The 54,463-nt window shown below is 68.8% G+C and carries 65 protein-coding genes (1 of these 65 running past the window's edge); 7 read left to right on the top strand and 58 right to left on the bottom strand.

Annotated features, from left to right (window positions below):
- Positions 1 to 132: 132 nt before the first annotated feature.
- From rpsD to ACZ63J_RS12150, 36 genes are all read right to left on the bottom strand, one after another.
- Entirely contained in the window at positions 133 to 738 is a 606-nt protein-coding gene (rpsD, locus tag ACZ63J_RS11975; RefSeq protein WP_285970653.1) for a 30S ribosomal protein S4, read from the bottom strand.
- 23 nt (positions 739 to 761) lie between these two features.
- Positions 762 to 1,169: a 30S ribosomal protein S11 gene (rpsK, locus tag ACZ63J_RS11980; RefSeq protein ID WP_004558885.1), complete on the bottom strand. Its 408-nt coding sequence runs from the start codon at positions 1,167 to 1,169 to the stop codon at positions 762 to 764.
- An 18-nt stretch (positions 1,170 to 1,187) separates the two neighbouring features.
- Positions 1,188 to 1,373: a hypothetical protein gene (locus tag ACZ63J_RS11985; protein ID WP_020643221.1), complete on the bottom strand. Its 186-nt coding sequence runs from the start codon at positions 1,371 to 1,373 to the stop codon at positions 1,188 to 1,190.
- Positions 1,370 to 1,750: a 30S ribosomal protein S13 gene (rpsM, locus tag ACZ63J_RS11990; protein ID WP_004558883.1), complete on the bottom strand. Its 381-nt coding sequence runs from the start codon at positions 1,748 to 1,750 to the stop codon at positions 1,370 to 1,372. The genes ACZ63J_RS11985 and rpsM overlap by 4 nt, the downstream gene beginning before the upstream one ends.
- A gap of 205 nt (positions 1,751 to 1,955) precedes the next feature.
- Positions 1,956 to 2,069: a 50S ribosomal protein L36 gene (gene rpmJ, locus ACZ63J_RS11995; RefSeq protein ID WP_004558882.1), complete on the bottom strand. Its 114-nt coding sequence runs from the start codon at positions 2,067 to 2,069 to the stop codon at positions 1,956 to 1,958.
- 34 nt (positions 2,070 to 2,103) lie between these two features.
- Positions 2,104 to 2,325: a translation initiation factor IF-1 gene (gene infA / locus ACZ63J_RS12000; RefSeq protein ID WP_004558881.1), complete on the bottom strand. Its 222-nt coding sequence runs from the start codon at positions 2,323 to 2,325 to the stop codon at positions 2,104 to 2,106.
- A gap of 263 nt (positions 2,326 to 2,588) precedes the next feature.
- Positions 2,589 to 3,365 carry a type I methionyl aminopeptidase gene (gene map / locus ACZ63J_RS12005; RefSeq protein WP_465403688.1) on the bottom strand — a complete coding sequence of 259 codons (777 nt, stop codon included), beginning with the start codon at positions 3,363 to 3,365 and terminating at the stop codon, positions 2,589 to 2,591.
- Positions 3,366 to 3,409: 44 nt separating this feature from the next.
- Entirely contained in the window at positions 3,410 to 3,964 is a 555-nt protein-coding gene (locus tag ACZ63J_RS12010) for an adenylate kinase (protein WP_465335945.1), read from the bottom strand.
- Entirely contained in the window at positions 3,961 to 5,268 is a 1,308-nt protein-coding gene (gene secY, locus ACZ63J_RS12015) for a preprotein translocase subunit SecY (protein ID WP_465308685.1), read from the bottom strand. The genes ACZ63J_RS12010 and secY overlap by 4 nt, the downstream gene beginning before the upstream one ends.
- Before the next feature lie 593 nt (positions 5,269 to 5,861).
- Positions 5,862 to 6,566: a hypothetical protein gene (locus ACZ63J_RS12020; protein ID WP_465403686.1), complete on the bottom strand. Its 705-nt coding sequence runs from the start codon at positions 6,564 to 6,566 to the stop codon at positions 5,862 to 5,864.
- A gap of 819 nt (positions 6,567 to 7,385) precedes the next feature.
- The gene (rplO, locus tag ACZ63J_RS12025) at positions 7,386 to 7,832 is read right to left on the bottom strand and encodes a 50S ribosomal protein L15 (RefSeq protein WP_465308681.1); all 447 of its coding nucleotides are present in this window, start codon (positions 7,830 to 7,832) and stop codon (positions 7,386 to 7,388) included.
- Complete coding sequence (gene rpmD, locus ACZ63J_RS12030; protein ID WP_020643215.1) at positions 7,829 to 8,014, bottom strand: 50S ribosomal protein L30; 186 nt, start codon at positions 8,012 to 8,014, stop codon at positions 7,829 to 7,831. Before rpmD ends, rplO begins: the two co-directional genes overlap by 4 nt.
- A 1-nt stretch (position 8,015) precedes the next feature.
- Complete coding sequence (gene rpsE, locus ACZ63J_RS12035) at positions 8,016 to 8,663, bottom strand: 30S ribosomal protein S5 (protein WP_465403684.1); 648 nt, start codon at positions 8,661 to 8,663, stop codon at positions 8,016 to 8,018.
- Positions 8,664 to 8,697: 34 nt separating this feature from the next.
- A complete protein-coding gene (gene rplR, locus ACZ63J_RS12040) occupies positions 8,698 to 9,096 on the bottom strand; it encodes a 50S ribosomal protein L18 (protein WP_465308677.1) in 399 nt (132 codons plus the stop codon).
- Between the two features lie 2 nt (positions 9,097 to 9,098).
- Entirely contained in the window at positions 9,099 to 9,638 is a 540-nt protein-coding gene (gene rplF, locus ACZ63J_RS12045; protein WP_465308675.1) for a 50S ribosomal protein L6, read from the bottom strand.
- Positions 9,639 to 9,654: 16 nt separating this feature from the next.
- Entirely contained in the window at positions 9,655 to 10,053 is a 399-nt protein-coding gene (gene rpsH / locus ACZ63J_RS12050) for a 30S ribosomal protein S8 (RefSeq protein WP_155548873.1), read from the bottom strand.
- A gap of 85 nt (positions 10,054 to 10,138) precedes the next feature.
- Positions 10,139 to 10,324, bottom strand: coding sequence for a type Z 30S ribosomal protein S14 (locus ACZ63J_RS12055; RefSeq protein ID WP_004558870.1), 186 nt, complete (start codon positions 10,322 to 10,324; stop codon positions 10,139 to 10,141).
- Between the two features lie 4 nt (positions 10,325 to 10,328).
- The gene (gene rplE, locus ACZ63J_RS12060) at positions 10,329 to 10,892 is read right to left on the bottom strand and encodes a 50S ribosomal protein L5 (protein ID WP_465308672.1); all 564 of its coding nucleotides are present in this window, start codon (positions 10,890 to 10,892) and stop codon (positions 10,329 to 10,331) included.
- A complete protein-coding gene (rplX, locus tag ACZ63J_RS12065) occupies positions 10,892 to 11,206 on the bottom strand; it encodes a 50S ribosomal protein L24 (RefSeq protein WP_086675498.1) in 315 nt (104 codons plus the stop codon). Before rplX ends, rplE begins: the two co-directional genes overlap by 1 nt.
- Positions 11,206 to 11,574 (bottom strand): 50S ribosomal protein L14, encoded by a 369-nt coding sequence (gene rplN, locus ACZ63J_RS12070; protein WP_004558867.1) that lies wholly within the window; start codon positions 11,572 to 11,574, stop codon positions 11,206 to 11,208. Before rplN ends, rplX begins: the two co-directional genes overlap by 1 nt.
- A gap of 80 nt (positions 11,575 to 11,654) precedes the next feature.
- Positions 11,655 to 11,933, bottom strand: a complete 279-nt coding sequence (gene rpsQ / locus ACZ63J_RS12075; protein WP_086675499.1) for a 30S ribosomal protein S17 — start codon at positions 11,931 to 11,933, stop codon at positions 11,655 to 11,657.
- Positions 11,930 to 12,175: a 50S ribosomal protein L29 gene (gene rpmC / locus ACZ63J_RS12080; RefSeq protein ID WP_086675500.1), complete on the bottom strand. Its 246-nt coding sequence runs from the start codon at positions 12,173 to 12,175 to the stop codon at positions 11,930 to 11,932. The genes rpsQ and rpmC overlap by 4 nt, the downstream gene beginning before the upstream one ends.
- On the bottom strand, positions 12,175 to 12,594 hold the full coding sequence (gene rplP / locus ACZ63J_RS12085; protein ID WP_004558864.1) for a 50S ribosomal protein L16: 420 nt from the start codon (positions 12,592 to 12,594) through the stop codon (positions 12,175 to 12,177). The genes rpmC and rplP overlap by 1 nt, the downstream gene beginning before the upstream one ends.
- Before the next feature lie 3 nt (positions 12,595 to 12,597).
- The gene (gene rpsC, locus ACZ63J_RS12090; RefSeq protein ID WP_395920633.1) at positions 12,598 to 13,419 is read right to left on the bottom strand and encodes a 30S ribosomal protein S3; all 822 of its coding nucleotides are present in this window, start codon (positions 13,417 to 13,419) and stop codon (positions 12,598 to 12,600) included.
- Positions 13,419 to 13,838, bottom strand: coding sequence for a 50S ribosomal protein L22 (rplV, locus tag ACZ63J_RS12095; RefSeq protein ID WP_086675501.1), 420 nt, complete (start codon positions 13,836 to 13,838; stop codon positions 13,419 to 13,421). Before rplV ends, rpsC begins: the two co-directional genes overlap by 1 nt.
- 29 nt (positions 13,839 to 13,867) lie before the next feature.
- Positions 13,868 to 14,149, bottom strand: a complete 282-nt coding sequence (gene rpsS / locus ACZ63J_RS12100) for a 30S ribosomal protein S19 (protein ID WP_003102083.1) — start codon at positions 14,147 to 14,149, stop codon at positions 13,868 to 13,870.
- An 18-nt stretch (positions 14,150 to 14,167) separates the two neighbouring features.
- A complete protein-coding gene (rplB, locus tag ACZ63J_RS12105; RefSeq protein WP_465308668.1) occupies positions 14,168 to 15,004 on the bottom strand; it encodes a 50S ribosomal protein L2 in 837 nt (278 codons plus the stop codon).
- A 15-nt stretch (positions 15,005 to 15,019) separates the two neighbouring features.
- The gene (gene rplW, locus ACZ63J_RS12110) at positions 15,020 to 15,331 is read right to left on the bottom strand and encodes a 50S ribosomal protein L23 (protein WP_003102087.1); all 312 of its coding nucleotides are present in this window, start codon (positions 15,329 to 15,331) and stop codon (positions 15,020 to 15,022) included.
- Positions 15,328 to 16,017: a 50S ribosomal protein L4 gene (gene rplD / locus ACZ63J_RS12115; RefSeq protein WP_465308666.1), complete on the bottom strand. Its 690-nt coding sequence runs from the start codon at positions 16,015 to 16,017 to the stop codon at positions 15,328 to 15,330. Before rplD ends, rplW begins: the two co-directional genes overlap by 4 nt.
- The gene (rplC, locus tag ACZ63J_RS12120; protein ID WP_465308664.1) at positions 16,014 to 16,670 is read right to left on the bottom strand and encodes a 50S ribosomal protein L3; all 657 of its coding nucleotides are present in this window, start codon (positions 16,668 to 16,670) and stop codon (positions 16,014 to 16,016) included. Before rplC ends, rplD begins: the two co-directional genes overlap by 4 nt.
- 33 nt (positions 16,671 to 16,703) lie before the next feature.
- Entirely contained in the window at positions 16,704 to 17,009 is a 306-nt protein-coding gene (gene rpsJ, locus ACZ63J_RS12125) for a 30S ribosomal protein S10 (RefSeq protein WP_003102098.1), read from the bottom strand.
- A 406-nt stretch (positions 17,010 to 17,415) separates the two neighbouring features.
- Positions 17,416 to 18,609, bottom strand: coding sequence for an elongation factor Tu (gene tuf, locus ACZ63J_RS12130; protein WP_285482326.1), 1,194 nt, complete (start codon positions 18,607 to 18,609; stop codon positions 17,416 to 17,418).
- Between the two features lie 130 nt (positions 18,610 to 18,739).
- Positions 18,740 to 20,839, bottom strand: coding sequence for an elongation factor G (gene fusA / locus ACZ63J_RS12135; RefSeq protein ID WP_465308660.1), 2,100 nt, complete (start codon positions 20,837 to 20,839; stop codon positions 18,740 to 18,742).
- 63 nt (positions 20,840 to 20,902) lie between these two features.
- Complete coding sequence (rpsG, locus tag ACZ63J_RS12140) at positions 20,903 to 21,373, bottom strand: 30S ribosomal protein S7 (RefSeq protein WP_003102106.1); 471 nt, start codon at positions 21,371 to 21,373, stop codon at positions 20,903 to 20,905.
- Entirely contained in the window at positions 21,373 to 21,747 is a 375-nt protein-coding gene (gene rpsL / locus ACZ63J_RS12145) for a 30S ribosomal protein S12 (protein ID WP_003102113.1), read from the bottom strand. Before rpsL ends, rpsG begins: the two co-directional genes overlap by 1 nt.
- Positions 21,748 to 22,198: 451 nt before the next feature.
- Complete coding sequence (locus ACZ63J_RS12150) at positions 22,199 to 22,354, bottom strand: hypothetical protein (RefSeq protein WP_465335949.1); 156 nt, start codon at positions 22,352 to 22,354, stop codon at positions 22,199 to 22,201.
- Positions 22,355 to 22,520: 166 nt separating this feature from the next.
- On the opposite strand from ACZ63J_RS12150, the gene ACZ63J_RS12155 reads away from it, so the two are divergent.
- The 4 genes from ACZ63J_RS12155 to ACZ63J_RS12170 are packed head-to-tail and all read left to right on the top strand — an operon-like array spanning position 22,521 to position 25,271.
- Complete coding sequence (locus tag ACZ63J_RS12155) at positions 22,521 to 23,069, top strand: YbaB/EbfC family nucleoid-associated protein (protein ID WP_465403682.1); 549 nt, start codon at positions 22,521 to 22,523, stop codon at positions 23,067 to 23,069.
- Positions 23,069 to 23,416 (top strand): hypothetical protein, encoded by a 348-nt coding sequence (locus ACZ63J_RS12160; RefSeq protein WP_465403680.1) that lies wholly within the window; start codon positions 23,069 to 23,071, stop codon positions 23,414 to 23,416. The genes ACZ63J_RS12155 and ACZ63J_RS12160 overlap by 1 nt, the downstream gene beginning before the upstream one ends.
- An 11-nt stretch (positions 23,417 to 23,427) precedes the next feature.
- Positions 23,428 to 24,654: a hypothetical protein gene (locus ACZ63J_RS12165; protein ID WP_465403678.1), complete on the top strand. Its 1,227-nt coding sequence runs from the start codon at positions 23,428 to 23,430 to the stop codon at positions 24,652 to 24,654.
- 2 nt (positions 24,655 to 24,656) lie between these two features.
- Positions 24,657 to 25,271 carry a hypothetical protein gene (locus ACZ63J_RS12170; RefSeq protein WP_465403676.1) on the top strand — a complete coding sequence of 205 codons (615 nt, stop codon included), beginning with the start codon at positions 24,657 to 24,659 and terminating at the stop codon, positions 25,269 to 25,271.
- Positions 25,272 to 25,273: 2 nt separating this feature from the next.
- Here ACZ63J_RS12170 and ACZ63J_RS12175 read toward each other — a convergent pair whose 3' ends face one another.
- Positions 25,274 to 25,498, bottom strand: a complete 225-nt coding sequence (locus ACZ63J_RS12175; RefSeq protein WP_465308650.1) for a hypothetical protein — start codon at positions 25,496 to 25,498, stop codon at positions 25,274 to 25,276.
- Positions 25,499 to 25,556: 58 nt separating this feature from the next.
- On the opposite strand from ACZ63J_RS12175, the gene ACZ63J_RS12180 reads away from it, so the two are divergent.
- Positions 25,557 to 26,036, top strand: a complete 480-nt coding sequence (locus tag ACZ63J_RS12180) for a GNAT family N-acetyltransferase (RefSeq protein WP_465403675.1) — start codon at positions 25,557 to 25,559, stop codon at positions 26,034 to 26,036.
- Here the strand turns inward: ACZ63J_RS12180 and ACZ63J_RS12185 are convergent.
- The 8 genes from ACZ63J_RS12185 to ACZ63J_RS12220 form a co-directional block, all read right to left on the bottom strand.
- On the bottom strand, positions 26,029 to 26,217 hold the full coding sequence (locus ACZ63J_RS12185; protein ID WP_465403673.1) for a hypothetical protein: 189 nt from the start codon (positions 26,215 to 26,217) through the stop codon (positions 26,029 to 26,031). The genes ACZ63J_RS12180 and ACZ63J_RS12185 overlap by 8 nt on opposite strands.
- 58 nt (positions 26,218 to 26,275) lie before the next feature.
- The gene (locus ACZ63J_RS12190) at positions 26,276 to 26,401 is read right to left on the bottom strand and encodes a hypothetical protein (protein WP_465403671.1); all 126 of its coding nucleotides are present in this window, start codon (positions 26,399 to 26,401) and stop codon (positions 26,276 to 26,278) included.
- A gap of 59 nt (positions 26,402 to 26,460) precedes the next feature.
- Positions 26,461 to 26,691, bottom strand: coding sequence for a hypothetical protein (locus tag ACZ63J_RS12195; protein WP_465403669.1), 231 nt, complete (start codon positions 26,689 to 26,691; stop codon positions 26,461 to 26,463).
- 17 nt (positions 26,692 to 26,708) lie between these two features.
- Positions 26,709 to 26,915 (bottom strand): hypothetical protein, encoded by a 207-nt coding sequence (locus ACZ63J_RS12200; RefSeq protein WP_465403667.1) that lies wholly within the window; start codon positions 26,913 to 26,915, stop codon positions 26,709 to 26,711.
- Positions 26,916 to 26,940: 25 nt separating this feature from the next.
- Positions 26,941 to 28,626: a hypothetical protein gene (locus ACZ63J_RS12205; protein ID WP_465403665.1), complete on the bottom strand. Its 1,686-nt coding sequence runs from the start codon at positions 28,624 to 28,626 to the stop codon at positions 26,941 to 26,943.
- Between the two features lie 54 nt (positions 28,627 to 28,680).
- The gene (locus tag ACZ63J_RS12210) at positions 28,681 to 30,528 is read right to left on the bottom strand and encodes a hypothetical protein (RefSeq protein ID WP_465403663.1); all 1,848 of its coding nucleotides are present in this window, start codon (positions 30,526 to 30,528) and stop codon (positions 28,681 to 28,683) included.
- Between the two features lie 299 nt (positions 30,529 to 30,827).
- On the bottom strand, positions 30,828 to 31,469 hold the full coding sequence (locus ACZ63J_RS12215) for a zinc ribbon domain-containing protein (RefSeq protein ID WP_465403661.1): 642 nt from the start codon (positions 31,467 to 31,469) through the stop codon (positions 30,828 to 30,830).
- Positions 31,470 to 31,530: 61 nt separating this feature from the next.
- On the bottom strand, positions 31,531 to 32,706 hold the full coding sequence (locus tag ACZ63J_RS12220) for an MFS transporter (protein WP_465403659.1): 1,176 nt from the start codon (positions 32,704 to 32,706) through the stop codon (positions 31,531 to 31,533).
- A 95-nt stretch (positions 32,707 to 32,801) separates the two neighbouring features.
- Here ACZ63J_RS12220 and ACZ63J_RS12225 point away from each other — a divergent pair, with 95 nt between their 5' ends.
- A complete protein-coding gene (locus ACZ63J_RS12225) occupies positions 32,802 to 33,302 on the top strand; it encodes an Lrp/AsnC family transcriptional regulator (RefSeq protein ID WP_465403657.1) in 501 nt (166 codons plus the stop codon).
- Between the two features lie 47 nt (positions 33,303 to 33,349).
- Entirely contained in the window at positions 33,350 to 34,126 is a 777-nt protein-coding gene (locus tag ACZ63J_RS12230) for a M15 family metallopeptidase (RefSeq protein WP_465403655.1), read from the top strand.
- 56 nt (positions 34,127 to 34,182) lie between these two features.
- Here the strand turns inward: ACZ63J_RS12230 and ACZ63J_RS12235 are convergent, their stop codons facing one another.
- From ACZ63J_RS12235 to ACZ63J_RS12295, 13 genes are all read right to left on the bottom strand, one after another.
- Entirely contained in the window at positions 34,183 to 35,625 is a 1,443-nt protein-coding gene (locus ACZ63J_RS12235) for an SdrD B-like domain-containing protein (RefSeq protein WP_465403653.1), read from the bottom strand.
- Between the two features lie 183 nt (positions 35,626 to 35,808).
- Entirely contained in the window at positions 35,809 to 39,720 is a 3,912-nt protein-coding gene (locus ACZ63J_RS12240; protein ID WP_465403651.1) for a DNA-directed RNA polymerase subunit beta', read from the bottom strand.
- 86 nt (positions 39,721 to 39,806) lie between these two features.
- A complete protein-coding gene (gene rpoB, locus ACZ63J_RS12245) occupies positions 39,807 to 43,310 on the bottom strand; it encodes a DNA-directed RNA polymerase subunit beta (RefSeq protein WP_465403649.1) in 3,504 nt (1,167 codons plus the stop codon).
- Between the two features lie 1,149 nt (positions 43,311 to 44,459).
- On the bottom strand, positions 44,460 to 45,299 hold the full coding sequence (locus tag ACZ63J_RS12250) for an ADP-ribosylglycohydrolase family protein (protein ID WP_465403647.1): 840 nt from the start codon (positions 45,297 to 45,299) through the stop codon (positions 44,460 to 44,462).
- 13 nt (positions 45,300 to 45,312) lie between these two features.
- Positions 45,313 to 46,266, bottom strand: a complete 954-nt coding sequence (locus tag ACZ63J_RS12255) for a hypothetical protein (protein WP_465403698.1) — start codon at positions 46,264 to 46,266, stop codon at positions 45,313 to 45,315.
- An 84-nt stretch (positions 46,267 to 46,350) separates the two neighbouring features.
- Positions 46,351 to 46,947 (bottom strand): hypothetical protein, encoded by a 597-nt coding sequence (locus ACZ63J_RS12260; RefSeq protein WP_465403645.1) that lies wholly within the window; start codon positions 46,945 to 46,947, stop codon positions 46,351 to 46,353.
- Between the two features lie 36 nt (positions 46,948 to 46,983).
- Entirely contained in the window at positions 46,984 to 48,249 is a 1,266-nt protein-coding gene (locus ACZ63J_RS12265) for an MCE family protein (protein ID WP_465403643.1), read from the bottom strand.
- Positions 48,249 to 49,427, bottom strand: coding sequence for an MCE family protein (locus ACZ63J_RS12270; RefSeq protein WP_465403641.1), 1,179 nt, complete (start codon positions 49,425 to 49,427; stop codon positions 48,249 to 48,251). The genes ACZ63J_RS12265 and ACZ63J_RS12270 overlap by 1 nt, the downstream gene beginning before the upstream one ends.
- Positions 49,424 to 50,608 carry an MCE family protein gene (locus tag ACZ63J_RS12275; RefSeq protein ID WP_465335977.1) on the bottom strand — a complete coding sequence of 395 codons (1,185 nt, stop codon included), beginning with the start codon at positions 50,606 to 50,608 and terminating at the stop codon, positions 49,424 to 49,426. Before ACZ63J_RS12275 ends, ACZ63J_RS12270 begins: the two co-directional genes overlap by 4 nt.
- Positions 50,605 to 51,591, bottom strand: a complete 987-nt coding sequence (locus tag ACZ63J_RS12280) for an MCE family protein (protein ID WP_465403639.1) — start codon at positions 51,589 to 51,591, stop codon at positions 50,605 to 50,607. The genes ACZ63J_RS12275 and ACZ63J_RS12280 overlap by 4 nt, the downstream gene beginning before the upstream one ends.
- Complete coding sequence (locus tag ACZ63J_RS12285; RefSeq protein ID WP_465403637.1) at positions 51,588 to 52,616, bottom strand: MCE family protein; 1,029 nt, start codon at positions 52,614 to 52,616, stop codon at positions 51,588 to 51,590. Before ACZ63J_RS12285 ends, ACZ63J_RS12280 begins: the two co-directional genes overlap by 4 nt.
- Complete coding sequence (locus ACZ63J_RS12290; RefSeq protein ID WP_465403635.1) at positions 52,613 to 53,938, bottom strand: MCE family protein; 1,326 nt, start codon at positions 53,936 to 53,938, stop codon at positions 52,613 to 52,615. The genes ACZ63J_RS12285 and ACZ63J_RS12290 overlap by 4 nt, the downstream gene beginning before the upstream one ends.
- Positions 53,935 to 54,463, bottom strand: partial view of an MlaE family ABC transporter permease gene (locus ACZ63J_RS12295; protein ID WP_003060266.1) — the 3' portion only. It continues 308 nt past the right edge of the window; 529 of the gene's 837 nt are visible here — the last part of the coding sequence; its start codon lies off the right edge, out of view; it ends in the stop codon at positions 53,935 to 53,937. The genes ACZ63J_RS12290 and ACZ63J_RS12295 overlap by 4 nt, the downstream gene beginning before the upstream one ends.

A 54,463-nucleotide genomic window follows, 5' to 3' on the forward strand; every position in this document is an offset into this window, starting at 1 on the left:
GAGCTTGCCGTGGGGAAACCGGTTTTTCTCTTTTTTTCTTTCCCAGACCCCCCCCCCCCGCTGGTTGAGAAGGGGTGCTGGTGCGCCGCCCCCCTTTTCCCCCCCCCCCCCGGGCCCGGCTCGAAAGCCGGACTACTTCGAGTAAAGCTCGACGATCAGCTGTTCCTGAACCGGAACGTCGATCTGCGCACGCTCCGGCAGCTGGTGGACCAGCACGCGGAGGTTGGACTGGACGACCTGCAGCCACGCCGGGATCGGGCGCTCGCCGAAGGACTCCTTCGCCACGACGAAGGGCAGCATCGCGAACGACTTCGGCCGCACGTCGATGATGTCCCACTTCGAGACCTGGAAGGACGGGACGTTGACCTTGACGCCGTTGACCAGGAAGTGGCCGTGGCTCACCAGCTGACGCGCCTGACGGCGGGTGCGGGCGATGCCGGCGCGGTAGATCACGTTGTCCAGGCGGGACTCGAGGATCTGCAGCAGGTTCTCACCGGTCTTACCCGGACGCCGGACGGCTTCCTTGTAGTACCGGACGAACTGACGCTCGAGAACGCCGTAGGTGTAGCGAGCCTTCTGCTTCTCCTGCGACTGCAGGAGGTACTCGGACTCCTTGATGCGCCCGCGGCCGTGCTGGCCCGGCGGGTAGGGGCGACGCTCGAAAGCCTGGTCGCCGCCGATGAGGTCAACCTTGAGGCGACGCGAAATACGCGTCGCGGGGCCGGTGTAACGAGCCATTTCTTCTTACTCCTCCCCGTTCCTCAGACCCGGCGCCGCTTGGGCGGGCGGCAGCCGTTGTGAGGCTGCGGGGTCACGTCCTGGATGGTGCCGACCTCGAGGCCGGCCGCCTGCAGCGAGCGGATCGCCGTCTCGCGGCCCGAACCCGGGCCCTTCACGAAGACGTCGACCTTCTTCATGCCGTGCTCGGCGGCCTTGCGGGCAGCGTTCTCGGCGGCCATCTGCGCGGCGAACGGGGTGGACTTACGCGAGCCCTTGAAGCCCACGTGACCACTCGACGCCCACGCGATCACGGCACCGGTCGGGTCCGTGATCGAGACGATGGTGTTGTTGAAGGTGCTCTTGATGTGCGCGTGACCGTGCGCGACATTCTTCTTTTCCTTGCGGCGGACCTTCTTGGCCCCGGCCGCAGTACGAGACTTCGGTGGCATGTTCTGAGGGTTCTCCTGTTAGCGCGCGTTCTCTTGGTGAGCGGCGACCGCTTCGGCCTGGCCGCGCCGGATGATCGAACCGGCGTCGGTGTACAGGTTGCGGAGCGCCATCGGGCGGGCGTAGAGCGCCTTGGGCGAGACACAAGCCGAGCCGCGGCGCTGGGCGCCGCCCATCTGCACGACCTTCTTGCCCTGGACGCTCACTTCTTGCCAGCCTTCTTCTTGCCGGCGACCGTCTTCTTCGGACCCTTGCGGGTACGGGCGTTGGTCTTCGTGCGCTGACCGCGGACGGGCAGTCCGCGACGCCAGCGAAGGCCCTCGTAGCACCCGATCTCGATCTTCCGACGGATGTCGGCGTTCACCTCGCGGCGAAGGTCACCCTCGACCTTGAAGTTCTCTTCGATGTACGTACGCAGCTTCGCGAGGTCGTCATCGCTGAGGTCTTTGACGCGGGTGTCCGCGTTGAGCTCGGCAGCCTTGATGAGCTGCTTCGAGCGGGTACGGCCGATGCCGTAGATGTACGTAAGCGCGATCTCCAACCGCTTTTCGCGGGGGAGGTCTACGCCAGCGAGTCGTGCCATTGGCGCTGATGCTCCTTCGTAGGTTTCCTCTTCAGGTCTGCTCCCCGTCCGGTTCCGGGACCGACTCGCCTGTCGTGCCCTCGGCTTGCGCTTCGGGTGTCCCGGCCCCGGCCTGAAGTCCGGGGGTGAACCGGGCCACTCGCGTGGCCCGGCAGGTGCGGGGAGGGTGTGTAGCCGTCAATCCACTCTGGTCGAGTGCGAGTGATCAGCCCTGCCGCTGCTTGTGCCGCAGGTTCTCGCAGATCACCATGATCCGGCCGTGACGGCGGATCACCTTGCACTTGTCGCAGATCTTCTTGACGCTCGGCTGGACCTTCACGTCTTCTGCTCTCCTGCTTCCGAACTGCTCGTGATCACTTGTAGCGGTAGACGATGCGACCACGAGAGAGGTCGTAGGGCGAAAGCTCCACGACGACCCTGTCCTCCGGCAGGATGCGGATGTAGTGCTGCCGCATCTTGCCGCTGATGTGTGCCAGGACCTTGTGACCGTTCTCCAACTCGACGCGGAACATCGCGTTGGGGAGCGGCTCGACTACGCGGCCTTCGACCTCGATGGCCCCGTCTTTCTTCGCCATGTCCTCCGCATTTCCTTTGTCGGCATTGCCTGTCGCCACACCTGATCAACTCGAGCGCAGTGCTGGGTTGGGCGTTGCGTGGCACACTGGTGCCCGAGTCCCATGATCGTGAATTCACGAGCGCGCAGGATCCGGGCGCGATAAGTGCGCCGACTTGACAGTGTACGCAACCCGTGTCGCGACCCCCAAACCGGGGGTAACCATGCTAGGAGAACCTGCAGGTGGACGTGACCGCGATCACCACGGAAGGGTGAATGCGCAGGTCAGGCGTCTTCCGGAGCGGTGAGCACCCAGGGACCGTCTTCGGTGATGGCGACGGTGTGCTCCCAGTGGGCCGCGCGGGAGCCGTCGGCCGTGACGACCGTCCAGCCGTCGTCCAGCTCGCGGGTCTCCCCGCCGCCGCCGGTCAGCATCGGCTCGATCGCCAGCGCCATGCCGGGCTTCAGCCGCGGGCCCTTGCCGGGCTTGCCGATGTTCGGCAGGAACGGGTCCATGTGCATCTGGCGCCCGATGCCGTGGCCGCCGTACTCGACGATCATCCCGTACTCGACGCCGTCGTCCCGGCCCGCGCGCTCGGCGGCGGACTGGACGGCGTAGGAGATGTCGGTGAGCCGGCCGCCGGCGCTGACCGCCTCGATGCCGGCCCACATCGCCGCCTCGGTCGCCGCGGAGAGCGCCAGGTCGGTGCCCGAGACGTCGCCGATGGCCAGCGTGACGGCGGAGTCGCCGTGCCAGCCCTCGAGGATCGCCCCGCAGTCGACGGAGATGATGTCGCCGTCGGCGAGCACCTGGGTCTTCGCCGGGATGCCGTGCACGATCTGCTCGTTCACCGACGCGCAGATCGACGCCGGGAAGCCGTGGTAACCCTTGAACGACGGCACCGCGCCGGCGTCCCGGATGGTCTGCTCGGCCAGCTCGTCGAGCTCGGCGGTGCTGACCCCCGGCTTCGCGATGGCGCGGACCGCCGCCAGCGTGCGGGCCACGACGAGCCCGGCGGCGCGCATGGCCTCCAGCTCACCCGGGGTCTTGACCTCGATCATGCGCCCACGGCGGAGCACTTGCAGAACACGCAACCCTCCGAGATTCACGTGCGGTCGCGCAGCGCTTTCAGCACCCGGCCGGAGATCTCTTCGACACTGCCGACCCCGTCGACGGTCACCAGGATGTCGGCGTAGTACTCGAGCAGCGGCGCGGTGTCCGACACGTAGATCTGCTGACGGCGGCGGATGACCTCTTCGGTGTCGTCCGCGCGGCCGCGCGACATGAGCCGCCCGACCACGACGTCCTCCGGCACCTGCAGCTGGATCACGGCGTCGAGCGCGAGGTCCGACTCGCCGAGGATCTCGCCGAGGACCTCGGCCTGCTTGGTGTTGCGGGGGAAGCCGTCGAGCAGGAAGCCGACCTTCGCGTCCGGCTCGGCGAGCCGCTCGCGGACCATCTCGTTCGTCACCGAGTCGGGCACGAGCTCGCCCGAGTCCAGGTAGCGCTTGGCCTCCTGGCCGAGCGGGGTCTCCTGGCCGACGTGGGCGCGGAAGAGGTCGCCGGTCGAGATGTGCGGGATCCGCAACTGCTCGGACAGCGCCACCGCCTGCGTACCTTTGCCCGCGCCGGGCGGACCCACGAGAACCAGCCGCGTCACTTCAAGAACCCTTCGTAGTTGCGCTGCATCAGCTGGCTTTCGATCTGCTTCACGGTGTCGAGCCCGACACCGACCATGATCAGCACAGCCGTGCCACCGAACGGGAAGTTCTGGTTGTTCCCGCTACCGGTCACCGACAGGAAGAAGTTCGGGAGGATCGCGATGATGCCCAGGTACAGCGAGCCCGGCAGGGTGATCCGGCCGAGCACGAAGCTCAGGTACTCCGCGGTCGGGCGGCCCGGGCGGATGCCCGGGATGAACCCGCCGAACTTCTTCATCTCGTCGGCACGCTCGTCCACGTTGAACGTGATCGTGATGTAGAAGTACGTGAAGAAGATGATCAGCGCGAAGTACAGCGCGATGTGCACCCAGCTGGACTGGTTCACGACGTAGTTCTTGATGAAGACCTGCCAGCCGGAGTTGGCGTTCTGGTCGCCGACGAGGCGGCTGATCAGGTCCGGCAGGTACAGCAGGGAAGACGCGAAGATGACCGGGATGACGCCGGCCTGGTTCACCTTGATCGGCAGGTAGGTCGACGTGCCGCCGTACATCCGGCGGCCGATCATGCGCTTGGCGTACTGCACCGGGATCCGGCGCTGCCCCTGTTCGACGAAGATGACGCTGGCGATGATCACCAGGCCGAACACGCAGACGATCGTCAGGCCGAGGCCACCGGCGTTGCTGAGGATGTTGCCGCCCTCGACCGGGATGCGCGCCGCGATGTTCAGGAAGATCAGGACGGACATGCCGTTGCCGACGCCGCGCTCGGTGATCAGCTCGCCCAGCCACATCATGACGGCGGTGCCCGCGGTCATGGTGATGACGATGATCGCCAGCGAGTAGACGCTGTTGTCCGGGATGATCGGCGAGTCGCAGTCCGGGAAGAGCTGCTTGCGGTCCGCGAGCGCGACCACACCGGTGGCCTGCAGGATCGCCAACGCGACCGTCAGGTACCGGGTGTACTGGGTCAGCTTGCCCTGGCCGGACTGGCCTTCCTTCTTCAGCTCCTCGAACCGCGGGATGACCACGGTCAGCAGCTGGATGATGATGCTCGCCGTGATGTACGGCATGATGCCGGTCGAGAAGAGCGACAGCTGGAGCAGCGCACCACCGCTGAACAGGTTCAGCAGCTGGTAGACGCCCTCCTGCTGCGCCTGGGAGCTACATGCCTGGACGGCACCGTACGAGATCCCGGGGGCCGGAATGGTCGCACCGATTCGGTAAACCGCGACGATGGCTAGCGTGAACAGGATCTTCTTGCGTAGATCCGGCGTCGCGAGAGCCGAGCGGAAGGCGCTGAGCACGCGGGGGACCTCCTCGGCGTCGTCGGCTGTCCTAACCGACGATCGGCTTGGCCGGCACGGGGGCCGGCAGGAACACACAGCACTACTGGCAGGCAAGCCAGGAACGCTTCGGGGCACACTCGTCCCGAAGCGTGTCGCCGACTCTAACAGCTTCACAGGGCGTGTCCGCAGTCCGTGTGCGTTTTCCGTACCAAGGTTGCTCCGGCGGGTTGATCCACATCGGCGGGACGGCCGTAACCCTTGACACATTCCCCTGTGGGGGGACCGAATCCGGGGCTCAGGACCACTTCGCGGCGGGGTCGGCGGCGGGCCGTGCGCACGGGTTCGGCTCTTCCGGTGAAGCCTGCCGCAGCGAGAGTCGTGACCTGCGGTGATGCCCGGTTCGGTGCGGCCGGGTTCCCGGCAGGCTTTCGCGCCTCCCGGAGGCGGACCACCGCGGGCCGGAGCAGGCGGTTTTTGATGATCGTCCGCACGGTCGCGGCCGCGGCAGGGTTGTCGCGGCGGCCGTGATCAACAGTGTGCGAGCGACGGGGCCTCGGCGAACACCGTGCGTCATGTCCGCGCTGGTTGTTCGCCCCTGGCGTAAGGCGCCGCTAGCGCTGGTCGTCGTCCTCCGGTTCGGGCGGCAGGACCGTGATGGCGACGCCGGAGGGCGGGGTCGGGGTGTCGGCGTAGGCGAGCTCGGGGTCGTCCCAGCCGTCGTCGGTGGTGTGCCGCCAGAGGGGCAGGTAGGCGACGACCGCCGCGGCGGCGGCCAGCACGGTCGCGAGGATCAGCAGCCACATGCCGGCCGCGGTGACGATGTCCGGGGCTTCGTCTTCGAAGATGGCGGTCCATTCGAACCGGCTCATCCCGACGGTGAGGACCACGCCGGCGGTGAAGACGGCCCCGAGGGCGACCAGCGGCCGGCCACGCCGAGGGCGCGAGAAGGCGGTGAAAGCGGCGACGGCCAGCACGACGATCGCGATGATCAGCGGAACCCCGAGGGGCGCGCCCACTCGCTCGGCAGCCTCCTGCCCGGAGACCTCGATGCGGCTGCCCCAGACGTCCTGCGTGAGCGTGAGCTGGGTTTCGAAGGAGCGGCTGCGCGAGCCGACCTGCTGCTGGACCCGGAAGAGCGGCAGGAAGAGCCCCCAGAGGGTCAGGAGGGCGGCGAGGGTGGTCAGGACGGCTGGGAGGAGGCGGAGGAAGCCGGGAGGGGCTTCGGGGGCTTCTTCTGCCTGGACGGCTTGAGCGGCCGGTGGGGGTGGTTGTGCGGGCAGGCCGGGCAGCTGGGCGACCGGGAAGGGCGCGGGCATCGGCGCTGGTCCGGAAGGCTGTGGCGGACCGGCCGGGAAGTACAGCGGCTCCCCCGGCGGCGGTGTGTCGGCGGACTGCGCGGCATCGGCGGGGAAGGCCGGTGGCTCGGGTGCCGGAGGGCGCGGGGCTTCGACCGGGAAGCTGAGCGGGGACGCCTGCGGCCCCGAGGGGCCTGCGGCCTCGACCGGAAAGCTCAGCGGAGACGCCGACGGCTCCGAAGGACTTGCCGCCTCGACCGGGAAGCTGAGCGGGGACGCCTGCGACGCCGAAGGGCCCGCAGCCTCGACCGGGAAGCTGAGCGGAGACACCTGCGGCTCCGAAGGACTTGCCGCCTCGACCGGGAAGCTGAGCGGAGACGCCGCGGCGGGATCCCCGATCCCCGCCTGCTGCGCCTCGACCGTGAAGGCGAGCGGCGCCCCCTCGCCAGGCCGCGAGACATCAGCCGCGAAGGCCGACGGCGGCACATCCGCAGGCCGAGAACCATCAGCCGGCCGCGACCCATCAGCCGGGAAGCCCAACGGCTCCGGCACCGAAGCCCTCGAAGCCTCGACCGGGAACTGCAACGGCTCCCCCGCCGGAACGCTCGGCACTGCTCCCGCTCCCGGCTCCACGCCCTCGGGCCGCGGGGCCTCCACCGGGAAGCTCAGCGGGGATTCGGCTTCGGCCGGCCGGTCCGGCGGGTCCTGCGACGATCTGTCCACCTGATGATCCTCCGTCCGGATCATCCGCACGGCAAGGAACCTGTCCGGTCCCGGCACCCGGAAAACGCCGAAGGCCCGCCTGGCGGCTGCCAGACGGGCCTTCGGACCGAGCTTCGCTCAGTTGGTGGTGGCGGAGCCACCGGCCGCTTCGAGCTTCTCCTTGGCGGAGCCGGAGAAGCCGTCGGCGGTCACGTCGAGCTTGATGCCGTCGACGTCACCGTTGCCGAGCACCTTGACGAGCTTGCCCTTGCGGACGAGACCGGCCGCGACGAGCTCCTCGGCGCCGACCTTGCCGCCCTTCGGGAAGAGGCGGGCGATGTCGCCCACGTTCACCGGCTGGTACTCGGTGCGGAAGCGGTTCTTGAAGCCGCGAAGCTTCGGGAGCCGCATGTGGATGGGCATCTGCCCACCCTCGAACCCGGCCGGCACGTTCTTCCGGGCCTTGGTGCCCTTCGTACCGCGACCGGCCGTCTTGCCCTTCGAGCCCTCACCACGGCCGACGCGGATCTTGTCGGTCTTGGCGCCCGGGGCCGGGCGCAGGTGGTGGATCTTGATGGCCGTCATGCCTGGACCTCCTCGACCTCCACCAGGTGGCGGACGGTGTGGATCAGGCCGCGCACCTGGGGGGTGTCTTCACGCACGACGCTCTGGCGGATCTTGCGCAGCCCGAGGGTGCGCAGCGACTCGCGGTGAGCGTGCTTCGTGCCGATCTTGCTCTTGACCTGGGTGACCTTGAGCTGAGTCATGTCAGACCCCCTGGCCCGCGCGCTGGCGCAGCATCCGGGCCGGAGCGACGTCCTCGAGCGGGAGACCGCGGCGGGCCGCGACCTCTTCGGGACGCTGCAGACCCTTCAGGGCCGCCACGGTCGCGTGCACGATGTTGATCGCGTTGTCGGAGCCGAGCGACTTCGACAGCACGTCGTGGACGCCCGCGCACTCCAGCACCGCGCGCACCGGGCCACCGGCGATGACGCCGGTACCGGCGGACGCCGGACGGAGCAGCACGACACCGGCGGCCTCCTCACCCTGGATCGGGTGGGGGATGGTGCCGCCGACGCGGGGAACCTTGAAGAAGTTCTTCTTGGCTTCCTCGACGCCCTTGGCGATGGCCGCGGGAACTTCCTTGGCCTTGCCGTAGCCGACGCCGACCTGACCGTCACCGTCACCGACGACGACGAGGGCGGTGAAGCTGAAGCGACGACCACCCTTGACGACCTTGGCGACGCGGTTGATCGTCACGACCTTCTCGAGGTGCGGGGTCTTGTCCTGGCCGGCCCCGCCACGGCCGCTGTCGCGCCGGTCCCGGCCGCCACCGCGGCGTTCATTGCGGTCGTTGCCGCCCTGCCCGCCGGGTCCGCCCTGTCCGCCGCCGAATTGCCGTGTACGTCCCGGCATCAGGCATTCCTTCCGTTAACAAGCTTCTGCATCGTCAGAACTCCAACCCCGCCTCACGGGCGGCGTCGGCGAGTGCCGCGATGCGGCCGTGGTAGGCGTTGCCGCCACGGTCGAACACCACAGCCGAGATCCCGGCGTTCTTGGCACGCTCGGCGACGAGGGCCCCGACCTTGGCGGCCTTGGCCTTCTTGTCGCCTTCGAACGTCCGGAGGTCCGCCTCGAGGGTGGACGCCGACACCAGCGTGTGGCCGGCCAGGTCGTCGATGACCTGCACGGCGATGTGCCGCGAGGACCGCTTGACGACCAGGCGCGGACGCTGCTCGGTGCCGGAGACCTTCTTGCGGAGCCGGAAGTGCCGACGGGCCTTCGCGACGCGGCGGCGGGTCGAGATGTCCTTGCCCACCGGCTTGCGCTTCGTAGTCGTGTCGCTCATGATCACTTACCCGTCTTTCCGACCTTGCGGCGGATCTTCTCACCCTCGTAGCGCAGGCCCTTGCCCTTGTAGGGGTCCGGGCGCCGCAGCTTGCGGATGACGGCCGAGATCTGGCCGACCTTCTGCTTGTCGATGCCGGAGACCGAGAACCGGGTCGGGGTCTCCACCTTGAAGGTGATGCCTTCCGGGGCCTCGATCTTCACCGGGTGCGAGTAACCGAGGGCGAACTCGAGGTCCGAGCCCTTGGCCTGCACGCGGTAACCGACACCGTGGATCTCGAGCTTCTTCTCGTAGCCGGCGGTGACGCCCACCACGAGGTTGTTCACGAGCGTGCGGGTGAGGCCGTGCATGGCCTTGCTGTAGCGCTCGTCGTCCGGGCGCTTGACCAGCAGGGTGCCGTCCTCGTCGCGCTCGACCGTGATCGGCTCGGCGATGGTGTGTTCCAGGGTCCCCTTGGGGCCCTTGACGCTGATGTGCTGACCGTTGATGGTCACCTCGACCCCGGAGGGGACGGCGACCGGCAGCTTTCCGATGCGTGACATGTCTGTGCCCCCTTCCTTACCAGACGTAGGCGAGGACTTCGCCGCCCACGCTGTTGCGCTTGGCCTGACGGTCCGTCTGCAGCCCCGAAGACGTCGAGATGATCGCGACGCCGAGGCCACCGAGAACGGACGGCAGTTCGGTCGATTTTGCGTAGACCCGCAGACCGGGCTTGGAGACGCGCCGGAGGCCGGCGATGCTCCGCTCGCGGTTGGGGCCGTACTTGAGCTCGACGATCAGGTTCTTGTGCTTCTCGCCCGGCTCGTCGCGGTAGCTCGCGATGTAACCCTCGCGCTTGAGGATCTCCGCGATGTTCGCCTTGAGCTTCGAGTGGGGAAGCACGACCTCGTCGTGGTACGCCGAGTTCGCGTTACGCAGACGGGTCAAGAAGTCTGCGATGGGGTCGGTCATCGTCATGGTGACCTGTCAACCTTTCTCGCCCTGGTTCCCCGCCCCCGGAGGGGCGGGGCCTGTGGCGAACTGGAGTTATAGAAAAACGCTCTTACCAGCTGGACTTGCGGACGCCGGGCAGCTCGCCCGCGTGCGCCATCTCGCGAAGGCAGATCCGGCAGAGCCCGAACTTGCGGAACACGGCGTGCGGACGGCCGCACCGCTGGCAGCGGGTGTAGGCGCGCACGGCGAACTTCGGCTTCTTCGCGGCCTTGTGGACCAGGGCTTTCTTGGCCATCGGCTCAGTTCTCCTTGAACGGGAAGCCGAGCTTGCGCAGCAGCGCCCGGCCCTCGTCGTCGGTCGTGGCGGTCGTGACGACGGTGACGTCCATGCCGCGCGGGCGGTCGATGGAGTCGGGGTCGATCTCGTGGAACATCGACTGCTCGTTGAGACCGAACGTGTAGTTGCCGTGGCCGTCGAACTGCTTGGGCGAAAGCCCGCGGAAGTCGCGGATACGCGGCAGCGCGATGGTCAGCAGCCGGTCGAGGAACTCCCACATCCGGTCGCCGCGCAGCGTGACGCGCGCGCCGATCGGCTGACCCTCGCGCAGCTTGAACTGCGCGATGGACTTGCGGGCCTTCCGGACCTCGGGCTTCTGGCCGGTGATCAGGGAGAGGTCCTTGACCGCACCCTCGATCAGCTTGCTGTCACGGGCGGCGTCACCGACACCCATGTTCACGACGACCTTCACGACGCCCGGGATCTGGTGGACGTTGGCGAAGGAGAACTCCGCCTGCAGCTGGCCCTTGATCTCGTCGCGGTAGCGCACCTTGAGGCGCGGCGCGACCTTCTCTGCGGTGGTCATCAGATGTCCTTACCGTTCCGGCGCGAGATCCGGACCTTCTTGCCGTCCTCGCCGATGCGGTAACCCACCCGGGACGGCTTGCCGTCCGAGTCGACGACCATCACGTTCGAGACGTGGATGGGCGCCTCCTGCGTGACGATGCCACCGGACTGCGCGCCGCGCTGGGTCTGGGTGATCCGCGTGTGCTTCTTGATCCGGTTCACGCCTTCGACCAGCACGCGGTCGCGCTCGGGGTAAGCCTGGATGACCTTGCCCTTGGCGCCCTTGTCCTTGCCGGCGATGACGACGACCGTGTCGCCCTTCTTCACCTTCATCACAGCACCTCCGGCGCGAGCGAAATGATCTTCATGAACTTTCGGTCGCGCAGCTCGCGGCCCACCGGGCCGAAGATGCGGGTGCCCCGGGGCTCGTTGTCGTTCTTGATGAGCACGGCGGCGTTCTCGTCGAACCGGATGTAGGAACCGTCCGGACGACGACGCTCCTTGACCGTGCGGACGATGACGGCCTTGACGACGTCGCCCTTCTTCACCCCGGCAGCCGGGATGGCGTCCTTCACGGTGGCGACGATGATGTCGCCGATACCGGCGTAGCGCCGCCCGGAACCACCGAGAACCCGGATGCAGAGGATTTCCTTCGCACCCGTGTTGTCGGCTACCCGAAGCCGCGACTCCTGCTGGATCACGTCAACTCCTGTATGTCGCGCCGGTTCTCGCCCCGACGAGCGAGCCTTGCGGAACTAAGAACTCTCTGAAAGAGCCCTGCTTACTTGGCCTTCTCCACGATCTGCACCAGGCGCCACCGCTTCGTTGCCGACAGCGGGCGGGTCTCCATCAGGGTGACCCGGTCGCCCACGCCCGCCTCGTTGTTCTCGTCGTGCACCTTGACCTTGGTGGTGCTGCGGAGAACCTTCGAGTAACGGGGGTGCTTCTTGCGGTCCTCGAGCTCGACCACGATCGTCTTGTTCATCTTGTCCGAGACCACGTAGCCCTCGCGGACCTTGCGGTCGTTCCGGGCCGGCGTCTCGGTGGTGGGCTCGCTCATGCGGCACCTTCACTCTCGGCGTCGGGGGCAACGGACAGGCCGAGTTCGCGCTCGCGCATGACCGTGTAGATCCGCGCGATGTCCGTGCGGACGGTGCGCAGACGGCGGTTGTTGTCGAGCTGCCCGGTCGCCATCTGGAAGCGGAGGTTGAAGAGCTCCTCCTTGTATTCCTTCAGACGCAGGACGAGCTCTTCCGCGGTGAGCTCACGCAGCTCCGATGCCAGGGCACCAGCGTTCGCCATCAGAACTCACCACCTTCACGGGTCACGATGCGGCACTTCATGGGCAGCTTGTGGATCGCGCGGCGGAGCGCCTCGCGGGCGGTCTCCTCGTTCGGGAACGAGATCTCGAACATCACGCGGCCCGGCTTCACGTTGGCGATCCACCACTCGGGCGAACCCTTACCGGAACCCATGCGGGTCTCGGCCGGCTTCTTCGTCAGCGGGCGGTCCGGGTAGATGGTCGTCCACACCTTGCCGCCACGCTTGATGTGACGCGTCATGGCGATACGAGCGGACTCGATCTGCCGGTTCGTCACGTAGCTGTGCTCAAGCGCCTGGATGCCGTACTCGCCGAAGCTGACCTTCGTGCCACCCTTGGCGGCGCCGTGGCGCTTCGGGGAGTGCTGCTTCCGGTGCTTGACCCTGCGCGGGATGAGCACGTCTCAGCCCTCCGTCTTTTCTGCGGTCTCGGTGGCCGGGGCCGCCTCGGTCGTGGCGGCAGCGGCGGCGCGACCGGCTTCGGTCGAGGTGGCGGTCGTGCCCGAGGCGCCGGAACGACGCGGACGGGACGGCCGGTCACTGCGCTCGCGACGCGGCGCGCGCTCGGCGGCGTCACGCGCTTCGCGGGCCTTCAGGCCACCGACGAGCTCACCCTTGTAGATCCACACCTTGACGCCGATGCGACCGAACGTCGTCTTGGCCTCGAAGAAGCCGTAGTCGATGTCGGCGCGCAGCGTGTGCAGCGGGACCCGGCCGTCGCGGTAGTGCTCGGAGCGGGACATCTCGGCGCCGCCGAGACGACCGCCGCACTGCACGCGGATGCCCTTGACCTGCGGCGAACGCATGGAGGTCTGGATCGCCTTCCGCATCGCGCGGCGGAACGCCACGCGGTTGGAAAGCTGCTCCGCGACCGCCTGGGCGACCAGCTGGGCGTCGGCCTCGGGGTTCTTGACCTCGAGGATGTTCAGCTGGACCTGCTTCTTGGTCAGCTTCTCCAGCGCGCCGCGGATCCGGTCGGCCTCCGCGCCGCGGCGGCCGATGACGATGCCCGGCCGGGCGGTGTGGATGTCGACGCGGACGCGGTCACGGGTGCGCTCGATCTCGACCTTGGAGATGCCGGCGCGCTCCATGCCGGTGGAGAGCAGCTTGCGGATCTTGACATCCTCGGCCACGTACTCCGCGTACTGCTTGTCGGCGTACCAGCGCGACTTCCAGTCCGTGGTGATACCCAGGCGGAAACCGTGCGGGTTGATCTTCTGGCCCACTACCGGCCACCTGCCTTCTTCTTGCTCTGAGCCTTCTGCGCTACGGCCGGACGCGACTCCACCTCGACGGTGATGTGGCTGGTCCGCTTGCGGATCCGGTACGCGCGGCCCTGGGCCCGCGGCCGGATGCGCTTGAGGGTCGGGCCCTCGTCCGCGTACGCGTTCTTGACCCAGAGCGTCTCCGGGTCCAGCTGAAGGTTGTTCTCGGCGTTGGCCACGGCGCTGGCGAGCACCTTCGCGACCGGCTCGCTGGCCGCCTGCGGGGCGAACCGGAGCACGGCCAAGGCGTCGGCGGCGCTACGTCCCTTGATGAGCTCGATCACCCGGCGCACCTTGGTCGGCGAGTCCCGGACGAAGCGAGCCCGCGCGTACGCCGTAGGCAGTTCAGCCTCGGTCGTCACGTCGTTCTGGGCGTTCATCGCTACTTCCTGTCTGGTTTCGTGCCCGCTCAGCGGCGGCGCGACTTGCGGTCGTCCTTGATGTGACCCTTGAAGGTCCGCGTCGGGGCGAACTCGCCCAGCTTGTGACCCACCATGGCCTCGGTGACGAACACCGGGACGTGCTTGCGGCCGTCGTGCACGGCGATCGTGTGACCCAGGAAGTCCGGGATGATCGTCGAGCGGCGCGACCAGGTCTTGATCACGGTCTTCTTGCCCGATTCGTTCAGCGCGTCCACCTTCTTGAGCAGGTGGTCGTCCACGAACGGGCCCTTCTTGAGGCTACGTGGCATGTTGTTCTACCTCCCTGCTCAGCGCTTGTTCTTGCCGGTACGCCGGCGGCGGACGATGAGGGCGTCGCTCGGCTTGCGCCGGCGCGTACGACCTTCGGGCTTGCCGTTCGGGTTGACGGGGTGACGACCACCGGACGTCTTGCCCTCGCCACCACCGTGCGGGTGGTCGACCGGGTTCATGACGACACCACGGACCGTGGGGCGCTTGCCGCGCCAGCGGTTGCGGCCGGCCTTGCCCCAGTTGATGTTGGCGTGCTCGGAGTTGCCGACCTCGCCGACCGTGGCGCGGTTGCGCACGTCCACGTTGCGGATCTCACCCGAGGGGAGACGCAGCTGGGCGTACGGACCGTCCTTGGCGACGAGCTGCACCTTCGCGCCGGCCGACCGCGCCATCTTCGCGCCGCCACCGGGGCGGAGCTCGATCGCGTGGATCACGGTGCCGACGGGGATGTTGCGCAGCGGCAGGTTGTTGCCCGGCTTGATGTCGGCCCGGGGGCCGTTCTCGACGGTGTCGCCCTGCTTCAGCTTCTCCGGCGCGATGATGTAGCGCTTCTCGCCGTCGGCGTAGTGCAGCAGCGCGATGCGAGCGGACCGGTTGGGGTCGTACTCGATGTGCGCGACCTTGGCGGGAACGCCGTCCTTGTCGTTGCGACGGAAGTCGATGACGCGGTAAGCGCGCTTGTGGCCGCCACCCTTGTGCCGGGTGGTGATCTTGCCGGACGAGTTGCGCCCGCCCGAACCGCTCAGCGGACGAAGCAGCGACTTCTCCGGAGTGGAGCGGGTGATCTCGGCGAAGTCCGAGACGCTCGAACCGCGACGACCCGGGGTCGTCGGCTTGTACTTGCGGATGCCCATTGTCAGCTCAGTCCTTTACGCGGTGGGTCCGCCGAAGATCTCGATCGCCTTGCTCTCGGGCGAAAGAGTCACGATGGCGCGCTTGGTGTCCTTGCGCTTGCCGAAGCCCGCGCGAGTCCGCTTCCGCTTGCCCTGGCGGTTGGCCGTGTTGACGCTGACCACCTTGACGCCGAACACCTTCTCGACCGCGATCTTGATCTGGGTCTTGTTGGCGTCCGGGCGGACGATGAACGTGTACTTGTGGTCCTCGAGCAGCCCGTAGGACTTCTCGGAGATGACCGGCGCGAGCAGGATGTCGCGGGGGTCCGGAATGGCGACCGAACTCACTTCTCGTCACTCCCTTCCGTGACCTCGCCCGACCGCGCGGAGGCCTTGACGGCCTTGCCACGGACGGGGCCGGCGACAAACACGTCGTACGCGGCCTTGGTGAACACGACGTCGTCGTTGACCAGCACGTCGTAGGTGTTGAGCTGGTCGGCCCAGAGGATGTGCACCTCGGGCAGGTTCCGCAGGGAAACCCAGCTCAGCTCGTCGTCCCGGTGCAGCACCACGAGCACGCGCTTCGCCTGCGTCACCGCGGCGAGAACGGTCTTGGCGGCCTTGGTGGACGGCTTCTCACCGGTCACCAGCTCGGTGACGATGTGCAGCTGGCCGGCGCGGGCCCGGTCGGAGAGGGCGCCACGCAGGGCGGCAGCCTTCATCTTCTTCGGGGTGCGCTGGGTGTAGTCGCGCGGCGTGGGGCCGTGCACGACGCCACCGCCGGCGAACTGCGGCGCGCGGGTCGAACCCTGGCGGGCACGGCCGGTGCCCTTCTGGCGGTACGGCTTCTTGCCGCCACCGCGAACCTCACCACGGGTCTTCGTGTCGTGCGTGCCCTGGCGCGCGGCGGCCAGCTGGCCGATCACGACCTGGTGCATGAGCGCGACATTGGCCTGCACGTCGAAGATCTCCTCGGGGAGGTCCACGGTGCCGTCGGCTTTACCGGCCGGGGTCTTCAGCTCGACGTTCGTCATTCGGAGTTACCACCCTTCGCGGCGCTGCGCACGAACAGCAGGCCGCCCTTGGGACCGGGCACAGCGCCCTTGATCAGCAGCAGGCCGTCTTCGGCACGCACCGCGTGCACGGTCAGGTTCTGCGTGGTGACCCGGTCGTTGCCCATCCGGCCCGCCATGCGCAGGCCCTTGAAGACGCGGCCGGGGGTGGCGCAGCCACCGATGGAGCCCGGCTTGCGGTGCACGGCCTGGGCACCGTGGCTCGCGCCCTGGCCCTTGAAGCCGTGGCGCTTCATGACACCGGCGTAGCCCTTGCCCTTGCTGGTACCGGTCACGTCGACCTCGACGCCGGCGGCGAACACCTCGGCGGTGATCTCCTGGCCGACCTCGTAGGTCTCGGCGTCGGTGGTACGCAGCTCCGCGAGGAAGCGCCGCGGGGTCACGCCCGCCTTGTCGTAGTGCCCGGTGCGCGGCTTGTTCACCTTGCGCGGGTCGACCGCGCCGAACGCCAGCTGCACGGCCACGTAGCCGTCCTTCTCCTGCGTCCGAACCTGGGTGACCACGTTCGGACCGGCCTTCACGACGGTGACCGGGACAACCCGGTTCTGCTCGTCGAAGACCTGGGTCATGCCGAGCTTGGTGCCCAGGATGCCCTTCATCTGCCTGTCAGACATGAGTCTCTTATCTCCGCCGCTCGCCAGCCGCTGCTACTGAATGTTGACGTCGACGCTCGCCGGCAGGTCGATGCGCATGAGCGCGTCGACCGTCTTCGGCGTCGGGTCGAGGATGTCGATCAGACGCTTGTGCGTGCGCATCTCGAAGTGCTCGCGCGAGTCCTTGTACTTGTGCGGCGAGCGGATGACGCAGTAAACGTTCTTCTCGGTGGGCAGCGGCACCGGCCCGACGACCCGGGCGCCGGTGCGCGTGACCGTTTCCACGATCTTGCGCGCCGAGGTGTCGATCGCCTCGTGGTCGTAGGCCTTGAGCCGGATGCGGATCTTCTGTCCCGCCATGGTGGCTGCTCGTTCCTTGTCGTCTCGTGCCGCTATCTCACAAACCCCGCCGCGGTGTCTCCACTTTGGCCTGGGTTTCCGCAGTTCAACGGCCCTGTCCCCGGTCCACGCGGTCGGGCGTGTCGCGCCCGACGCACAGACGGATCCCGCGGGATCGTCGTCTTGCCTGGTCTTCCTCAACGTGAGGAGGCTATGAGCCGGCTGCGCTTTTGCAAGAACACCGTCTCACCGCCTTTGCCCGCTCGCCTACCCGAAGGAAGAGGCTCGGCGGACCGTGGCCACTCATACCGAGGCGGCCGGACCCTTGAAGGGTCGGCCGCCCCAGGACGAGCAACCTGAATAGTGTCGCACACGTGATTTGACGCCCCTGACCCGGGGGTGTATTACCCCCGGGCGGGGCGCCGAATCACTTGATGATCTTGGTGACCTGACCCGCACCGACGGTGCGGCCACCCTCGCGGATGGCGAAGCGCAGGTTCACGTCCATCGCGACCGGCTGGATCAGCGCGACCGAGATGTCGGTGTTGTCGCCCGGCATGACCATCTCGGTGCCCTCGGGGAGGGTCACGACGCCGGTCACGTCGGTGGTGCGGAAGTAGAACTGCGGGCGGTAGTTGTTGAAGAACGGGGTGTGACGGCCACCCTCGTCCTTCGACAGGATGTAGACCCGGCCCTCGAAGTCGGTGTGCGGGGTGGTGGTGCCCGGCTTCACGACGACCTGACCGCGCTCGACGTCCTCGCGCTTGATACCGCGGACGAGGAGGCCGACGTTGTCGCCCGCCTGGCCCTGGTCCAGCAGCTTGCGGAACATCTCGACACCGGTGACGGTGGTCTTGGTCGACTTGTCCTTGATGCCGACGATCTCGACCTCTTCGTTCACGTTGACCACGCCACGCTCGACGCGGCCGGTGACGACCGTGCCGCGACCGGTGATCGTGAAGACGTCCTCGATCGGCATGAGGAACGGCTTGTCGAGCTCGCGCACCGGGTCCGGCACGTTGTCGTCGACAGCGGTCATCAGCTCGAGAACGGCCTCGGCCCACTTCTCGTCGCCCTCGAGCGCCTTGAGGCCCGAAACGCGCACGACCGGGGCGTCGTCGCCCGGGAACTCCTGCGAGGACAGCAGCTCGCGGACCTCCAGCTCGACGAGCTCGAGGATCTCCTCGTCGTCGACCATGTCGGCCTTGTTCAGCGCGACCACGATGTAGGGCACGCCGACCTGGCGGGCCAGCAGCACGTGCTCACGGGTCTGCGGCATCGGGCCGTCGGTGGCGGCCACGACCAGGATCGCGCCGTCCATCTGGGCGGCACCGGTGATCATGTTCTTGATGTAGTCCGCGTGACCCGGGGCGTCGACGTGCGCGTAGTGACGCTTCTCGGTCTGGTACTCGACGTGCGAGATGTTGATCGTGATGCCGCGCTGCTTCTCTTCGGGCGCGTTGTCGATCTGGTCGAACGCACGCGACTCGTTCAGCTCGGGGTACTTGTCGTGCAGAACCTTGGTGATCGCCGCGGTCAGAGTGGTCTTACCGTGGTCGACGTGACCGATGGTCCCGATGTTGACGTGCGGCTTGCTCCGCTCGAACTTCGCCTTCGCCACTGGAATGTCCTCCTGGACTGATTTCGCTTTGTGCTCGGGGGCCGGCGTGGCTGCCGACCCCCGAATGTTCCTTACGTCGGTGCTAGCGGACGTTCAGGAGAGTCCCTTAATGCCCGCGAGCGCTGGGGAATTACTCCCCCGTCGCCTTCGCGATGATTTCCTTCGCGACGTTCGCGGGAACCTCGGCGTAGGAGTCGAACACCATGGAGTAGTTCGCCCGGCCCTGCGTGCGGGACCGGAGGTCGCCGACGTAACCGAACATCTCCGACAGCGGGACCAGCGCCTTCACGACACGGGTACCCGACCGCTCCTCCATGGCCTGGATCTGACCACGGCGGGAGTTGAGGTCACCGATGACATCGCCCATGTAGTCCTCGGGCGTGGTCACCTCGACCGCCATCATCGGCTCCAGGATCACCGGGCCGGCCTTCTTCGCGGCTTCCTTCATCGCCATGGAACCGGCGATCTTGAACGCCATCTCCGAAGAGTCGACCTCGTGGTACGCACCGTCCAACAGGGTGAACTTCAACCCGACGAGCGGGTAGCCGGCCAGGACGCCGTACTGCATCGCGTCCTGCGCGCCCGCGTCCACCGACGGGATGTACTCCCGCGGCACGCGACCACCGGTCACCTTGTTGTCGAACTCGTAGAGCGCGCCGTCGGTGCGCTCGAGCGGCTCCAGCTTCACGATGACCTTCGCGAACTGGCCGGAACCACCGGTCTGCTTCTTGTGGACGTAGTCCAGCTTGTCGACCGTCTTCTTGATCGTCTCGCGGTAGGCGACCTGCGGCTTGCCGATGTTCGCCTCGACCTTGTAGTCGGACTTCATCCGGTTCACCAGCACCTCGAGGTGCAGCTCGCCCATGCCCGCGATGATCGTCTGGCCGGTGTCCTCGTCCAGCTTGACCTGGAACGTCGGGTCCTCTTCGGCCAGCTTCTGGATCGCCAGGGACAGCTTCTCCTGGTCGGCCTTCGTCTTCGGCTCGATCGCGACCCGGATGACCGGCTCGGGGAACGTCATCGACTCCAGCACGATCGGGTTCTGCGGGTCCGCCAGGGTGTCACCCGTGGTGGTGTCCTTCAGCCCGATGACCGCGTAGATGTGGCCGACCTGGGCGTCGTCGACCGGGTTCTCCTTGTTGGAGTGCATCTGGAAGATCTTCCCGATGCGCTCCTTGCGCTCCTTGGTCGCGTTGATGACCTGAGCGCCGGCGGCGACCTTGCCCGAGTACACCCGGATGTAGGTCAGCTTGCCGAAGAACGGGTGCGCGGCGATCTTGAACGCGAGCGCGGCGAACGGCTCGTCGACCGAGGCCGACCGGGTCGCCGGGGTTTCGCCGTCGGTCAGCGTGCCCTCGACCGCCGGCATGTCCAGCGGCGACGGCAGGTAGTCGATGACCGCGTCGAGCATGGGCTGGACGCCCTTGTTCTTGAACGCGGAACCGGCCAGCACCGGGAAGACGTCCCGCGTGATGGTGAGCTTGCGGATGCCGGACTTGATCTCGGCCTCCGTCAGCTCCTCACCCTCGAGGAACTTCTCCATCAGCGCGTCGTCGGCCTCGGCGACGGTCTCGACGAGCTTCTCGCGGTACTCCGCGGCCAGCTCGGCCAGCTCGGCCGGGATCTCCTCGACGGAGTAGTCCTCGCCCTTCTGGACCTCGCCGCGCCAGGTCAGCGCCTTCATGCGGACCAGGTCGACAACGCCTTCGAAGTCGTTCTCGGCGCCGATCGGCAGCTGGATGACCAGCGGGCGGACGCCGAGGCGCTCCACGATGGTCTTCACGGTGTAGTAGAAGTCCGCGCCCAGCTTGTCCATCTTGTTGACGAAGCAGATGCGTGGGACGTCGTACTTGTCCGCCTGCCGCCAGACCTGCTCGGACTGCGGCTCGACGCCCTCCTTGCCGTCGAAGACGGCGACCGCACCGTCGAGCACCCGCAGGTTGCGCTCCACCTCGACGGTGAAGTCGACGTGCCCGGGGGTGTCGATGATGTTGATCTGGTGGTCGTCCCAGAAGGTGGTGGTCGCAGCCGAGGTGATGGTGATACCCCGCTTCTGCTCCTCCTCCATCCAGTCCATCGTGGCGGCGCCGTCGTGGACTTCACCGATCTTGTAGTTGACCCCGGTGTAGAACAGGATCCGCTCGGTGGTGGTGGTCTTGCCGGCGTCGATGTGGGCCATGATGCCGATGTTGCGGACCTTGTTCAGGTCGGTCAGCACTTCACGTGCCACGAGAGTGTTCCCCTGTTCTCAAGCTTGGGGCCCGGCATGGCTTGGTCGACAGCCGGGCGATGATCACCAGCGGTAGTGTGCGAAGGCCCGGTTGGACTCGGCCATCTTGTGCGTGTCCTCACGGCGCTTGACGCTCGCGCCGAGACCGTTCGAAGCGTCGAGGAGCTCGTTCTGCAGGCGCTCGATCATCGTCTTCTCGCGGCGAGCCTGCGAGAAGGAGACCAGCCAGCGCAGCGCCAGGGTGGTGGAGCGGCCCGGCTTGACCTCGATCGGCACCTGGTAGGTGGCGCCACCGACGCGGCGGCTCTTCACCTCGATGGTGGGCTTCACGTTGTCGAGGGCGCGCTTCAGCGTGACGACCGGGTCGGTGCCCGTCTTCTCGCGAGCGCCTTCGAGCGCGCCGTAGACGATGCGCTCGGCGAGGGACCGCTTCCCGTCTTTCAGCACCTTGTTCACCAGCTGGGTGACCAGCGGGGAGGCGTAGACGGGGTCGGAGATCAGCGGCCGCTTCGGGGCCGGACCCTTGCGGGGCATTAGCTCTTCTCCTTCTTCGCGCCGTACCGGCTGCGCGCCTGCTTGCGGTTCTTGACACCCTGCGTGTCGAGGGAACCGCGGATGATCTTGTAACGGACACCCGGAAGGTCCTTCACACGACCACCGCGCACGAGCACCATCGAGTGCTCCTGCAGGTTGTGGCCCTCACCGGGGATGTAGGCGGTGACCTCGATGCCGCTGGTCAGCTTCACACGCGCGACCTTGCGCAGCGCCGAGTTCGGCTTCTTGGGGGTCGTGGTGTACACGCGAGTGCACACGCCACGCCGCTGCGGGCTCCCCTTGAGGGCCGCGGTCTTCTGCTTGGCAGCCTTGTCCTGGCGGCCCTTGCGGACCAGCTGCTGGATCGTGGGCAATGGACCAGCTTCCTGTCGTGATCTGCTTCTTCGTGTCTTCACCGGCCCCCGCGGTCGGGCGTGTCGGCCCGCGTCACGGTCTGACGACCGGTAACTTCCCGGAGGGATTTTCCGTCGGAACCCCGACCTGCCGAAGCCGGTGACCGGGTGCCTGAGCACCCCGCCCATGCCGCACGGCACGCGGAGCGGCCCGACGCCTGCCGGGCACGGTCTCCAAAGATACCCGCCGGGGTTCGGGACGAACGCGGCGGGGGGTCCGAAGAGCGGCGAACCTCCAGCGTACCCCTGAACGCCGCCCCCGCGCGGGACATTCCACCGGGCGGCGGACAACCGGACGGGCACGACCGGAGACCGGTCGCCTCCTCTTCAACACAGCGCCGCCGTCCGTCATTCCCGCGGCGGACCAGGCCGGTCCGCGCACCCGGGCGGGCACGCGAGCCGGCCCCGTGAATCAGTCCTCGTCGGGCTTCGCGTGGTCCGGCTTGCCCGGGTTCGGGTCGCGCGAGAGGTCGATCAGCGGGTGCACCGCGGCTCCCTCGGGCGCAGCGTGGCTGCCGGTCGACTTCGGTTCTTCGTCGGGCCGCTCGGCCCCTTCGCTGCTGCTCATCACGCACTCCTAGCGCTCTTCCCCGTGCTTCCCCTTGCGGCCGCAACCTACCCATTACCCGGTCGGGTGACGCAGTGGGATCGGATCGTCCGTTCCGTGCGTCACACTGTCGCCGAGGGGTCACGATGGGTGGGCCACGCACCGGGCGAACGGAGGGGAACAGGGCATGTCGGCCGAGTTCGAGCAGCTGGTGACCGAGTACGAGCGGTTCCAGGCGAGCGTGCGGAACGTCGACGACCGGTTCGCCGGCCTCGGCGCGATGCGGCAGCAGCTGACCGAGCTCCAGGCGAGAGTCTCCTCACCGGACGGCGGCGTGACGGTCGTCACCGGGCCCGGCGGGGCGGTCCTGGACGTCAAGTTCACCGACGCCGCGCTCGCCAAGGGCGCGCAGGCGCTGTCCGCGACCGTGCTGGCGACGCTGCGGGAAGCCGTCGGCGAGGCGGCCCGGCGGCAGGCGGTGATCGTCCAGGAGGCCATGGGCGACGACCTCGGCCTGGTCGACCAGGTCCTGGAGACCCAGGCCGCGGCGTTCGGAACCACCGTCGAGGAAATGCGGTCGAAGCTCGCGGAGGAAACCCCGAAGCCGCCCGCCCCGCCCGAGGACTTCTCGGAACAGCGGGTGCTGCGCCAGGCGGACGCCCCGGCCCCGCCGCCGGCGCCGCCCGCCAGCGCGGGTGACAGCTTCCTCCGCAACCTGTTCGACGAGGAGGACTGATGCCCGACGGAGCCGGCGGTTACCAGGTCGAGGTGGACGCGCTGCACAAGTACGTCGGCGACCTGGGCAAGTACCAGGACCAGGGCGCCAAGATCACCGAGAAGGTGGGCCAGTCCGACGTCGGCGACAAGTCGTGGGGCGTCGTCGGCATCTTCACCAAGGGCGGCTACGACGACACCCTGCGCGAGCTGCGGGAGCTGCTCGGGTCGCTCGCGGACGGGCTGACCTCGGCGCAGGCGAAGCTCACCGACGCGGCGAACGTCTACCAAGGCGTCGAAGACGACCACAAGACCTTCTTCGGCCAGATCGAGGTCCTCCTCGACGGCCCCGGCAAGAACCAGCACTGAGGGGGACGGGCATGGCAGAGGTGGCGGACGTCGCGAGCGGGATCACCGTCAAGTCCGACGACCCGAACACGGTGCTCGGGGTCAACGTCGACAACGCCGTCAAGGCGACGCCGTTCCTCGGCAGCGCGGTCACCGTCGGCAAGGACGCCGTCTCGGTGAAGAAGGCCGTGTTCGCGCCGCAGAAGGACGGCGCGGACATCACGCTGGCGCTGGGCACCATCGCGACCGACACGGCCGGCTTCATCCAGTCGAGCTCGAGCACCATCACCGACATCGCGACCGACCCGCTCGGCTGGCTGGTCGGGCAGGGCCTCAACTTCCTCATCACGGCCGTCCAGCCGATCCAGGACGCGATCCACTTCGTCAGCGGTGACGGCCCGGCGCTGGGCGTCGCGGCGGAGAACTTCGGGGCGATCGCGACCGGGCTGGACCAGCTGGCCCAGAACTTCGCCGACGTGACCGAAGACGCGCTGAAGAACTGGCAGGGTGACGCGGGCAACGCGGCGAAGACGGCGCTGGGCGAGTTCGGCCACGGCATCGAAGGTGTCGCCGGGAAGTCCGGTGACCTCGCGAAGATGCTGCAGCTCAACAGCATGCTGATGAGCTTCGTCGAGGACCTGATCAAGGCGATCCTCACCGAGTTCGTCACCTGGCTGATCCTGTTGTGGGTGCCGGCGCTGGCGGCCGCGGTGCCGACCTGCGGCGCCTCGCTCTCGGCCGCGGCGCCGGTGTCCGAGGTCAAGGCGGCCGAAACCACCGCGAAGACCACGCAGAAGGTGTCGAAGCTGCGTCAGCTCCTGCAGAAGGTGCTCGACTGGCTCAAGAAGCTGCAGGCGAAGCTCGCGGAGACGAAGCTCGGCAAGTCGCTCACGAAGATCGCGCAGGAGAACGAGGGCAAGGACCTCCTCCAGAAAGCCGCCGGGGACAAGGGTTTCATCGGCAAGCGCTGGGCGAAGGCGTTCGAAAACCCGGTCCTCGACGCGGCCGGCAAGGTCGACTACAAGAAGACGATGCTCAAGGCCGGCGCGACCGAAGCCCTGAAGAAGGGCGGCGAAGCGGCAGTCAAGGGGGTGCTCGGGTACAACCCGGCCAACCCCGGCGACAACCCGGCCAAGACGGTGAACGACCACCTCGGCAAGCTCAACAGCCACGTCAAGAACGCGAAGAAGACGAGCGACTACGACGAGACGGGCCGCGACCAGTCAGCCGACGAGACTCGAGAAGACCTGGACTTCTGACGGTGGAGACGCTCTTCACGATCGGCCTGCTCGTCGTGGTGGCCGCGATCGCCGCCGCGATCTGGTGGCGGTCGCACAAGAAGTTCGTCGCGAGCCGCGAGGAGCACTGGTTCAAGGCGTTCGCGGCCGAGCGCGGCGGCACGTTCCACAGCGGCTCCGGCGGCGGCCCGGCGCCGGCGTTCGGCGTGGTGCACCCGACCGGGCGGCCGCTGGCGGACTGGCCGCAGGAGACCTGGGTCGGGTTCCGCGCCGGCGACCGCGCGGCGGTCGCGATCGACGCTCAGGAGTCGTACCGGCACTTCGACGACCACACGTACTTCCGCGACGTCCACGTCACGCAGGTCCAGGTGCCGCCGAGCCCGGAGCTGCGGATCGTGCCCGGCGGGACGGTGTCCATGCCGACCTTGCCGCCGGACTCGCGGCTGGAGGCGGAGGTGGCCCGCTGGCTCGCGGCGAACCCGCGGTTCGCGCGGCGGGACGTCGTCGTCGAGCACGGCGCCGCGCGCACCTGGGGCCAGGGCTGCGCGACCCGGGAGAACGTCCTCGCCGAGGCCGGTTACCTCGCCGAGCTGGCCGACGCCCTGCCCGCGGCGTTGTGGGAGCACTCGCCGCGCTGAAGTCAGCGCCGCCGGGTGGTCAGGTGGGTGAGGCCCGCCGAGAGCGCGAACACCAGGCCGAGGCCGACGATGTACGGCCCGGCCAGCAGGGCGAACCCGGCGCCGATGTTGGCGTCCGGCTGGTCGGACGTCGCCCGGAAGCCGATCGCGCCCACCGACAGCAGGACCGCGCCCACCGTGATCAGCAGGACGGCCACCACCGTGAGGCGCTTCGTGACAGTCGTCATGTCCTCATGGTGCCCGGGGCCGGGCGAATTCGCTGGACAGCGTCCCCAGGATGGGGGCGTGGAGTGGACCATCACCGAAGTGCCCGTCGAGCACCCGGACGCCGTCGCGGTCATGCGCGAGTACATGGACGAAGTCGCGTCTCGGTACTACGGCCGGCCGATCACCGAAGCCGAGCTGACGCGGTACGTGGCCGAGGAGCCCGGCACCGACCTGGCCGCCCCGACCGGGGCGTTCCTGCTCGGCCGCTGGGACGGCGTCCTCGCCGGCTGTGTCGGCACCCGCGTGGTCGCGCCGGGGATCACCGAGCTCACCAAGATGTACGTCAAGCCCGCCCACCGCGGCTCGGGCGCCGCGCCGCGGCTGGTGGCGGCGGCCGAAGCGGCGGCCCGGCGGCTCGGGTCGTCGCTCATGCGGCTCGACACCCGCCACGACCTCGTCGAGGCCCGCACGCTCTACACGAAGACCGGGTACGCCGAGGTCGAGCCCTTCAACAACGGGCAGTTCGCCGAGCACTGGTTCGCGAAAGCGCTCAGCTGAGCCGTCCGGTGCACGCGGCGACGTCGCCGGGCGCGGACTTCTGCGTGGTCACGACCCGGCCGCCGAGGGAGATGCGGCACTCGACCGCGCCGCTCCCCTGCCCGAGCAGCTGCACCGAGCCGGGGGTCGCCCAGCTCAGCTCCTTCCGCCACGGCAGCACGACGTCCAGCTCCTGGTGCACCAGGCCGAGGCCGTTCGAGTCGTAGACGACCGTCGCGGTGCCGGTGCCCGCGAGCTCGTCACCTGCGCGGCGGGACCGAGGACAGCGACGGCTTGCCGACCACCGCGACCGCCGGCGACGACGGCGGGGAACCGTTGTCGCCCAGGATGAAGATGCCCGTGACGACCGCCGCGATCGCGATCACCGCGATGCCGAACCCACCGACGAGAACGGCGGCCCCTCGGGCGAGGGGCCGCCGACGGGTCAGAAGGAGGGCAGGAGCTTGCCCGGCACACCGTTCACCGACTGGATCAGGCCGAGCACCGGCACACCCAGCGGCGCGAACGTCCAGATGTTGTTCAGGCCGCTGGTGTCCGGCTCGTCGACCACCACCACCCCGGGGGTGTCGGCGGCGAGGGCGGGCGCGGCCGCGCCGAACAGGGCGGCGCCGGCGAGGAGGGCGGCACCGGCCGCGCGGACGAGGTTCTTCTTCATGGTTTTCGCCTTCCGGTTCAGGAAACTGCGGTGATGAGGTCGAAGACGGGCGCGAGCAGGTCGACCGGCTGACCGACCGGCCCGAGCACACCGCCGAGGTCGACGCCGGGCACGAGCCAGACCGAGCCGTCGGTCGGGTCGGCACTCGCGACCCCGGCGGCGAGGCCGGTGAACACCGTCGCCGCGGCGAGCGGGAGCAGGACGCGGGCAGCTAGACGTTTCATGCGTTTTCCTTTCCTTCACAGGGTTTCAGCGCAGAACCGACGTGATCGGCACGATGGTTCCGTCGGGCACCCACTGGCCCGCGTAGTCGCGGTCCATCACCATCCCGGTGGCGTGGGGTTCGGTCGGGTACATCGGCATGGCGTTGACCTGGGCGGCGGCGAAGATCTGCACGTCGTGGGCGGCGTCGTCGGCGCCCCGCCAGGTCCGGAAGCCGCCGAGGGTCGGGCTTTCACCGCCGAAGCGGTCGCCGACCGCGACGGCGTACCCGACCGCGGTCGCTTCCCGCGGGTCGAACCGCAGCGGCAGGGACGCGCTCGCCACGGCGTTGACGATCGGCCCGTTCAGCAGCCACGGCGCGAGGTAGAGCCCGTACTGGTGGGTGGGCTCCAGGCGTTGCAGCTCGGCCGCGCGGGTCATCGCCGTGTAGCCGGCGGCCCAGCCGGAGACGACGACGAGCGCGGTGTCGGGCTCGGCGTCCGGCCGCACGGCCAGCCCGGTCCGCGCCGCCGTCTCGCGCACCAGCTTCGCCGCCGCGACGCCGCGCGGGGAGCCGTCCTCGACGAGCGTGAGCGCCGACGGTTTCCGCCCGGCGAGGAACTCGACGAGCTTGACCAGCGCACCGCCGTCCTCCGGGGTCAGCGTGTCGGACGGGCACGACGTCAGCACGTCGGCGCGGCCGGCGACCAGGCCGCCGAGCGCCGCGCCCGCGCACTCCGGCGCGTCGGCGTCGCCGATCGACGGGCCGGGGTTCTCCCCCGCGTCGACCCCGACGACCGTCGTGGTGTCCCCGCGGCGGATTTCGAGGTCACTGCGGCCGGGCGGCAGGTCGACGTCGGCCCAGGTGCCTTCGGCGCCGGGCCGGGCGACGGCCTTGGTGACCAGGCCGCCGCGAACCCCGGCGGAGAGGTCGTCCCCGGCGCTCGCCGGGAAGTGGACGAGGTTGTGCCCCGGCCGTTGCGGGCTGACCAGCACCGGGAACCCCGGCTCGGCGGCCAGCAGCGGCACCCCCGGGACGGGCAGCGGCGGTGGCGCCGGGATCGCGCCCAGCGCGGTCCACGCGAGGAACCCGAGCGCGACCCCGGCCACGCCGAACCGGTACGCGCGGCCCTTGACCAGCCCGGCGAGCACGCTCACCGCGAGCGGCAGGACCACGACGGCGAGGACCGCCAGCCCGAAGAGCGTCGTGTAGAGGCGCCGGTCGAAACCGAGGCCGGACACGCCGAACCGCACCGCACCCGCCAGGACCAGCAGGCCACCGAGGGTGAGGGCCAGCGGGCCCGGCCGGATCGACGACGTCGGGACCGGCCCGTGCAGCGCGAAGCCGAACCACACGGCGGCGCCGGCGACGAACACCGTGTCGATCGCGAATTCGATGCCGGTGCCGCCGAGCGACGTCTCCAGCACGACGAGCGCCAGCAGCGCGGCCGACGTCCAGCGGGTGGCCCGCGGGAAGACCGGCACCGCCACCGCGAGCACGACGTGGATCGCCAGCGCGACGACGTTGATGTCGACCGCGAACGACGACACCACCGCGAGCAGCGCCGACACCCCGCCGAGGACGTACAGCGTGCGCCGTGGCCGCTGCCCCGGCGGGCGCAGCAGGCCGCCGCCGGCGAGGAACGCCGTCGCGAGCAGCAACGCCAGCCGGAGCGCGAGCGCCAGAACGTCCACTGTGGACGAACCGGTCGGCGTGTCGTGGGAGTGCTCCATCAGGGACCTTCCGGGAGAGCGGGCGGGGCCGCGGACGACCCCGCCCGCGGTCGGCTACTTGATGTCCGCGTCCGCGACGACGAACAGCTCGGAGTGCGGCTTGGCGTTGCCGAAGTCCCCGTGCGGCCACGACTTGCGGTTGAAGTTGATGCCGACCTGCCCGGTGAACTCGTCCCGGAAGTTCGAGTCGACCGCGAGCTTCCCGTCCGGCCCGATGTCCAGCAGGTTGACCTTGTGGTCACCGTCCAAACCGGACCGGGCGACGAAGTAGTTCGACACCGCGAGGTGCTGCGGCGTGTCGGTTTCGTGGTAGAAACCGTCACTGCCGAGCGCCCAGTTGTCGTAGGCGCCCCAGTGCGGGCCCGCGCCCGGCGTGCCCGGGTTGATCGGCGCCGCACCGACCACGGTCGGCAGGTCGCCGCCCCCGCCCTGCTGCGCCTTCGCCTTGGTGTCGACCCGGCCCTGGATGTCCTCGACCTTGTCCCCCGCGGCGAGCAGCTTCCGGATGTCGAGGACGTAGACGCCGCCGGTGGTGCCGGGGTCGTCGGCCGAGAGGGTGCCCTTCTGCCGCCCGACGATGGCGCGGTAGAGGTACTTGTCGTCCGGGCTGGTCTGGATCCAGCCGCCGTTGGAGCTGGCGCCGTTGGAGTCGTTGTTCGGGTAGATCGCCTTGTTGGCGGCGCCGTCGTCGAACACCTCGATCCAGTGCGGCTCGGCCGCGGTGATGTCCGGCGTGTAGAACACCGCGCCGCCCTGCATGGTCTGGGCGAAGGCGCCCTTGTGACCCGGCAGGTTCGTCACGGTCGTCTCCATGACCGCGCGGCTCTCGGCGTGCAGCGGGTCGGCCGGATCGGCCCGCGGGCCGTCCTGCAGGTACGACACCGACTTCAGCTTCGGGTGGTTGCGGTCGGCGATGTCCCAGGTCCGCACGGTCGGCCGGCGCAGGTACGGCGACGGCTGCTTCACCGGGTCGAGGATGATGTTGCGCGGCTCGGCGTAGTCGCTGGTGACGAGCGTGTTCAGGTCCTCGCGGGCCTGGATGCCGTGCGGGTTGGCGCACGTCGGCTTGCCCAGCTGCGGCAGGTTGTCGCAGAGCTTCTGGTTGTCACCCTGCGGCGTCGCCGCCGGGGACTCCGAGAGCACCTGCGCGTTCTGTCCGAAGTGGACGACCTCGCCGGGGCTGCCCGCGAAGCCGTTGCCGATCTGCGTGGAGCCGTCGGCGTAGGCGTGCGGGCCGGGGACGACCGGGCCGCCCATGTAGGTGCCGTACGCGGTGCCGTCCTTGAGCACCCAGTACGCGTCGGGGACGCTGCCGCCGAGGGTGTTGGTCGGCAGGCTGACGCCCTTGAGCTTCAGCTGCGGCAGCGCGCTGACGTCGAAGGCGTACGTCGCCGCGGCGAACAGGGCGCCCGCGTAGATCGTGTCGCCCTTGTGCCACACGTACTGCATGTGGTGCGGCTCGTTCTCGACCAGCGGGCCGACGGTCGCCGTGTTGACGACCTTGCCGTACGTCGGCGAACCCTGCGTCGCGTCGATCACGGCGAGGAAGTCGGGGCCGGGCAAGGCGTTCTTGATCTTGTTGAGCCCACCGCCGAGCGTGCCCGGCAGGTTCTTCACGTCCTTGACGAGCGTGTCGGCGATGTTCTCGTCCCCGGCCCAGACCAGCAGCCACTTCTTGGGCGTGCCGCTTTCGGCGCGGGCGAGGTCCTTCGTCACCAGGTGGTTCTGGACCCAGTACTGCTTGCCGTCGGACGCGGTCTTCGCGTCGGTGACGGTCTGGACGTCGGCGTACGCGCCGGTGGCCGAACCGGTGTAGGTGACGGCGCCGACCGCGAGGGCGAGTGCCGCGGCGCCGGTCACCACCTTTCGCCACCGGCCGGGGCGCAACGGGGTAGGTCGCATGGTTCTCCCACTTCTTTGACACGAACGAAAACCGTTGGGGTACAACGGAAAGCTGACGTCAGCAGATCCGGACGGGATATTCGCGCCAAGCGGGCAAAGCGTCCAGTCGTGATCAAAGAATGAGATTCACGCCGATCGGGTCAAATTCCCACCACGTGGGCCGAATTGACGGCTTTCACTGAGCCGGACGAGTGATGGGCCAATCGGAGGCGTCACGGTTGGTCACAATGGCGCAGCCCCGGCGCCTGAACGCCGGGGCTGCTGGTTATGAATTCGTTATGAAGTGCCGGGAACTCCGGTCAGAGTTTGGCGCCGCAATCGGAGCAGAACATCGCGCCGGGCTTGTTGGTCTCACTGCCGCAGCCGCCGCAACTGACCTTCAACGCCAGCGCCGTGCCGCAGGAGGAGCAGAACTTCCCGCCGTCGGCCTTCAGGCCGCAGCCGGGGCAGCTCACCTTGGCGCGGGTGTCGACGTCGAGGCCCGCCGTCCAGTCCTTCTCGCGGGCCTTCTCCCAGATCTGGTCGCGCTGGGCGGCGGCCTGCGCGCGCGAGATCTCCTCCGGGACGCTCGGCGAGCACCGCAGGCACTGGCCGATGTCCTCGTTCCAGCACTGGTCGTGGCACATCCAGTCGCCGCAGCCGCGGCACTGGCGGAAGCTCGGGGTGATCTCCTTGACCGCGGCCGCCAGCGCGCGGTCCTTCGCGGGCGAGTTGGTCGCGCGGTCGTAGCGCCACTGGTCGGCCGAGTTGCTCAGGTCCCGCAGCGTCCCGCCGAAGAACGAGCCGACCGTGCGAAGCACGCTTCGCCCGGTTTCCATGTTGTCGCGCTGGAACGCGGAACGGAAACCGTTCCCGCAGCGTTCGCAGCGGAACTCGAACTGGTACCCCTGCGTGTTGGAGAGGTCCGAGAAGTTGTCCGTGAAGGGCACAGAGTCAGCCACGGCCCATCTTCGCCAGCGCACCGCGGCCTCGGCGACGAGAGATTTGCCGACAACGGCTCGGCTACCGGACGTGACGAGAACCCAGCAGGGCCAACGGAAGCAGCGCCAGCACACCGCCGACGACCACGACGAGCGCGTAACCACCGCCAGCAAACAGTTGCCCCGACCCCAAACCGGCCAAAGCGGACGCGGACCAGACCACCGCGTCGACGGTGCCCTGCAGCCGGCTGCGCGTCTCCGGCGCGAGGTCGCGGCTCAGCTGCGCGCTGCCTCCCACGAACACGAGGTTCCAGCCGTACCCCAGCAGGAACAACGCGACCGGCAGGCCAGAGGTGTGCGCGGTCGGCGCGGCGAGCGCGGTCGCCGTCGACACCGCCAGCACACCGAGGCCCGCGTTGATCGTGACGCGCGGGCCCCAGCGGTCGGCGATCCGGCCGGACAGCGGCGCCAGCGCGAACATGCCGAACAGGTGCGCGCCCAGCACCCAGCCGACGACGTCGAGGCCGTGCCCGTGGTCCTGCAGCTGCAACGGCGTCATCGTCATCACCGCGACCATCGTCAGCTGCGCGGCGACCATCGCGACCAGCGGCCGGACGACCACGTCCGGCCGCACCCGAGCGCGTCCGGCGACCACCGGTTCACGCGGTGGCGGCACATCACGCGGCAGGAGCCACACGGCCAGCGCGGCCCCCGCCGTGGCCAAGACGGCGACCGCGACCGGCCCGGACAGCGACGGCCCGCCGAAGCGCCCGGCGACGTCCGCCGCGGGCGCCATCAGCGCCGGCCCGGCAAGCGCACCGACGGTCCCGGCCCAGACGACGTTCGAGAGCGCACGGCCCCGGCGTTCCTCCGGGTACAGGTCCGCGGCCAGGTAGCGCGACAGCTGCGCGCCACCGTTGCCGACGCCGACCAGCAGGATCCCCAGCAGCAGCGGCAGGATCGACGTCGTCAGCGCGGCCGCGAAAGCGACCAGCGCGCCCACCGCGGCGACGCCGTACCCGACGGCCAGCACCCGGCGGCGGCCGTGGCCGGGCAGCAGCAGCCCGGTGCCGAGCGCACCGGCGGCAGTGCCGAGCACGCCGGCAACGCTCGGCAGCCCGCTCCACCCCGGCCCGCTGCCCGCGGCGACGATCAAGGTGGCCGCGGTGCTCAGGCCGACGGTCGCGGTGTTGAGCAGGGCGACCCCGGTGAACAGCGCCGCCACCGCCCGGGTCCGGCCGGTTGTCATTGTCCCCATGACCAGCAACTTTAGGCAGTTCCGGCGTCCGCTCGAAGGGTCGATCAACGGCATTTCGCTCGCCCGGGCCGCTCTTCGGAAGGAAGATGGGGCCCATGACCTTTCGTTCGGAAAAGCCGCTGGACGACGTCGACTGGCGGCTGCTGGACCTGCTGCAGGCCGACGGGAGGCTCTCGTTCAAGGAGCTGGGCCGGCGCATCAACCTCTCGGCGCCGGCGGTGGCCGAACGGGTGCGGCGGCTCGAGGAGACCGGGGTGATCACCGGCTACCGCGCCCAGGTGGACGCGCGGCGGGCGGGCCAGCCGCTGCAGGCGTTCGTCGAGATGCGGTGCGCGCTGAGCAGCTGCCTGCTCAAGACCTCGAAGTCCGAGGACTACCCCGAGGTGGTGGAGATCCACCGGCTCAGCGGCGACCACTGCACGATGCTCAAGATCCGCGCGGCGTCCCTGGAGCACTTCGAGGGCCTGCTCGAACGCCTCGGGACCCACGGTGAGCTGCGGTCGTCGGTGGTGCTGTCCACGCAGTACGAGGGCCGCCCGGTCGAGCGCCCGTCGAAGGACTACCTCCGGGCGACAACCTCCGAAGGCTGGTCTTGACCGGTTGGCGGCTGCTTGTCCGGTGCCGGGGCTGATAAACGAGAGGGATGCCGATCTTCCGTGCGCTGGCCGTCACCCTCACCACCCTGGCCACCCTCGTCCTTCCCGGCACCGCGCAGGCCGCGCCGCCGGCCGCTCCTGCCGAGTTCGTCGCGCTGTCCGACGTCGCGCCGTCGATCCTGCAGGACATCCGCTACGCCACCCGGCACAACTTCGTCGGCCGGCGGGTCGACGGGTACCTCGAACCCACCTGCATCCTGACCCGGCAGGCCGCCGAAGGCCTGCGGAAGGCGCAGGCCCGGCTGGTCCGGCAGGGGTACACGCTCAAGGTGTACGACTGCTACCGCCCGCAGCGCGCCGTCGACCACTTCGTGCGGTGGGCGAAGGACCTCGACGACGAGAAGATGAAGGCGGAGTTCTACCCGAACGTCGCCAAGGACCGGCTCTTCGAGGACGGGTACATCGCCGAGAAGTCCGGGCACAGCCGCGGCAGCACCATGGACCTGACACTGGTCAAGCTCCCACCGCGGTTCCAGCGGCCGTACTTCCCGGGCGAGCCGCTCAAGCCGTGCTTCGCACCGCGGGGCCAGCGCTTCCCCGACAACACGGTCGACATGGGCACCGGCTACGACTGCTTCGACCCGCTGGCCCACACCGACAACCCGGCGATCACCGGCGTCGCCCGCACGAACCGCGACCTGCTGCGCACTGCCATGGCCGGGTTCCACAACCTGCCCGAGGAGTGGTGGCACTACACCCTGGACAACGAGCCGTTCCCGGACACCTACTTCGACTTCCCGGTCAGCCGTCACAGCGTGCGCTGAAACGCGAAAGCGCCCCCGGTCCACTGTGGACCGGGGGCGCCTTCACGACCGAGACGTCAGCAGTCCGCGGGGATGGCGGGGACGACCGGCGGCGGCGCGTCCCCCTCCGCCGCGTTGATCCGGTACGGGTAGTGGTTCGCCGGCGGGCCGAAGACGTCGATCGACATCGGGTTCTCGTCCGTGACCTGCCACCCCGCCGGCGGCCGGAAGTACAGGTGGTACTCGGGCCCGGGAGCCACGTTCCCGAACTCGAAGTGTCCGGCCGCGTCCGTGGTCCGGGTGCCCGTGACCGGGCAGTGCAGGTCGGACACCAGAACGACCTCGACGCCGGCGAGGCCCTCGGTCACGTCGCCGTTGTCGCCGACGTGACCGATGGTGCCTTCGACGACGGCCTGGCCGCCCGGCACCGCGGCCTGGGCGAGGGCCTCCGCATGGTGGTCGATGTCCACTTCGCTGTACCCGAAGTCGCAGGCGGCGACAACCTTGCCGCGGTCGAGGGAGGCCTGCGGCACTGTCTCGGACACGTCGAAGGTGCGGGTCTCGCCGGCGGCGATCGTCACGCCGCGGTTCCACACGAGGTCACCCCAACCGGGAGCGGTCGCGTTCAGCATGTACCCGTCGCCGATACGGTTGCACGCGGCCACGATGCCGGTCAGCGGGGTCGAGCCCGAGTTGGCCAGCGTCACAGTGAGGTGCGCCGAGTCGCCGGGCTGATAGCTGTCCCGGGTGAACGCCAGCGACGCGGTCAAGGCGCCGTTCAACGGCGGCGCGCCGCGGACGAGCAGGTCCGGGGTGTCCGCACCGATCCGGACGTTCTGCCACGGGATCAGCCAGCCGTCGGCGACCTCGCCGCCGAGGGTGTAGTCCCCGGCCGGGAGGTCGAAGGTGAACTTCCCTTCGCTGTCACTCGTGGCCGTGTAGGTCCGGGTGTCGTGGACGTACCGCAGGCTGAGCGTGGTGCCGGCGAGCGGTTCGCCGCCGTCGAGAGCGCCGTTGCCGTTCCGGTCGGCGTACCAGACCCCCGTCGCGCGGCCGGGCACCCTCGTGACCGGCGCCCGGGAGTCGAACGAACCGACCCCGAACCCGGTCTCGTCGAAAAGGATGCCGCGCAGCGCCGTCGTGGTCTGCTCGGGGTCCCGGACCTGGCCGGACACCGTCAGCTCGACCGACCCGCCGGCCTCGATCGTCAGCCCCGGCCGGCTCTGGAGCGCACCCCAGCCGCCGTAGGGGACGTACAGGTCGATCGGGTCGAAGTCCTGGGAGACCGTGAGCCCGGTCGCCCGGCCGGAGCCGTTGTTCGTCAGCTTGATCGTGGCGCGGATTTCGTCGCCGGTCCCGTAGGACGGCTTGTCGAAGGTGACCGAAACGCCGATCCGGTCCGAAGCCGCCCCTGCCGGAGCGGCGAACACGCCGGTCAACGCCGCCAGCGCGGCGATGAGGACGGCGAGCAGCACCGCAGCTCTTCGCCCGGCGGAACGCAGCACAAATGAAGTGGTCAACGCAGTCTCCCCCTGCTACCCGTGTGAATGCGCCAAAGCCCCCGAGCGGCGCAGAACCCGCTCACTGTAACCAGAGTGCGCAAAAGGAGAACAGGGTCAGCGGCCGATTGACCGGTTCCGGACACGAAACGGGAAAGGCCCCCGCCGGAAACCCGGCAGGGGCCTTTCCTGTCAAAAACCTCGTCAGCGGAAGTCGCGGCCGAAGTCGTAGTCGTCCAGCGGAACCGCGGCACCGGTGCCCGTACCGAACACGTCCGGGGTGTAGTAACCGTCGTCGTAGGACGGGATCGCGTACGCCGCGACCCGGGCCTCTTCCGTCGGCTGCACCTGGATGTTGCGGTACTTGTTGATGCCCGTACCGGCCGGGATCAGCTTACCGATGATCACGTTCTCCTTGAGGCCCACGAGCCGGTCCGAGCGGCCGTTGATGGCCGCGTCGGTCAGGACGCGCGTGGTCTCCTGGAACGACGCCGCCGACAGCCACGAGTCCGTGGTGAGCGACGCCTTCGTGATCCCCATCAGCACCGGACGACCCGAAGCCGGCTCGCCGCCCTCGGCGACCGCGGCCCGGTTCGTCGCCTCGAACTTGGTCCGCTCGGGCAGCTCGCCCGGCAGGAAGTCCGTGGCACCGGAGTCGATGATCGTCACCCGGCGCAGCATCTGCCGGACGATGACCTCGATGTGCTTGTCGTGGATCGACACACCCTGCGCCCGGTACACCTTCTGGACCTCGTCCGTCAGGTGCATCTGCGCCTCGCGCGGCCCCATGACCCGCAGGACCTCGTGCGGGTCCGGCGTGCCCTCGAGCAGCTGCTGACCGACGTTGACGTGGTCACCGTCGCCCAGCGGGCCGTTCGGGGTGTTCGCGAGCCGCTGACGCTTGGACAGCTTGTCGAAGACGATCTCTTCGCCGCCGTCGTCCGGGATCAGCGTGATCTTCCAGAACCGCTCGCTCTCCTCGATGCGCACGCGGCCATCGACGTCGGCGATCGGCGCCTTGCCCTTCGGGACACGAGCCTCGAAGAGCTCCTGCACACGGGGCAGACCGGTCGTGATGTCGTCACCGGCGACACCACCCTGGTGGAACGTACGCATCGTCAGCTGCGTGCCCGGCTCACCGATCGACTGGGCCGCGACGATACCCACGGCCTCGCCGACGTCGACGAGCTGACCGGTCGCCATCGAGCGGCCGTAGCAGGTCGCGCAGATGCCGACCGCCGACTCGCAGGTCAGCACCGAGCGGACCTTGACCTTCGAGATGCCGCTGGAGAGCAGCTTGTCGATGGCCGGGTCGCCGATGTCGTCACCCGCGTTCAGCACGACGTTGCCCTTGGCGTCCACCGCGTCCGTCGCGAGGTTCCGCGCGTACACGGAGGTCTCGACGTGCTGGTCGCGCAGGACCTTGCCGTCGCCGATGTCCTCGCCGATCGGCATCATGATGCCGCGGGTCGTGCCGCAGTCGATCTCGCGGACGATGACGTCCTGCGAGACGTCCACCAGACGCCGGGTCAGGTAACCCGAGTCCGCGGTCCGCAGCGCCGTGTCCGCCAGGCCCTTACGAGCACCGTGCGTCGCGATGAAGTACTCCGCCACCGACAGGCCTTCACGGAAGTTGGCCTTGATCGGACGCGGGATGTACTCACCCTTCGGGTTCGACACCAGGCCACGCATGCCGGCCAGCGACCGGACCTGCGTCATGTTGCCCGCCGCGCCCGACTTCACGATCATGGCGATCGGGTTGTCGTCCGGCAGCGCCGTCTCCATGATCTTGTGGACCTCTTCGGTGGCCTGCGTCCACACCTTGACGAGCTCGTTGTTGCGCTCGGTGTGCGACAGCTGACCACGCTGGTAGCGCTTCTCCACCTGGGAGGCCTTGCCCTCGTACTCGTCGAGGATGGCGGCCTTGCCCACCGGGGTGAGCACGTCCGAGATGGCGACGGTGACACCCGAGCGGGTCGCCCAGTAGAACCCGGCGTCCTTCAGGCGGTCGAGCGTCTGCGCGACCTGCGTCATCGAGTACCGCTCGGCGAGGTCGTTCACGATCGCCGCCTGCCGCTTCTTCGGCATCGGCTCGTTGATGAACGGGTAGTCCGCCGGCAGCAGCTCGTTGAACAGCACGCGGCCCAGGGTCGTCTCGGCCAGCCAGGTCTTGCCCGGCTCCCAGCCCTTCTCCGCGAGCGCCGCTTCGTCGGCCTTCGCCGGCTGACGGTCGGAGACGCGGATCTTGATCGGGGCGTGCAGGCCCAGCGCCTTGCGGTCGAAGGCCATGATGGCCTCGGCCGGCGACGAGTACGCGTTGCCCGCGCCCTCGGCCTTCTCGTTGAGGCGGGTCAGGTGGAACAGACCCGTCACCATGTCCAGCCGCGGCATGGCGAGCGGACGGCCCGACGCCGGCGACAGGATGTTGTTCGCCGACAGCATCAGGATCCGGGCCTCGGCCTGCGCCTCGGCCGACAGCGGCAGGTGCACCGCCATCTGGTCACCGTCGAAGTCCGCGTTGAACGCCTCGCAGACCAGCGGGTGCAGCTGGATGGCCTTGCCCTCGACCAGCTGCGGCTCGAAGGCCTGGATGCCGAGGCGGTGCAGGGTCGGCGCGCGGTTCAGCATCACCGGGTGACCGGTGATGACCTCTTCCAGCACGTCCCACACCTGCGGCCGCGAGCGCTCCACCATCCGCTTGGCGGACTTGATGTTCTGCGCGTGGTTCAGGTCGACCAGCCGCTTCATGACGAACGGCTTGAACAGCTCGAGCGCCATGTCCTTCGGCAGACCGCACTGGTGCAGCTTCAGCTGCGGGCCGACGATGATGACCGAACGGCCCGAGTAGTCGACGCGCTTGCCGAGCAGGTTCTGGCGGAACCGGCCCTGCTTGCCCTTGAGCAGGTCGGACAGCGACTTCAGCGGCCGGTTGCCCGGGCCGGTGACCGGACGCCCGCGGCGGCCGTTGTCGAACAGCGCGTCGACGGCCTCCTGCAGCATCCGCTTCTCGTTGTTGACGATGATCTCGGGCGCGCCGAGGTCGATCAGCCGCTTGAGGCGGTTGTTGCGGTTGATCACGCGGCGGTACAGGTCGTTCAGGTCGGAGGTCGCGAAGCGGCCACCGTCCAGCTGCACCATCGGACGCAGGTCCGGCGGGATCACCGGGACGGCGTCGAGCACCATGCCGCGCGGGTCGTTGCCGGTGGCCTGGAACGCGGCGACGACCTTGAGCCGCTTCAGCGCGCGGAGCTTCTTCTGCCCCTTGCCGTTGCGGATGGTGTCGCGCAGGTTGTCGGCCTCGGCGCTGACGTCGAACTCGGTGGCCAGCTTCTGGATGGCCTCCGCGCCCATGCCGCCGGTGAAGTACTCGCCGTAGCGGTCGACGAGCTCGCGGTAGAGCAGCTCGTCGGCGATCAGCTGACGGGTGTCGAGCTTCGTGAAGGTCGTCCAGACCTCCTCGAGGCGGTCCAGCTCGCGACCGGCGCGGTCACGCAGCTGGCGCATCTCGCGCTCGCCGCCCTCCTTGACCTTGCGGCGGACGTCGGACTTGGCGCCCTCCGCCTCCAGCTCGGCCAGGTCGGCTTCCAGCTTCTGCGCGCGGGTCTCGATGTCCGCGTCGCGCTTGGTCTCGAGGTTCTTGCGCTCGACGCCGATCTCGTTCTCGAGGGTCGGCAGGTCGTTGTGGCGCAGCTCCGTGTTCACGCCCGTGATGACGTAAGCAGCGAAGTAGATGATCTTCTCGAGGTCCTTCGGCGCCAGGTCCAGCAGGTAGCCCAGGCGGGAGGGAACACCCTTGAAGTACCAGATGTGGGTGACCGGAGCGGCCAGCTCGATGTGGCCCATCCGCTCGCGGCGCACCTTGGCGCGGGTCACCTCGACGCCGCAGCGCTCACAGATGATGCCCTTGAAGCGGACGCGCTTGTACTTGCCGCAGTAGCACTCCCAGTCCCGGGTCGGACCGAAGATCTTCTCGCAGAAGAGGCCGTCCTTCTCGGGCTTGAGCGTCCGGTAGTTGATGGTCTCCGGCTTCTTGACCTCGCCGAAGGACCACTGACGGATGTCGTCAGCAGTGGCGAGACCAATGCGGAGCTCATCGAAAAAGTTGACGTCCAGCACGTCTAGATCCCCTTGGGGTTGTTTCGGCTAGAGAGGGGGCGGGCGAGCTGGGCCCCGCGGGAGGTGGGGCCCAGCTCAGCTCGCGATCAGTGCACGACGTCGTCCACCGAGGGCGACTCGTTGCGGGACAGGTTGATGCCGAGGTTCGCCGCGGCGCGCTCGAGGTCCTCGTCGTCGGAGTCGCGCATCTCGATCGCCGCGCCGTCGCTGGAGAGCACCTCGACGTTGAGGCACAGCGACTGGAGCTCCTTGAGGAGCACCTTGAACGACTCCGGGATGCCCGGCTCGGGGATGTTCTCCCCCTTGACGATGGCCTCGTACACCTTGACGCGGCCGACCACGTCGTCCGACTTGATCGTCAGCAGCTCCTGCAGCGTGTAGGCAGCGCCGTACGCCTGCATCGCCCAGCACTCCATCTCACCGAAGCGCTGGCCACCGAACTGCGCCTTACCACCCAGCGGCTGCTGCGTGATCATCGAGTACGGGCCGGTGGAGCGGGCGTGGATCTTGTCGTCGACCAGGTGGTGCAGCTTCAGGATGTACATGTAGCCGACCGCGACCGGGTACGGGTACGGCTCGCCGGAACGGCCGTCCAGCAGAGTCGCCTTGCCGTTCTCCTTGACCATGCGCTCGCCGTCGCGGTTCGGCTTGGTCGCCCCGAGCAGCCCGGTGAGCTCCTCCTCCTTCGCGCCGTCGAACACCGGGGTCGCGGTGTTCGTGTTCGGCGCGACGTCGTAGAGCTCCTCGTTGAGGTTCTTCGCCCAGTCGGGCTCGCCCTCGATCGTCCAGCCCTGCGAGGCCAGCCAGCCCAGGTGCAGCTCGAGGATCTGGCCGATGTTCATCCGTCGCGGCACACCGTGGGTGTTCAGGATGATGTCGACCGGGGTGCCGTCCTCCATGAACGGCATGTCCTCGACCGGCAGGATCTTGCCGATGACACCCTTGTTGCCGTGCCGGCCGGCGAGCTTGTCGCCCGGCTGGATCTTGCGCTTCTGGGCCACGTAGACGCGGACCAGCTCGTTGACGCCCGGGGGCAGCTCGTCGTCGTCCTCGCGCGAGAACACGCGGATGCCGATGACCTTGCCGGTCTCGCCGTGCGGCACCTTCAGCGAGGTGTCGCGGACTTCGCGGGCCTTCTCGCCGAAGATCGCGCGCAGCAGGCGCTCTTCCGGCGTCAGCTCGGTCTCGCCCTTCGGCGTGACCTTGCCGACCAGGATGTCGCCGTCGCGGACCTCGGCGCCGATGCGGATGATGCCGCGCTCGTCGAGGTCGGCCAGGACCTCCTCGGAGACGTTCGGGATGTCCCGGGTGATCTCCTCGGCGCCCAGCTTCGTGTCGCGGGCGTCGATCTCGTGCTCCTCGATGTGGATCGACGTCAAGACGTCGTCCTGCACCAGGCGCTCCGAGAGGATGATCGCGTCCTCGTAGTTGTGGCCCTCCCACGGCATGACCGCGACGAGCAGGTTCTTGCCGAGCGCCATCTCACCGTTTTCGGTGGACGGGCCGTCGGCGATGACCTGACCCTGCTCGACCCGGTCGCCCTCGTTGACGATCGGGCGGTGGTTGAAGCAGGTGCCGTGGTTCGAGCGGCGGAACTTGTACAGTCCGTAGCTCTTCCGCGTGCCGTCGTCGTGCATGATCGTGATCAGGTCGGCCGAGAGCTCCTCGACGATGCCGGCCTGCTCGGCGACGAGCACGTCACCGGCGTCGACCGCGGCGCGCAGCTCCACACCCGTGCCCACGTACGGGGCCTGGTTGCGCAGCAGCGGCACGGCCTGGCGCTGCATGTTCGCACCCATCAGGGCGCGGTTCGCGTCGTCGTGCTCGAGGAACGGGATCATCGCCGTCGCGACCGAGACCATCTGCCGCGGCGAGACGTCCATGTAGTCGATGTCGAGCGGGTCGATCAGCTCGACCTCGCCACCCTTGCGGCGGGCCATGACCCGGTCTTCGACGAAGGTGCCGTCGTCCGAGATCGGCGCGTTGGCCTGGGCCTTGACGTACCGGTCCTCTTCGTCCGCGGTCAGGTAGTCGACCTGGTCGGTGACCCGGCCCTCGACGACCTTGCGGTACGGCGTCTCGATGAAGCCGAACGGGTTGACCCGCGCGTAGGAGCAGAGCGAGCCGATCAGGCCGATGTTCGGGCCTTCCGGCGTCTCGATCGGGCACATCCGGCCGTAGTGCGACGGGTGGACGTCCCGGACCTCCATGCCGGCGCGCTCACGGGACAGACCACCCGGGCCGAGGGCGGAAAGACGACGCTTGTGCGTCAGGCCCGACAGCGGGTTGTTCTGGTCCATGAACTGCGACAGCTGCGAGGTGCCGAAGAACTCCTTGATCGCCGCGCCGATCGGGCGGATGTTGATCAGGGTCTGCGGCGTGATCGCCTCGACGTCCTGCGTGGTCATGCGCTCGCGCACGACCCGCTCGGTGCGGGAGAGGCCGACCCGGATCTGGTTCTGGATCAGCTCGCCGACCGTGCGCAGGCGCCGGTTGCCGAAGTGGTCGATGTCGTCGGTCTCGACCGGGATCTCGGTGCCGTTCTGCGCGTCGAGCTTGTCCTCGCCGGCGTGCAGCCGGACCAGGTACTCGATCGTCGTGACGATGTCCTCTTCGGTCAGCGTCCCGGTGTCGTACGGCGTGTCGAGGCCCAGCTTCTTGTTGACCTTGTACCGGCCGACCTTGGCCAGGTCGTAGCGCTTCGCCTTGAAGAACAGGTTCTCCAGCAGGGTCTGCGCGCTCTCCTTCGTGGGCGGCTCGCCCGGGCGCAGCTTGCGGTAGATGTCGAGCAGCGCCTCGTCGGTGCCCGCGGTGTGGTCCTTCTCGAGGGTCGCCAGCAGCGTCTCCGAGAAGGAGAAGCGCTCGCGGATCGCCTCGGTGGTCCAGCCGAGCGCCTTCAGCAGCACGGTGACCGGCTGGCGGCGCTTGCGGTCGATGCGGACGCCGACGGTGTCGCGCTTGTCGACGTCGAACTCGAGCCACGCGCCGCGGCTCGGGATCACGCGGACGCTGAAGACGTCCTTGTCGGTCGTCTTGTCGACGTCCTTCGAGTAGTAGACGCCCGGCGAGCGGACCAGCTGGGACACGACGACACGCTCGGTGCCGTTGATGATGAACGTGCCCTTGTCGGTCATGACCGGGAAGTCGCCCAGGAAGACCGTCTGGCTCTTGATCTCGCCCGTGTTGTTGTTGACGAACTCCGCCGTGACGAACAGCGGGGCCGCGTACGTCATGTCCTTGTCCTTGCACTCCTCGATCGAGGCCTTGACCTCGTCGAAGCGCGGGGCGGAGAAGGACAGGGACATCGAGCCGGAGAAGTCCTCGATCGGGGAGATCTCGTTCAGGACCTCTTCGAGGCCGCCGACCGGGTTTTCTTCACCTTCTTCGACACGGCGTTCGAACCACGCTTCGTCCCCGGTGAACCACTGGAACGACTGGATCTGGACGTCGAGCAGGTTGGGGGTGCTGAGCGGTTCGCGAATCTTTGCGAAGGAAACCCGCTTGGGCGCGCCGGGGATTCCCGTGGACTCCGAGCGAGATTCAGCCGAGGTGGTCGCAGCAGTGGCCTGGTTCGCGGGAGAGACTGCCAAGATGCGTCCTTCCGGGGACAATGAGCGGTGACGGCCGCCATAGCAACAGCTATCAGCGACTGTCAAGGGTGCCGTGTGCCCACTATCCTAACTACCGGCTCCGGGCAGCCTGAAAGAGGGCAGCGCAAAGAGGCAGTCTAGCCCGAACGGCGCGGTCTGTCCAGGGGGCGCTCCAGATGGGGCCCAGCCTGCATCGCGACGTCTTCAGGTATGCCTCCAGGCGACCCGGTTTTCCCTCCCGCAAGGGCTGCCGGTTTCGCCGTCGGGAGTAAGCGTGAACCCACCGGGCGCGAGAGTCAAGATGCCACACGGGGGTCGGCCCGGTTGGCGCAGCGTGGAAGAGGGTCAGCGGAGCGTGAGCGGCCGAATATACTTCCAGCTACCGGCCGGTAGCGCCAGTAGTAGGGCTTGGACCTGGGGGTTTCTTTGGTGTTGATCTTGATGGAGGTGTGTGCCAGCCCACTTCTTCCGGCACCGGTTTCGCCCGGCGGTGGGGTGTGGTGGCGGTTTGGGTAAGCGGGTTTCGGGGGGCGCGGGGTGTGTCACATCTGCACCGGGCGTCGCATGTGTCCCGGGCCGGTGAGTGCGGGTTGGGGTCGCGAGGTCGCGTCGCGGACGGCGGCGGGTTCGGCCGGGCGGGAGCCGCGGCAGCAGCGGCTCGCCGGTCGATGAGCGCGGCTCGAAGCCTCATGGACGGGCCGCGGACCGCCAGCGCGCTCGGCGGGCCGGAGCCATCTCCAGACGCGGGTTCGCTGGGCCGATGAGTGCGACCTCGCGGCCGCGAGGTCGGGTCGCCGACCGGCGGTGGGCTCGGCCGGGCTGAAGCCGCGGCGGCAGCGCTCGGGACGCAGGCTCGCCGGTCGATGAGCGCGGCTCGGCTCCGCGAGGTTGGGTCGCGGACGGCGGTGGGCTCGGCAGGGCCGGAGCCTCGGCGGCAGCGGCTCGGGACGCGGGCTCGCCGGTCGACGAGCGCTGCTCGGACCCAGCCGGCCGGAACCACCTCCGAGCGCCTGCTCGCCGGTCGATGAGCCCACCGGACCAGCCCTGGGCGCGGCAGCGGCACCCGCCGGCCGGGTCGCGGTCAGCCGGAGCTAAGCGACCCTGGCGGCTCGGGACCCGCCCGCCGGCCAACAGCCGCCTCAGGAGGCTCTACAGCCACTCCGGCAGCGGCTCGGTCGCCGCCAGCCAGTCTTCCGGGGCCGTCTCCCCTCCCGCCGCCAGAACGCCACCCACGATCGCTCCGACCGTGTCCACGTCGTCGGCCAGCCGGGCCGCCGTCCACAGCGCGTCCACGTACCCGAACCGCGCCGCCGTCCACAGCGCCAGCGGCACCGTGTCATGCGCCGCCGTCTCGCGGCCCGTTCCGAGCGTCGCCGCTGCCTCGCGAGGGTCGTCGATCGCCAACGCCGCCGTCAGGCCGTCGCGGACCCGGCCGGGCGGGACCAGCGGAATCACCCCGTTCAGCAAATCCGCGCCCGCCAGCCCGGGTGACGCCGCCCGCAGCGCAGCCGCCGCCGCGACCGCCACCGCTCCCGCGATTCCCTCGAAGTGCGAGTGCGTCACCGCCGCCGACAGCTCGGCCTCGCGCAACACCTCCGGCAGGTTCTCCGCGAACCACGCTCCCAACGGCGCGACCCGCATCGCGGCGCCGTTGCCCCACGACCCGCGGCCGTCGTCGGCGACCTCCTGCCAGTGCTGGCCACGCCGGATGCGGCTCAGCCGGCCCTCGGCGCCCGGGCCGTAGCCGCGGGCCGAGTCGAGGTGCTCGGCGAACGAAGCCGCCAGTGCGTCCTGGTCGACGCGGCCGTGACGCTCCAGGACCGCGACGATCGAGCAGGCCATCTCCGTGTCGTCGGTCCAGCGCCACGGTGCGATCGGCAGCCTTCGATCCAGCACGTCCGGGTGGTCGCCCGGCAGGAGGATCTGCGCGCCGAACGCGTCGCCGACCGCGAGGCCGGTCAGGCTGGCGTACGCCGCCTCGGTTCCCATCCGGCCACGGTAGCTACTTCGTCGGCGAAGGCGGCGCCGACGACGCCGGCGCCTGGGCCGCCGGGACCTTCGGCGCGTTGTACGTGTCCATGTCGGTGATCTTCCACTTGTCGCCCTGGAGCTGGGCGTTCAGGTGGAGCTGGGCGGTGCCCGCGGTCGTCTTCTTCGTGTCCGTGCGGGTCGAGGTCTGGTCGACGAAGACCATCACCTTCGCCAGGTCGTCGTTGAGCATGATCACGGCGGCCCGGGTGACCTTGCAGGTCACGATCATCTTCTGCCCCGGCGCGAGCCGCTTCACCTCGCCCATCAGCGAGTTGTACTTGTTCTTGACGTCGTCGTTGGCGAGCAGGTCGTTCGCCGCGTCCTCGGTCTTCTTGATGTTGTTGAAGTCGTAGGAGAACAGCGCCTCGGCCGCCTTCGACACGGCGTCCTTGACCTGCGCGGTCTTCGCGACGTCCAGCAGCGCCGTGTTGCTCGTCGCCGTGGACACCTTGACCTCTTCGGTCCGGAACCAGAACGCCAGCCCGCCCAGGAGCAGCGCCACGACCACCAGCGCGGTCGCGATCAGGTACGGCCTCGGCGAAGGCAGGCCCGCCGCCGGGACGGGCTTCTCCTTCGAAGCGGCCTCGGCTTCGGAGACGTCGGACGGCTTCGCGATGCCGGTGTCCCGCCGCTTCCGCCGCGGCGCCGGCTGGGCCGGAGCTTCCTCGGCTTCGCCGGTGAGGGCGTCGACCTCGACCGGCTCTTCGGTGTCGACTGCGGCGAACACCGCGGTGTCCTCGGCGGGCGCCGTGTCGAGCTGCCCGCTCGTGGCCTCGAACGACTCCGGCTTGGCGGCCGGGCGCGGCACCGGACGCGGGGCGGGCCGGGGCCGCGGCTTGCGCGCCCCTTCGGGCGGCACCGCGGGGAGCTGGCCGGTGCGCTCGGCGGGCGACTCGTCCGTCGAGGGCTTGCGCAGCCCGGCCACGCGGGGCCGGCGCGGCGGGGTGCTGCTGCTGCGAGGCGGCTGGCGGCGAGAGGGGGGCACTACGAGCTCCTTCTGCGTGACGCTCTACTGGCCGGCCGCGACGAGCGGGACGCTGTCGATGCCGGACAGCTTCCAGTCGTCGCCGACGCGGGTCATCGACACCTCGAGGCGCAGCGGCTTCGCGCTGCTCTTGTCGCCCTGGGTGACGGTCGTGGCGATCGCGGCGAGGAAGCTGGCCTTGCCTTCGTGGTCGTCCAGCTCCTCGACGGCGATGTCCTGGACGTCGGTGGTGACCTTCGTCTTGGCGTCGGAGAGCGCCTTGCGGAACGTCGGCGCCGACTGGTCGATCTGCTGCGACATCTTGTCGTCGGACACCGACTTCTGCCGGGCGAAGAAGCCGTCGAGGTCGGTGTAGTCGACCTCCGTGTAGGCCTTCAGCGCGCTGGTGCCCGCCTTGACGACGGCTTCGCGCGACGCGGCCAGGCCGGCGTTGTCGTCGTTCGCCGCCGCCCACCACATGATCCCGAAGATCGCCGCGGCGATCAGGGCGGCCAGCGCCAGCGCGGCCGCGCCGAAGACCAGGATCCGCGAGGACGACTCGTTCGCCGGCTTCGCGGCGGTGGCCCCGGACGCCTCTTCGGGCTCCGCCACCGCGACCGCGGCCTGCTCGTCCGTACTCATGACACTCCAGGGTAGGTAACGGTCATCAAATCCACGTCAGGCGAGGCCCAGCAGCGAGCCCAGGCTGTTCAGGCTCACGCCGGGACTGCCGACGATGCCCGGCACACCCCGGGTGTTGCGCTCGTCGGCGAGCTCCTCCGCCGGCCGGTTCGCGTTGGCCGACACGTCGGCGTCGCTCGGCGCGACCGGCACCCCGCCGTACGGCGCGTTCTGCGCCCCGCGCACGTTGATGGGGCTGCCCTTCGGTTCGGCACAGTACGCGTCCTCCTTCGCCGGCTTCGCCGACGTGTCCGCGCCCGTGCGGTACTGCGAGTACGGGAGGTAGCCCTTGGTGCAGGCCGGCGGGTTGAAGAGGTTGAGCACCAGCCCGAGGTGCGCGGTGCCGTCGCCGGGCGCGACGCTGCTCGCCGCGCCGGCCAGCGCCGGGTACGTCACGAGCCCCTGCTCGATCCCGTCGAGACGGGTCACGGTCAGGTTCGCCGTGGTGAGCAGGTTCGCCGTCAACGCGCCGAGGCCCGGGCCGGACTCCTGCAGCACCTGGCTGATCTGCGACGCCACCTGCGGCGTGATGCCGATGAGCTTGCGCAGGTCGCCGTCGGAGTTCTTCAGGGTGCCGGTGAGCTCGTTGAGGCTCTTGCTGAACGACGCGAAGTTCTGCGCCTGGTCGTTCTGCGTGTCGAGCACCTGGCCGCCGGCGTCGAGCAGCTGGATGGTCTGCGGCAGGTACTCCTGCGCGGTCGTGGTGAAGCTGCGCGCGGTGTCGAGCAGCTTCTGCAGGTCGCCGCCGGTGCCGCGGAAGGCGTCGTAGGACTCGTCGACGACCGTGCGCAGCGAGTCGACCGGGACCGACGCCGCGAGTGTGTCGAGGTCGCCGACCAGCCGCTCGGTGCTGACCGGGGTGGTCGTCTTCGACGCCGGGATGACCGAACCCGCCGCGAGGTACGGGCCCTTGTCGGCCTTGGGCCGCAGGTCGACGTACTGCTCGCCGACCGCCGAGCGGTTGGCGACGACGGCGTCGAGGTCCACGGGCACCTGGGGCGCCGACGGGTCGATGTTGAGGTCCGCCTCCAGCCCGGTCTGGGTGAGCCGCAGCTCCCCCACCCGGCCGACGTTGTAACCGCGGTAGGTGACCTCGGCGTTGGTGAAGATGCCGCCCGACTCGTTGAGCTCGAGCTTCACCGTGTAGCCGCTGCTGCCGAACACGCTGCCGAGCCCGGCGAACCGGATCAGCGCGTACACGATCGCCACGACCGAAATGACCGCGAACGCGACCAGCTGGATCCTCGTCCTGCGTACCAGCATCAGCCGTTACCTCCCGAAAGCAGCCCGAAGAGGTTGCCGAGCCCGGGCTTGGTCTGGCCGGACTGCCCGTTCTCCCCGGGGATCGGGAGCGGCGGCGGCTGGTTGGCCGGCGTGCCCGAGACCCCGCCGGTCAGGCCGTCCAGCGGCAGCTGGCCGGCCAGGACGTTCTGCCGGCTGTTGCCGAGGTTCTCGACGACGGTCTTCAGGTTCAGGTCGACCTTCGCGAACAGGTTGAAGTAGTCGCCCTTGACGTCGTTGACGGCCTGGTCGCTGAACGGGAACGTCAGCAGGATCTCCAGCGCCTTCGGCAGGTCGTTGCCCGCCTCGCCGAGCTTCTGCAGCGTCGGCGTCAGCGCCTTCAGGTCGGCCACGAGGTCCTTCTGCGACGCGTTCACCGTTTCGGTGGCGACGCCGGAGAGGTTGTTCAACGCGTTGAGCATGGTGACGAGCTGGCCGCGCTGCGACTCCAGCACCCCGAGCCCCGGCCCGAGGTTGTCGACCGCGCCGACCAGCTTGTCCTTCTGGTCGTTCAGCGTCGAGGACAGCCGGTTCAGCCCGTCGAGCGCCCGGGTGATGTTGCGCGACTGGTTGTCCAGGTTGGTGACCAGCTGGTTCGCGTTGTCCAGCAGCGCCTTGATGTCCGGCTCGCGCCCGGACGTGGCGTTGTTGAGCTCCTTGGTGATGGTGTTGAGCTGGTCGACCCCACCGCCGTTGAGCAGCAGCGACAGCGCGCCGAGCAGCTCTTCGACCTCGACGCTGCGGTTCGTGCGGGCCAGCGGGATCGTCGCGTTGTCGGCGAGCTTGCCCTGGGCCTGGTCGTCGCCGGGCGAAGCCAGCTCGACGTACTTCTCGCCGAGCAGGCTGGACTGCTTCACGTTGGCCAGCGCGTTGGCCGGCAGCTTGACGTCGCCGTTGACCTTCAGCGTCACCAGCGCGTGCCAGCCGTCCTTGGTGAGCCCGACGTTCTCGACCCGCCCGATCGGCACCTCGTTGACCTTCACCCCGGCCTGCGGGGTGAGGTCGAGGACGTCCCGGAACTCGACGTTCACCGTGTACGGGTGGTCGCCGAGGTCGGCGCCGCCGGGCAGCGGCAGGTCGTAGATGCCGTTGAACGCGCACCCGGACAGCGTCAGCGCCGACACGGTGGCCAGCGCACCGACGGTCAGGAGCTTCTTCACTGGCCACCTCCGTAGAGCTGCCCGGCGATGGGCAGCGGGAGCGGCGGCAGCTGACCGGACTGCAGGGCCTGCACGGTCTGCGCCACGGACGGCAGCGGGATCACCTTGTCGACCACGCCCGCGATGCTCTCGCAGGCGTTGCCGAGCACGTCGGGGATGTTGTTGGTGCCGACCTGCTTGAGCAGCCGGCAGATCATCACCAGCGGCGGCTGGGTGAGCTCGTTGAGGTTCGGCCGGGCGTCGAGCGTGCCCGCCGAGCCGTTGTAGGTGTTGACCAGGTTGCTCAGGCCGACCGGCGCGACGTCGAGGATCTCGGCGAGCGAGCTGCGCTGGTCGACGAGCACCTTGGTGACCCCGGCCAGCTTGTCCACGTTGGACTTGAGCCGGTCGTGGTTCTGGTCGATGAACGCCTGCACCGCGGTGAGCGTGGTGCCGAGCTGCTGCACGGTCGCGGCGAGGTTGTCCTTTTCGGACGCCAGGAAGCCGCTGACGTCGGCGAGCTGGCCCTCGAAGGTGCGGACCTGCTTGTCGGAGTCGGCCAGCGTCTGGGAGAACTTGCCGAGGTTCTCGACCGTGGAGAACAGGTCGTCCTTGTTGCCCGACAGCGTGCCGGCCGCCTGGCCGAGCTTGGTGATCGTGTCGTGCAGGGCCTGGCCGTTGCCGTCGACGTTGGCCGCCGCGGTGTTCAGCAGGTTCGACAGCGAGCCGTTCTTGTTGGCGCCGTTCGGGCCGAGGGTCTCGCTGACCCGGGCCAGGCTGGAGGCCAGCTGGTCGACCTCGAGGGGCACCTCGGTGCGGTCGAGGCCGATGACCGCGCCGTCGGAGATCCGCGGGCCGCCGGTGTAGGCGGGCGCGAGCTGGACGTAGCGGTCGGACACCAGCGACGGCGCCACGATGAGCGCCTTGGCGTCGGCCGGGACGGCGACCGAGCGGTCGTACTCGAACTCGACCTTCACCTGGTTGCCCATGGGCTGGATCTTGGTGACCGTGCCCATGTCGACGCCGAGCATCCGGACGCTGTTGCCCTCGTACAGGCCGACGGCGCCGGCGAAGTACGCGGTCAGGTGGTTGCGGCCGGCGTCCTTGAGGGTCCACCAGATCCCGCCGGCGACGACCAGCGCGAGGACGATCGCGATGGTGAAGCCCCGGGTCAGGGCCATTCCGAAGCGGGTGTCACTCATTTCGTGTAGCACCCCTCTTCGTTGATCGGGCCGAACGACGGCAGGACCAGGCCGCAGATGTAGTTGTCGAACCAGCGGCCGTTGCCGATGGTGTTGGTGAAGACGCGGATGAACGGCGCGAACTTCTTGATGCCCTCGGCCAGGGAGTCCTGGTTGCGCTGCAGCATCGAGGTCAGCTGGTCCAGCGAGGTGAGCACCGGGTCGAGCTGCTTGCCGTTGTCGTCGATCAGGCCCTGCAGCTGCGTCGCCAGCTCGCGGGAGCCGTTGAGCAGCGACGTGATCGCGTCTTCGCGCTTCGACAGCTCGTCGAGCAGCTTGTTGCCGTCGGTGAGCAGCTTCTGGACCTCGGCGTCACGGTCGACCAGCGTCTGCGACACCTCGCGGGTGTTGGCCAGCAGGTTCGACAGCTGCGAGTCGCGCGAGGCGATCGTGTCGGACAACTTCGACAGCCCCGACAGCGCGCCCTTCACGTCTTCCGGCGTGTTGGCGAAGGTCTGCGAGATCGTGTCGAAGCTCTGCGCCAGCTGCTTCGTGTCGATGTTGTCGACAGTCTGCGAGAGCCCGCGGAAGGCGTCGAGCACGTCGTAGGGGGCCATCGTGCGGTCCCGCGGGATCGGGGCGCCCGGGTTGAGGGAGCCCTCCCCCTGCGGGTCGAGCGACAGGTACTTCTGGCCCAGCAGCGTCTTGATCTTGATCGCGGCACTCGTCCGGTCGCCCAGCCAGGCGTCCTTGACCTTGAACGACACCTTCACCGACGCGCCGTCGAGCTCGATGTCGCTGACCTTGCCGACCTTGACCCCGGCGACCCGGACGTCGTTGTCCTTCTGCAGCCCGGAGGCCTCGCTGAACTCGGCGGTGTAGGTCGTGCCGCCGCCGATCACCGGCAGGTCGTCGGAGTTCAGCGCGGCGATGAACCCGAGCGCCAGGACGGCGATGCCGACCAGCGCGATCGGGACGGGGTTGCGCTTCTGGAAGGACTTCATCCCTTGCACCTCTCCCGGTTGAGAGGCACCAGCGGGAGCGACACTTCGGGGATCAAGGGGGGCAAGCTGACGCTCCCGGAGAACTCGCAGGCGTAGAAGTTGAACCAGGAGCCGTAGTCCGCGGTGCGGGTCAGCGTGCTCACCTTGGTCGGCAGGAACTGGATGAAGTGCTCCAGCTCCGGCTCGTTCTTGTTCAGCTGGTCGGTGAGGTTCCCGAGGGCGCTGATGTCGTTCTTCAGGGGCTCGCGGACCTCGCCCAGCAGGCCGGACGTCGTCTGGGCCAGGTTGCCGAGGCTCTCGATCGCGTCGCCGATCGGCTTGCGGTCCGCGGCCAGCCCGGACACCAGCTGCTGCAGCTTCACGATCAGGTCGTTGAGCTGCGGGGTGTGCGCGTTGACCGTGTCGAGCACCGAGTTGAGGTTGTCGATGACCTGGCCGATCACCTGGTCCTTGTCGGCGATCGTGGTGGCCAGCGACGCCGTGTGCGACAGCAGGCTCTCGACGGTGCCGCCCTCACCCTGCAGGACCTGGATGACCTCGTAGGACAGCTTGTTGACGTCGTCCGGGTTGAGCGCGGTGAACAGCGGCTTGAAGCCGTTGAACAGCTCGGTCAGGTCCAGCGCCGGGGTCGTCCGGTCCAGCGGGATGGTGCCGCCGGGCTGCAGCGTCTTGCCACCGGAGTTCTCGCCCTCGCCGAGCGAGACGTACCGCTGGCCGACCAGGTTGCGGAACTTGATCTGCGCGGTCACCCCGGCCGGCAGCTGCCGGCCCGAGTCGACCTCGAACTCGACCTCGGCCTGGCGCTTGTCGACGATCTTGACGTCCTTGACCTGCCCGACCCGGACGCCGGCGATGCGGACGTCGTCGTTGGGCAGCAGGAGCGTCGCGTCGGTGAAGCGCGCCTTGTAGCCGTTGGTGCTGGTGGTGTTGATGTTGGCGATGCTGATCCCGAGGATCGTCGTGAGCACCACCGTGACGACCACGAAGACGCCGAGCTTGATCAGCGGCGCGAGCAGGCCCCTCACTTCACCGTCACCTCCGCCCCGCGGTAGAGCGGACCGACGAGCAGCGAGCTCCAGTCCGGCACGTCCGCGGCGTTCATGCCCAGCTGCGGGCCCAGCAGGTCGGCCAGGAAGCTCTGCTCCGCCGTCGAATAGGCCAGATCACCGCCGGCGGCGCCTCCACCGGCCGCGTCCGCCTTGAACTTGGCGGGGTTGAGGCCCTCGCCGACGCTCTTCGGCGCGGCCTGGTGCAGCGTGCCGTCCTTGAACGCGCCGTCCGGCGGCTCCGACGGGAACGGCTTCGGGATGTCCTTGATGTCGTAGCAGCGCGGGCCGCGCTTGTCGTCGAACCGCGGCTCTTCCTTGCCCGCCTCGTAGGGGGCGCGCGGCACGATGATCTCGATCGTCGCGTGCAGGCCGGGCTTGTCGGTGCCCTTGCCCAGCGCCTGGTCGATCAGCGGCACGTTCTTGGCCATCTGGGAGATCACGCAGGGGTACTCCGGCGCGTACTTCGCCAGCAGCTCGGCCGTCGGCCGGGCGGTGTCGACGAGGGAGATGATGTTGTCCTTGTTGTTCTGCAGGAACGTCTGCAGGTCCACCGAGGCCTGGGTCAGGCTGCCGTAGAGGCTGGAGAGGTTCTGCTGCTGGTCGACGACCGTGCGGGTCGTCGTGCTCAGGTTGTCCAGGCTCTGCACCAGGTCCGGCGCCGAGTCCTTGAGGTGGTCGGAGAACTCCGCGAGCGCCTTGAGGTTGTGCTGCAGCTCCGGCTCGTGCGGGTTCAGCTCGCCGATGTAGGTGCCCAGCTGCGTCAGCGTGTCGCCGAGCTGGTCACCGCGGCCCTGCAGCGCGGTCGAGATCGCGGTGAGGGTCGCCGACAGCTTCTGCGGCTGCACCGCCTGCAGCACCGGCATGAGGTGCTCGAACGCCTGGTCCAGCTCGACGGCGCTCGACGTGCGGTCCTGCGGGATGACGTCGCCGCTGGCGATCGTCCTGGCCGACGGGTCCTTCGGGATCTCCAGCGAGACGAACCGCTCGCCGAAGAGGGTCTTCGGCAGGAACCGCGCCGAGACGTTCTCCGGGATCAGCTTCGCCGACTCCGGCTTGAGCGCGAGGGTCAGCTCCGCGCCGTGGTCGGTGGCGACGATGTCCTGCACCGACCCGACGATCAGCCCGCGCACCTTGACGTCGGACTGCTTGATCAGCTGGTTGCCGATCTTGTCGGCCTGTAGCTTGACCGTGACGACGGAGGTGAACGCCTTGTCGTACATGGCGATGGACAGCGCCACCCCGCCGACCATCACGGCGACGAGCGCCAGGCCCAGCAGCCTGCGTCGGAGCGTCCTCATCCCGCGATCCTTACCGTGACGTCGGTTCCCCAGATGGCGAAGCCGATGAAGAAGTTCATGATCGACACCGTGACGATGGACAGGCGCACGGCCTTGCCGACGGCGACGCCGACGCCGGCCGGGCCGCCGGTCGCCCGGTACCCGAAGTAGCAGTGCGACAGGATGATCAAGACGCTGAAGAGCAGCACCTTGATGAACGAATACAGCACGTCCTGCGGTGGTAAGAACAGGTCGAAGTAGTGGTCGTAGGTACCGGCCGACTGGTTGTAGATGTAGATGACGACCAGTCGTGACGCGAGGTACGAGCTCAGCAGGCCGATGATGTAGAGCGGGATGACCGCGACGAACCCGGCGATGATCCGGGTCGTCACCAGGTACGGCAGGCTCGGTACGCCCATGACTTCCAGCGCGTCGATCTCCTCGGAGATCCGCATCGCGCCGAGCTGCGCGGTGAACCCGGCGCCGACCGTGGCGCTCAGGGCGAGGCCGGCGACCAGCGGCGCGATCTCACGCGTGTTGAAGAAC

Source organism: Amycolatopsis sp. NPDC104863 (assembly GCF_055582965.1).

Bases quoted from the DNA above. Each gene is read 5' to 3' on its own strand.
- rpmD (WP_020643215.1), bottom strand. From the start codon at position 8,014: ATGACTCAGCTCAAGGTCACCCAGGTCAAGAGCAAGATCGGCACGAAG.
- ACZ63J_RS12055 (WP_004558870.1), bottom strand. From the start codon at position 10,324: ATGGCCAAGAAAGCCCTGGTCCACAAGGCCGCGAAGAAGCCGAAGTTC.
- ACZ63J_RS12165 (WP_465403678.1), top strand. From the start codon at position 23,428: ATGGCAGAGGTGGCGGACGTCGCGAGCGGGATCACCGTCAAGTCCGAC.
- ACZ63J_RS12260 (WP_465403645.1), bottom strand. From the start codon at position 46,947: ATGAGTACGGACGAGCAGGCCGCGGTCGCGGTGGCGGAGCCCGAAGAG.
- ACZ63J_RS12250 (WP_465403647.1), bottom strand. From the start codon at position 45,299: ATGGGAACCGAGGCGGCGTACGCCAGCCTGACCGGCCTCGCGGTCGGC.
- rplB (WP_465308668.1), bottom strand. From the start codon at position 15,004: ATGGGCATCCGCAAGTACAAGCCGACGACCCCGGGTCGTCGCGGTTCG.
- ACZ63J_RS12220 (WP_465403659.1), bottom strand. From the start codon at position 32,706: ATGGGGACAATGACAACCGGCCGGACCCGGGCGGTGGCGGCGCTGTTC.
- rplE (WP_465308672.1), bottom strand. From the start codon at position 10,892: ATGACCACCGCAGAGAAGGTCGCGCCGCGCCTCAAGGTGCGCTACCGC.
- rpsH (WP_155548873.1), bottom strand. From the start codon at position 10,053: ATGACGATGACCGACCCCATCGCAGACTTCTTGACCCGTCTGCGTAAC.
- ACZ63J_RS12210 (WP_465403663.1), bottom strand. From the start codon at position 30,528: ATGCGACCTACCCCGTTGCGCCCCGGCCGGTGGCGAAAGGTGGTGACC.
- ACZ63J_RS12195 (WP_465403669.1), bottom strand. From the start codon at position 26,691: ATGAAGAAGAACCTCGTCCGCGCGGCCGGTGCCGCCCTCCTCGCCGGC.
- ACZ63J_RS12175 (WP_465308650.1), bottom strand. From the start codon at position 25,498: ATGACGACTGTCACGAAGCGCCTCACGGTGGTGGCCGTCCTGCTGATC.
- ACZ63J_RS12205 (WP_465403665.1), bottom strand. From the start codon at position 28,626: ATGGAGCACTCCCACGACACGCCGACCGGTTCGTCCACAGTGGACGTT.
- infA (WP_004558881.1), bottom strand. From the start codon at position 2,325: ATGGCGAAGAAAGACGGGGCCATCGAGGTCGAAGGCCGCGTAGTCGAG.
- ACZ63J_RS12020 (WP_465403686.1), bottom strand. From the start codon at position 6,566: ATGCCCGCGCCCTTCCCGGTCGCCCAGCTGCCCGGCCTGCCCGCACAA.
- ACZ63J_RS12155 (WP_465403682.1), top strand. From the start codon at position 22,521: ATGTCGGCCGAGTTCGAGCAGCTGGTGACCGAGTACGAGCGGTTCCAG.
- ACZ63J_RS12280 (WP_465403639.1), bottom strand. From the start codon at position 51,591: ATGAAGTCCTTCCAGAAGCGCAACCCCGTCCCGATCGCGCTGGTCGGC.
- ACZ63J_RS12275 (WP_465335977.1), bottom strand. From the start codon at position 50,608: ATGAGTGACACCCGCTTCGGAATGGCCCTGACCCGGGGCTTCACCATC.
- rplR (WP_465308677.1), bottom strand. From the start codon at position 9,096: ATGAGCGACACGACTACGAAGCGCAAGCCGGTGGGCAAGGACATCTCG.
- rplO (WP_465308681.1), bottom strand. From the start codon at position 7,832: ATGACGGCCATCAAGATCCACCACCTGCGCCCGGCCCCGGGCGCCAAG.
- rpsJ (WP_003102098.1), bottom strand. From the start codon at position 17,009: ATGGCGGGACAGAAGATCCGCATCCGGCTCAAGGCCTACGACCACGAG.
- rpsG (WP_003102106.1), bottom strand. From the start codon at position 21,373: ATGCCCCGCAAGGGTCCGGCCCCGAAGCGGCCGCTGATCTCCGACCCC.
- ACZ63J_RS12265 (WP_465403643.1), bottom strand. From the start codon at position 48,249: ATGCTGGTACGCAGGACGAGGATCCAGCTGGTCGCGTTCGCGGTCATT.
- ACZ63J_RS12160 (WP_465403680.1), top strand. From the start codon at position 23,069: ATGCCCGACGGAGCCGGCGGTTACCAGGTCGAGGTGGACGCGCTGCAC.
- rplD (WP_465308666.1), bottom strand. From the start codon at position 16,017: ATGACGAACGTCGAGCTGAAGACCCCGGCCGGTAAAGCCGACGGCACC.
- ACZ63J_RS12200 (WP_465403667.1), bottom strand. From the start codon at position 26,915: ATGAAACGTCTAGCTGCCCGCGTCCTGCTCCCGCTCGCCGCGGCGACG.
- rplF (WP_465308675.1), bottom strand. From the start codon at position 9,638: ATGTCACGCATCGGAAAGCTGCCGGTCGCCGTCCCCTCCGGGGTCGAG.
- ACZ63J_RS12230 (WP_465403655.1), top strand. From the start codon at position 33,350: ATGCCGATCTTCCGTGCGCTGGCCGTCACCCTCACCACCCTGGCCACC.
- rpsD (WP_285970653.1), bottom strand. From the start codon at position 738: ATGGCTCGTTACACCGGCCCCGCGACGCGTATTTCGCGTCGCCTCAAG.
- rpmC (WP_086675500.1), bottom strand. From the start codon at position 12,175: ATGGCGAACGCTGGTGCCCTGGCATCGGAGCTGCGTGAGCTCACCGCG.
- ACZ63J_RS12225 (WP_465403657.1), top strand. From the start codon at position 32,802: ATGACCTTTCGTTCGGAAAAGCCGCTGGACGACGTCGACTGGCGGCTG.
- rpsM (WP_004558883.1), bottom strand. From the start codon at position 1,750: ATGGCACGACTCGCTGGCGTAGACCTCCCCCGCGAAAAGCGGTTGGAG.
- rpsK (WP_004558885.1), bottom strand. From the start codon at position 1,169: ATGCCACCGAAGTCTCGTACTGCGGCCGGGGCCAAGAAGGTCCGCCGC.
- map (WP_465403688.1), bottom strand. From the start codon at position 3,365: ATGATCGAGGTCAAGACCCCGGGTGAGCTGGAGGCCATGCGCGCCGCC.
- ACZ63J_RS12290 (WP_465403635.1), bottom strand. From the start codon at position 53,938: ATGAGGACGCTCCGACGCAGGCTGCTGGGCCTGGCGCTCGTCGCCGTG.
- rplX (WP_086675498.1), bottom strand. From the start codon at position 11,206: ATGAAGGTGAAGAAGGGCGACACGGTCGTCGTCATCGCCGGCAAGGAC.
- rpsE (WP_465403684.1), bottom strand. From the start codon at position 8,663: ATGCCGGGACGTACACGGCAATTCGGCGGCGGACAGGGCGGACCCGGC.
- ACZ63J_RS12150 (WP_465335949.1), bottom strand. From the start codon at position 22,354: ATGAGCAGCAGCGAAGGGGCCGAGCGGCCCGACGAAGAACCGAAGTCG.
- rplV (WP_086675501.1), bottom strand. From the start codon at position 13,838: ATGAACGCCCAGAACGACGTGACGACCGAGGCTGAACTGCCTACGGCG.
- rpsQ (WP_086675499.1), bottom strand. From the start codon at position 11,933: ATGAGCGAGCCCACCACCGAGACGCCGGCCCGGAACGACCGCAAGGTC.
- rplC (WP_465308664.1), bottom strand. From the start codon at position 16,670: ATGTCTGACAGGCAGATGAAGGGCATCCTGGGCACCAAGCTCGGCATG.
- rpsS (WP_003102083.1), bottom strand. From the start codon at position 14,149: ATGCCACGTAGCCTCAAGAAGGGCCCGTTCGTGGACGACCACCTGCTC.